General features: G+C 68.9%; 40 protein-coding genes and 3 pseudogenes. 25 read left to right on the forward strand and 18 right to left on the reverse strand.

What is annotated here, in order from left to right; translation table 11 throughout:
* Positions 1-273: 273 nt before the first annotated feature.
* Positions 274-525 (forward strand): hypothetical protein, encoded by a 252-nt coding sequence (locus tag AB0I10_RS28110; protein ID WP_363155436.1) that lies wholly within the window; start codon positions 274-276, stop codon positions 523-525.
* Between the two features lie 346 nt (positions 526-871).
* Here AB0I10_RS28110 and AB0I10_RS28115 read toward each other — a convergent pair whose 3' ends face one another.
* Positions 872-1558 (reverse strand): DUF998 domain-containing protein, encoded by a 687-nt coding sequence (locus tag AB0I10_RS28115; protein ID WP_363155437.1) that lies wholly within the window; start codon positions 1556-1558, stop codon positions 872-874.
* Between the two features lie 242 nt (positions 1559-1800).
* Between AB0I10_RS28115 and AB0I10_RS28120 the strand changes: the two genes are divergently transcribed.
* From AB0I10_RS28120 to AB0I10_RS28130, 3 genes are all read left to right on the forward strand, one after another.
* On the forward strand, positions 1801-2973 hold the full coding sequence (locus AB0I10_RS28120; protein ID WP_363155438.1) for a histidine kinase: 1173 nt from the start codon (positions 1801-1803) through the stop codon (positions 2971-2973).
* Entirely contained in the window at positions 2970-3668 is a 699-nt protein-coding gene (locus AB0I10_RS28125) for a response regulator transcription factor (protein WP_363155439.1), read from the forward strand. Before AB0I10_RS28120 ends, AB0I10_RS28125 begins: the two co-directional genes overlap by 4 nt.
* Before the next feature lie 408 nt (positions 3669-4076).
* Entirely contained in the window at positions 4077-4541 is a 465-nt protein-coding gene (locus AB0I10_RS28130) for a GNAT family N-acetyltransferase (protein ID WP_363155440.1), read from the forward strand.
* Between the two features lie 471 nt (positions 4542-5012).
* Here the strand turns inward: AB0I10_RS28130 and AB0I10_RS28135 are convergent, their stop codons facing one another.
* Positions 5013-5966: a U32 family peptidase gene (locus tag AB0I10_RS28135; protein ID WP_363155441.1), complete on the reverse strand. Its 954-nt coding sequence runs from the start codon at positions 5964-5966 to the stop codon at positions 5013-5015.
* Positions 5967-6402: 436 nt separating this feature from the next.
* On the opposite strand from AB0I10_RS28135, the pseudogene AB0I10_RS28140 reads away from it, so the two are divergent.
* The 4 genes and pseudogenes from AB0I10_RS28140 to AB0I10_RS28155 all read left to right on the forward strand — a co-directional run.
* Positions 6403-6546 (forward strand): annotated as a pseudogene (locus AB0I10_RS28140) (IS21 family transposase); the annotation flags it as partial.
* Between the two features lie 191 nt (positions 6547-6737).
* On the forward strand, positions 6738-7181 hold the full coding sequence (locus tag AB0I10_RS28145) for a helix-turn-helix transcriptional regulator (protein WP_363155442.1): 444 nt from the start codon (positions 6738-6740) through the stop codon (positions 7179-7181).
* 10 nt (positions 7182-7191) lie between these two features.
* A pseudogene (locus tag AB0I10_RS28150) lies at positions 7192-7305 on the forward strand (VOC family protein); the annotation flags it as partial.
* Between the two features lie 261 nt (positions 7306-7566).
* Entirely contained in the window at positions 7567-9969 is a 2403-nt protein-coding gene (locus AB0I10_RS28155) for an excinuclease ABC subunit UvrA (protein ID WP_363155443.1), read from the forward strand.
* A 211-nt stretch (positions 9970-10180) separates the two neighbouring features.
* On the opposite strand, the gene AB0I10_RS28160 is transcribed toward AB0I10_RS28155, so the two are convergent.
* Entirely contained in the window at positions 10181-11617 is a 1437-nt protein-coding gene (locus AB0I10_RS28160) for a hypothetical protein (protein ID WP_363155444.1), read from the reverse strand.
* A gap of 610 nt (positions 11618-12227) precedes the next feature.
* Between AB0I10_RS28160 and AB0I10_RS28165 the strand changes: the two genes are divergently transcribed.
* Positions 12228-13049: a MerR family transcriptional regulator gene (locus AB0I10_RS28165; RefSeq protein WP_363155445.1), complete on the forward strand. Its 822-nt coding sequence runs from the start codon at positions 12228-12230 to the stop codon at positions 13047-13049.
* 191 nt (positions 13050-13240) lie between these two features.
* Here the strand turns inward: AB0I10_RS28165 and AB0I10_RS28170 are convergent, their stop codons facing one another.
* A complete protein-coding gene (locus AB0I10_RS28170; RefSeq protein ID WP_363155446.1) occupies positions 13241-14215 on the reverse strand; it encodes an aldo/keto reductase in 975 nt (324 codons plus the stop codon).
* Between the two features lie 109 nt (positions 14216-14324).
* Here AB0I10_RS28170 and AB0I10_RS28175 point away from each other — a divergent pair, with 109 nt between their 5' ends.
* Positions 14325-15230: a TauD/TfdA family dioxygenase gene (locus AB0I10_RS28175; protein WP_363155447.1), complete on the forward strand. Its 906-nt coding sequence runs from the start codon at positions 14325-14327 to the stop codon at positions 15228-15230.
* A 90-nt stretch (positions 15231-15320) separates the two neighbouring features.
* Here AB0I10_RS28175 and AB0I10_RS28180 read toward each other — a convergent pair whose 3' ends face one another.
* Positions 15321-15938 carry a TetR/AcrR family transcriptional regulator gene (locus AB0I10_RS28180; protein ID WP_363155448.1) on the reverse strand — a complete coding sequence of 206 codons (618 nt, stop codon included), beginning with the start codon at positions 15936-15938 and terminating at the stop codon, positions 15321-15323.
* A 123-nt stretch (positions 15939-16061) separates the two neighbouring features.
* On the opposite strand from AB0I10_RS28180, the gene AB0I10_RS28185 reads away from it, so the two are divergent.
* On the forward strand, positions 16062-16973 hold the full coding sequence (locus tag AB0I10_RS28185; protein ID WP_363155449.1) for an alpha/beta fold hydrolase: 912 nt from the start codon (positions 16062-16064) through the stop codon (positions 16971-16973).
* A 194-nt stretch (positions 16974-17167) separates the two neighbouring features.
* On the opposite strand, the gene AB0I10_RS28190 is transcribed toward AB0I10_RS28185, so the two are convergent.
* Positions 17168-17767 (reverse strand): TetR/AcrR family transcriptional regulator, encoded by a 600-nt coding sequence (locus AB0I10_RS28190; RefSeq protein WP_363155450.1) that lies wholly within the window; start codon positions 17765-17767, stop codon positions 17168-17170.
* 70 nt (positions 17768-17837) lie between these two features.
* On the opposite strand from AB0I10_RS28190, the gene AB0I10_RS28195 reads away from it, so the two are divergent.
* From AB0I10_RS28195 to AB0I10_RS28210, 4 genes and pseudogenes are all read left to right on the forward strand, one after another.
* Positions 17838-18668 carry a class I SAM-dependent methyltransferase gene (locus AB0I10_RS28195; protein WP_363155451.1) on the forward strand — a complete coding sequence of 277 codons (831 nt, stop codon included), beginning with the start codon at positions 17838-17840 and terminating at the stop codon, positions 18666-18668.
* A gap of 179 nt (positions 18669-18847) precedes the next feature.
* A complete protein-coding gene (locus AB0I10_RS28200; protein ID WP_363155452.1) occupies positions 18848-19129 on the forward strand; it encodes a hypothetical protein in 282 nt (93 codons plus the stop codon).
* A 634-nt stretch (positions 19130-19763) separates the two neighbouring features.
* Positions 19764-20132, forward strand: coding sequence for a peptidoglycan-binding protein (locus AB0I10_RS28205; RefSeq protein ID WP_363155453.1), 369 nt, complete (start codon positions 19764-19766; stop codon positions 20130-20132).
* A gap of 316 nt (positions 20133-20448) precedes the next feature.
* Positions 20449-20709, forward strand: a pseudogene (locus AB0I10_RS28210) (MFS transporter); the annotation flags it as partial.
* An 81-nt stretch (positions 20710-20790) separates the two neighbouring features.
* Here the strand turns inward: AB0I10_RS28210 and dacB are convergent.
* The gene (gene dacB / locus AB0I10_RS28215; protein ID WP_363155454.1) at positions 20791-22440 is read right to left on the reverse strand and encodes a D-alanyl-D-alanine carboxypeptidase/D-alanyl-D-alanine-endopeptidase; all 1650 of its coding nucleotides are present in this window, start codon (positions 22438-22440) and stop codon (positions 20791-20793) included.
* Between the two features lie 688 nt (positions 22441-23128).
* Here dacB and AB0I10_RS28220 point away from each other — a divergent pair.
* The 3 genes from AB0I10_RS28220 to AB0I10_RS28230 all read left to right on the forward strand — a co-directional run bounded on the left by AB0I10_RS28220 (position 23129) and on the right by AB0I10_RS28230 (position 26784).
* Positions 23129-23662 carry a hypothetical protein gene (locus tag AB0I10_RS28220; RefSeq protein ID WP_363155455.1) on the forward strand — a complete coding sequence of 178 codons (534 nt, stop codon included), beginning with the start codon at positions 23129-23131 and terminating at the stop codon, positions 23660-23662.
* A gap of 110 nt (positions 23663-23772) precedes the next feature.
* On the forward strand, positions 23773-24888 hold the full coding sequence (locus tag AB0I10_RS28225; RefSeq protein ID WP_363155456.1) for an NADAR family protein: 1116 nt from the start codon (positions 23773-23775) through the stop codon (positions 24886-24888).
* 642 nt (positions 24889-25530) lie between these two features.
* The gene (locus AB0I10_RS28230) at positions 25531-26784 is read left to right on the forward strand and encodes an alpha/beta hydrolase (protein WP_363155476.1); all 1254 of its coding nucleotides are present in this window, start codon (positions 25531-25533) and stop codon (positions 26782-26784) included.
* 147 nt (positions 26785-26931) lie between these two features.
* On the opposite strand, the gene AB0I10_RS28235 is transcribed toward AB0I10_RS28230, so the two are convergent.
* Both AB0I10_RS28235 and AB0I10_RS28240 read right to left on the reverse strand, forming a co-directional pair.
* Positions 26932-27783, reverse strand: coding sequence for a dienelactone hydrolase family protein (locus AB0I10_RS28235; protein WP_363155457.1), 852 nt, complete (start codon positions 27781-27783; stop codon positions 26932-26934).
* Between the two features lie 273 nt (positions 27784-28056).
* A complete protein-coding gene (locus AB0I10_RS28240; protein WP_363155458.1) occupies positions 28057-28404 on the reverse strand; it encodes a DoxX family protein in 348 nt (115 codons plus the stop codon).
* Positions 28405-28728: 324 nt separating this feature from the next.
* Between AB0I10_RS28240 and AB0I10_RS28245 the strand changes: the two genes are divergently transcribed.
* Together AB0I10_RS28245 and AB0I10_RS28250 are read left to right on the forward strand one after the other, a co-directional pair.
* Positions 28729-28974, forward strand: coding sequence for a YxD-tail cyclophane-containing RiPP peptide (locus AB0I10_RS28245; protein ID WP_363155459.1), 246 nt, complete (start codon positions 28729-28731; stop codon positions 28972-28974).
* A gap of 655 nt (positions 28975-29629) precedes the next feature.
* Positions 29630-31855 (forward strand): tetratricopeptide repeat protein, encoded by a 2226-nt coding sequence (locus AB0I10_RS28250; protein WP_363155460.1) that lies wholly within the window; start codon positions 29630-29632, stop codon positions 31853-31855.
* Here the strand turns inward: AB0I10_RS28250 and AB0I10_RS28255 are convergent.
* From AB0I10_RS28255 to AB0I10_RS28295, 9 genes are all read right to left on the reverse strand, one after another.
* Positions 31818-33083, reverse strand: coding sequence for an alpha/beta fold hydrolase (locus AB0I10_RS28255; RefSeq protein WP_363155461.1), 1266 nt, complete (start codon positions 33081-33083; stop codon positions 31818-31820). The two genes, AB0I10_RS28250 and AB0I10_RS28255, sit on opposite strands and share 38 nt — an antisense overlap.
* Positions 33084-33339: 256 nt before the next feature.
* Positions 33340-34062, reverse strand: a complete 723-nt coding sequence (locus AB0I10_RS28260; protein WP_363155462.1) for a GntR family transcriptional regulator — start codon at positions 34060-34062, stop codon at positions 33340-33342.
* Between the two features lie 47 nt (positions 34063-34109).
* Entirely contained in the window at positions 34110-35492 is a 1383-nt protein-coding gene (locus tag AB0I10_RS28265) for an aldehyde dehydrogenase family protein (protein WP_363155463.1), read from the reverse strand.
* Entirely contained in the window at positions 35489-36493 is a 1005-nt protein-coding gene (locus AB0I10_RS28270; protein ID WP_363155464.1) for a proline racemase family protein, read from the reverse strand. The genes AB0I10_RS28265 and AB0I10_RS28270 overlap by 4 nt, the downstream gene beginning before the upstream one ends.
* Positions 36494-36524: 31 nt before the next feature.
* Positions 36525-37430 (reverse strand): dihydrodipicolinate synthase family protein, encoded by a 906-nt coding sequence (locus AB0I10_RS28275; protein ID WP_363155465.1) that lies wholly within the window; start codon positions 37428-37430, stop codon positions 36525-36527.
* Between the two features lie 77 nt (positions 37431-37507).
* A complete protein-coding gene (locus AB0I10_RS28280; protein ID WP_363155466.1) occupies positions 37508-39040 on the reverse strand; it encodes an NAD(P)/FAD-dependent oxidoreductase in 1533 nt (510 codons plus the stop codon).
* Positions 39021-39335 carry a (2Fe-2S)-binding protein gene (locus AB0I10_RS28285; protein WP_363155467.1) on the reverse strand — a complete coding sequence of 105 codons (315 nt, stop codon included), beginning with the start codon at positions 39333-39335 and terminating at the stop codon, positions 39021-39023. The genes AB0I10_RS28280 and AB0I10_RS28285 overlap by 20 nt, the downstream gene beginning before the upstream one ends.
* Positions 39336-39370: 35 nt before the next feature.
* Complete coding sequence (locus AB0I10_RS28290; protein WP_363155468.1) at positions 39371-40525, reverse strand: FAD-binding oxidoreductase; 1155 nt, start codon at positions 40523-40525, stop codon at positions 39371-39373.
* Between the two features lie 45 nt (positions 40526-40570).
* Entirely contained in the window at positions 40571-41944 is a 1374-nt protein-coding gene (locus AB0I10_RS28295; RefSeq protein ID WP_363155469.1) for an aminopeptidase P family protein, read from the reverse strand.
* Between the two features lie 128 nt (positions 41945-42072).
* Between AB0I10_RS28295 and AB0I10_RS28300 the strand changes: the two genes are divergently transcribed.
* Genes AB0I10_RS28300 through AB0I10_RS28320 form a run of 5 tightly spaced genes read left to right on the forward strand, consistent with a single transcriptional unit; the run spans position 42073 to position 47726 of the window.
* Entirely contained in the window at positions 42073-43818 is a 1746-nt protein-coding gene (locus tag AB0I10_RS28300) for an ABC transporter substrate-binding protein (RefSeq protein ID WP_363155470.1), read from the forward strand.
* A 14-nt stretch (positions 43819-43832) separates the two neighbouring features.
* Positions 43833-44768, forward strand: coding sequence for an ABC transporter permease (locus AB0I10_RS28305; protein WP_363155471.1), 936 nt, complete (start codon positions 43833-43835; stop codon positions 44766-44768).
* A complete protein-coding gene (locus AB0I10_RS28310; RefSeq protein ID WP_363155473.1) occupies positions 44765-45751 on the forward strand; it encodes an ABC transporter permease in 987 nt (328 codons plus the stop codon). Before AB0I10_RS28305 ends, AB0I10_RS28310 begins: the two co-directional genes overlap by 4 nt.
* Positions 45751-46755, forward strand: a complete 1005-nt coding sequence (locus AB0I10_RS28315) for an ABC transporter ATP-binding protein (protein ID WP_363155474.1) — start codon at positions 45751-45753, stop codon at positions 46753-46755. The genes AB0I10_RS28310 and AB0I10_RS28315 overlap by 1 nt, the downstream gene beginning before the upstream one ends.
* Positions 46752-47726 (forward strand): oligopeptide/dipeptide ABC transporter ATP-binding protein, encoded by a 975-nt coding sequence (locus AB0I10_RS28320; protein WP_363155475.1) that lies wholly within the window; start codon positions 46752-46754, stop codon positions 47724-47726. Before AB0I10_RS28315 ends, AB0I10_RS28320 begins: the two co-directional genes overlap by 4 nt.
* The last annotated feature ends 110 nt before the right edge of the window (positions 47727-47836 follow it).

A 47836-nucleotide genomic window follows, 5' to 3' on the forward strand; every position in this document is an offset into this window, starting at 1 on the left:
AGCGCCGCGTGCGCTTCTGGTCGCCGCAGTCCGGCATGGGAATGGGCGGGCCGACCAACGGCCGAGTGCGGGCGCCCGTCAAATTCTCCCTGGAAGGCCAGGCGGGCGGCGAAGCGTCTCGGTGGCCGCCCGGCCACACCCAGGCCCGCGGCCGCCGTCCTTGCCGCGGCCCGCGCCCGCCACGCCGTCCTCCGTTGCTGAGGGGCATTGCGTCCCGCCCCGCCAAGGGGCGGGTCCCTGCTGGATCCCCGACGCGACACCAGGAGAGACGCCATGCCCATCGATCCCATGCGCGCGCTGGAGGGCTACCTGCGCGCCCAGACCTACCCCGCCCACCAAGTCGAGCCCGAACCCGCCCCCATCGTCGAAGATGACGCCTGCCCCTCCCCCACTCAAAAGACCGTCCCCAGCCGCTCGTCGGCGGCGGAGTCGCTCCGCAGCGTCCTGCGCATGCCCAGGGCACTGGCCCGGCTCCTGCCCCTGTGGCTCAGGCCGTCCACCGCAGGAAAGGCCCGGCGGACATGATGACGCCGCCCCTCTTCGCCGCGCACACAGAAACCAGCTCCGCACAGTGCAGCGCGAATTGGGGCGGCAACCGTCCCAGCCCCCGTCACGTCGGCGAGGGGCACCCTTGACCAGAGCCACGACCCGCACCGGAAAGCCGGTGCGCCGACCCCACTCCAGCTCCTACTCCAGCCCCCACTCCCGCTTCCGGCCGACGGACTGACGGCCCGTAACCGCAAGCCGCCGCAGCAGCGCTACAGCTCCGTGCGCCGGGCCCCTCAGGACACTGGCAAACCTGATGGGGAGACCCACCCCAACCAACCATCCAGCCAGCGCCGCCTCATACTCGCAGCCGGCTGCCCAACCCTCACCCGCCCGCGCTCCCCGATCGGCCGGCACGGAGTATCACGAGGGCCATGAAAAGCGCCCACGCATCCAGCGCGAAAGCCGCGCCCCGCTCCAGGACGCCCAAACCAATACCAGGATCGTACTGACCAAAGAACATCCACGCCGAAACAACCCCCGCAGCAGCTATAGAGAAAGTCACAGGACGCAGTCCACCGAACAAAGAACCCCGCGGAGCGAATCCGGAACAAACGAGTCCGATATTACCCAACACCATAATGAGAAGTGCACCCAATACATGAAGGTCCTCGCCGATGTCCGCGGGGACAAGTCCGACCAGGACCCACCCGCCGGTATTGATGAGAAACAGAATCCGGGCACTTGCCGACAACCGGCTGCGGCCCCAACAGGCACCGGCCAGCAACATGCCGGCGAGCAGCAGTACGCCGTGGACGACGAAGGAGGTGTTCATGGCGTAGTGCAGCGGTGAGCATACATACCGAGGCCGGGAGACATCCCAGGTCTGGCAGTGGACGTTGCCGAGGTCGCTGATGTTGTAACTCGCCCAGCTGTAGGGCGTGCGCCAGGCGGACTCCACTATCAACTGGACGACGAGGAACTGCACGGTGGCGGCTATCCATGCGCCCGCACCGATCCTTGCGGCCAGGGAGGTGCGGTTTCCGGAGTGCGACGCGGGTTTCGATTTCACGACTTCCTTCCAGGGCCTCGAATTGAAGCATTTTCGTTCGCACAACGTTCCCAGTCGACGATGTGCTCGCGCATCGCTGTGCCGGGGGAAATCCGGGCTCCCTCTGCAGCGGGAGCCCGTACTGGCTCTTTCGGGGGAGGTGCACCGCGGGGCCCGAAGGTACTGTGCAGGCCGTGAGCAAATTGATTCGGTCGCTCTGCAGCAGGGCCGTGTACCGGGGTTGGACATACACATTTATCGGCGTGGCCTTGAGCCCGCCGCCGCTGATCGTGGCGTTCGTCGCGGCATCGCCGAAGTGGCCGGCCGCGCTCCGTGTCGTGGGATTCAGCCTCGGGCTGTGCGCAATGCTCGTGGCCATGGGTGCTCCTCGCACGGCGCGCAAGGAGTGCGTGCGGCTGGCCAACCGGCTGCTGGGCACCGGTCTGCCAACCCCGCTGGAATCGCCGGCGTCCCCCTGGGCGAACCGGCTGCGGACGTCGGTGTACCTGGCCGCACACATGGCAGTCGGTGCCGCGGTGACCACGGTGACCTGCCTGTTGGTCTTCGCGGCCGTCGTGTTCCCGTCGGTCTGGCTGAGCGGGGGTGGCCCGGTGGCGAGTTTCGGATGGACCATCGGGGTGCAGCACGGGTGGCAGGGCCTGTGGGCAGCGGTCGTCTCCGCCGTATGTCTGGCGCTCGCCGGGTACATCGCCACCGGCGGCGCGGCGGCCCTGCGCGTACTCGCACCGGTCCTCCTCGGCCACCGGCCCGCCGAGCGGCTGGCCGCCGTGGAACAGCGGATGAACCTGCTCGCCCAACGCAACCGACTGGCACAGGAGTTGCACGACTCCATAGGGCACACCCTCACGGCATCCACCATCCAGGCCGCCGTCGCAGGGGAACTGATGGACAGCGACCCGGACGCGGCCCGACGTGCCCTCAGCAGCATCGAGGAGACGTCCCGCGCCGCAATGGACGACCTCGACCACGTCCTCGGCGTCCTCCGCGAGGACCAGTCGCCCACGACACCCCAGCGCACCCTCGCCGACCTCGGCCCCCTGACCGAGCGGGTCCGGCAGGCAGGCGCCGGACTCCGCGTCGAAACCACCGGGGACCTGGCCCATCTCCCGGCCACCGTGTCCCGCGAGGCGTACCGGATCATTCAGGAGGGCCTGACCAACGCGCTGCGGCACAGCGAGATGGCAGCGATCAGCCTCCGCGTCGCCGCACAGGACGGCTGGCTGGAGGTCGAACTCATCAACCCCGTCAACGCCACGGCACGCTTCCGCCCCGGCAGGGAACGCGGACACGGACTGACCGGAATCACCGAGCGGGTGCGGCTCCTGCGCGGTGAAGTATCCGCCGGTCCCACGGACGAGCGCGGCGGCACACACTGGCGGCTGGCCGCGCGAATACCGCTACGGTCGGCGCCATGAACACGTACAGCGAGCCAACTGCGGCCGCCGACCGGCCTATTACCGTCCTCATAGTCGACGATGAGGAGCTCACACGCACCGGACTGCGCGCCCTGCTGTCAGCCAAACCCGACCTGGACGTCATCGGCGAAGCCGCCGACGGCACCGATGCACTTCCCATGGCCGAGCAGCTACACCCCGACGTCATACTGATGGACGTACGGATGCCCCGAATGGACGGCATCGAAGCGACCCGACAACTGCGGACCACGCTGCCCGATCCGCCGAAGATCATCATGATCACCACATTCGAGAACGACGACCACGTCTATGACGCGCTCCGGGCCGGCGCAAACGGCTTCATCCGCAAACGGGCGCCCTCCCAACAGATCGCGCACGCCATCCGGCTGGTGGCCACCGGCGACTCCGTACTGTTCCCCGACGCCATCCGCACCCTGGCCGCCAGCCGACCCATACGGCGCGATACCCACACCGCCAGAGCTGCCACACTCACAGGCCGGGAGACCGAAATCCTGCAACTCATAGCGAACGGGCAATCCAACCAAGAAGCAGCCACGCAACTGCAGGTAAGCCTGGAAACCGTCAAAACACACGTAGGCAATGCGCTGACCAAACTTGGCGCTAACAACCGCACCCAAGCGGTAGTCCTAGCCTACGAAGCAGGCCTCATCGGCCCCCGAACAAACAACCATTGACCAACCCGCCCGCATCTACGAGGACGGGACCGGATCCCTGTCGTGTAGCTGACGCGTAGATGACGAGCACTTCATCGTCGTTGCCCAGTTCGTCCGGCCCAACCCGTCACCGGGCTCCTGCGGTCGGCGGCTTCCGGTTCCCGCAGCTTGGGCCGGGCTCAAATGACCAGGTGAGCTACCCAGTTCGAGGTGCTGTTCAAAGTGCTGTTCGAGGTGCTGTTCAAGGTGCCATTCGAGGCCGGGGTGTCCCGTCCCGTCCACTCTCGCCCCTGTCTCACGTGACCTTGTCCGATTCGCCCTCCGCGGACAAAACACGGTGAGACAGTCGACAACAGTGCCCTGTCGTGCATGTCCAGGCACTGAAAAAAGGGGGAGCCGGACATGATCGGGGCACGCGAGACTGACCCGATGACCACAGACTTCCACGTGCGCCAAGCCCGCGCCGCCGATGCCCCCGTTCTGGCCCGACTGCGCTGGGAATTCAAGCAAGAGGACCACGCAGGAGACCCTTCCGCTCCGGTTCGGTCCATGAAAGAGGCGGAGCAGTGGATCCGGGAGCGGCTCGACAGCAGACGTTGGCTGGCCTGGGTCGTTGAAAGCGGAGGAGAGATCTGCGGGCATGTCTTCCTCCACCTGATCGAGAGAGTGCCCGAGCCCTACGAGGACAACACCCCCGTCGGTTATGTGACGAACTTCTATGTCGCCCCTTCCCAGCGCAACCGTGGCTTCGGGGCTGCCCTGCTGGATGCTCTGAGGCTGCACGCTCAGCACCACGGCATGGACACCCTCATCGTCTGGCCGTCCGAACGCAGTGTCCCGCTCTACCAGCGGGCCGGGTTCCAACCGCCGGTCGAGCTGCTGGAAGCAGGATGAACTGGAACGCCCTAAGGACCCAGCCGCAGCGTGCATCGCCGGCTTCGACGTCACCCATGAACAAGAGCGACTGATACTCCGGGCCGTCGTTGACTACTGGTGGGCGCCGTTCATGTGGGCAACCGCTCGCCACGAGCTCCCACTCTCCCAGCATCCGGCAGCTGACCTGACGCTCAGAGTTCCCGAGATCTCACACCCGGTCTGAGGGAAGGACATCATCGGCATGGTGAGAAGCTACCGTCCGCCGTCAGCACCGCCGTGCCAATGGCGGCCGACGAACAGCACCTTGTCCGGAAGGCTCGGAACCTCACATCGGGCACGGAACCGGAGTGTCGGCGCCCCGTAGTTGGCAGGACTCGCCAACTACGGCGCTCAGCCAGGTACAGGAGTCCCAGCCGGGGTATCAGCCGCACGCGTCAGCCCGTCGTGCCGCGGTTGCGGTGACAGTGGCAGTGGCAGTGGCAGTGGCAGTCACGGCCCGGCAGGAGATGGGGCCAGATGCTTCGCCCCATCGGGTGGGCTCTGGCGAGCCTGCGGATAGTGGCGTTCCATGAATTCCGCGGTGATCTCCATTTGCCGGAGCATGTCCTCGGTCTGCTGCGGTGTCGCCCTGGTGCTGTGACCAGCCAGCGCGCTGCCGCCCGTCTTGAGGTAGACCGGAGATGCCACACGTACGAAGTCCGGCGCCTCGTACGTGCGGATGAACCCACCGGAAGTCTTGGTGTTGTCCACGTGCACATCCAGCGGGATCTCCACGGCCTTCCGCAGCGCCGCAATCATCGGAAGCGTCAGATCACGTACCGGGTTGACACTGTCTGCCCCGAGCTCCTCCAGCACCTGGGCGGCCGCGCCGTTCCCCAGCCCGCAGTGTGCGGAGATCTTCAGGTGCGTGTCGTGGGGAATCTTCCCGGCGGCCCGCAAGCGGCCGAGTACCGACAGAAGGCCCTCGTCGTGAAGGATGAACCCGCGCACTCCGACATCGACCGCCCGCCTCACGTCCTCAATGGCACGTACGAGCTGCTCCTGCCCGCGCAGCCGGTACCCGACGCGGACACCCTCTTGGGTCTGGACCGTCGCGCCGATGTCATAGATGGCACGCGGACCCACCGACATGAGGATCTGCGCACCGTACTCTTGCCCGAGGGCGACATAGTCGCGGATCTCACCGAGTGTGTGCCGGCTCAGGCCGAAGGTCTCAGTGACGCGGTTGATCGTGAACCCGCGCTGGACACTCTGTGACAGCAGCGTCTCCACAGCCTCCACGGTGTTGACCGTGGGAGCCTCGAACCTCCAATGACAGCCGTCCGGGAACGTCCGCTCAGAAACCATCGCGTTTGTATCCGGATCGCTGTCGGGAACCCCCAACTCGCGTAGCCATGCGCGGGTTTCCCCAAACAACATGTTCACTGCCGGGTTGCTCCTCACACGTGAATTGCCCAACAGCAAGGGATCAACTACCGGGGGGCGGCAGACGTTACGGCCCAGCTGAGGTCTTGATCTCGATGGCGGGCGCGATGACCCGAACCGCGTGGGTTGCGCGGCCGACAGTTGGTCGGCTCGCGCGGCGTTCCAGGCCGTGGCCTGGCTCCGATTCGTAGTGGGTCAGATCTGGGTCAGATCAGGGTCAGATCGTCGGCCCGTAGGTCGGCCACTCCGGATCTCGCTTGCGAGGCCGTTCGTCCGCGCGACCGCACCGGCTACGACCGGGACCTGTTCCATCACTGGATCGACGTCGGTCACGACGGCTGCAGCGCACGGCTTGTCTGCATACTCAGACCGATGGCGGTACGCGATGTCCCTGGTGCGGCAGGGGCTGACCTCTCGTGGTTCTCCGAGAGTTGCCCCCTCTTGGGCGTTGGCGTTGGCGTCGGCGTCGGATCGGCCGCCGAAGTACGAACGTGCGCCGTGGGGTTCGGTCGTTGATCCGGTCGAGCCGCAGACGCAGGTCCTGTTACGGGCGTGGCCGACGATGCCGGCGCCGGTGATCGCCGAGCGCATCAAGTGGCCGTATTCGTTGTCGCCTCTGAAGATCTGAGAAACGGCTGGCGCTGATTCCGAGATCACTACCTGCGGCGCCGTGCCTGCACCGATCAGAACGGTGGATGGGATGGGATGGGGTGAGGTGGGATGAGGTGGGGTGAGGTGGGACGTCAGCGGCGCTAGGCAGCTCCGACGCGACGTGGCACGATCTTGCAGGTGACCAGAAGAGCCGCCACGGCGCAGCACTTGCACGACCTCGCGCAGCTGCGCCGCGTCCGCGACCGGATCGACCGGGAGTACGCGCAGCCGCTGGACGTCGAGGCGCTCGCCCGCGGCGCGCACATGTCGGCCGGGCACCTCAGCCGCCAGTTCCGACTCGCCTACGGTGAGTCACCGTACGGCTACCTCATGACGCGGCGCATCGAGCGCGCGATGGCGCTGCTGCGTCGTGGCGACCTCAGCGTCACCGAGGTCTGCTTCGCGGTCGGCTGCTCGTCGCTGGGCACCTTCAGCACTCGCTTCACCGAGCTGGTCGGTGTGCCGCCCAGCGTCTATCGGCACCAGGCGGCGCGCTCGACGGCGGGGATGCCGTCCTGCGTGGCGAAACAGGTGACCAGACCGATCAGGAATCGAGAAGCGTCGGGGCCGAGCCGCGCCTAGCGTGACTGCCATGGACATCACCATTCACGCGAGATTCCTCCTGCACAACGACCCGGACGCCTCCCTGGCCTTCTACCGCGACACCCTCGGCTTCGAGGTCCGCAACGACGTCGGATACGACGGGTGATCGGCATCCAGAAGCGGCGCTGAGCCGTCCGCTTGGTAGCCACCATCACCACCACCGACCCCGACCCCGACGGCAACGTCCCCGAGCTACCCCGCCGGTTGCCTGACGCCTCGGCGGGCACGTGGCGTGGCCTAGGCCCATAGGCTCCACGGGCCGAAGCGAAAGAGAACCAGCCGTCCTGCTCGAAGCTGGTTAGATCGATCCAGGCGATGCCGGCCGAGACCGCGAAGGCGGCCCCGCGTAACAGATGGAGACACGATGAGCACGGCCAAGAGGACGGACACACAGTCGCCTGCGCTCCACGGTGCCGACAGCCACGATTTGATCCGCGTGCACGGCGCGCGCGTGAACAATCTCAAGGACGTCAGCATCGAACTCCCCAAGCGCCGGCTGACGGTGTTCACCGGCGTCTCCGGCTCGGGCAAGAGCTCGCTGGTGTTCGACACGATCGCCGCGGAGTCGCAGCGGCTGATCAACGAGACCTACAGCGCCTTCGTGCAGGGCTTCATGCCGACGCTGGCGCGGCCCGAGGTCGACGTACTCGAAGGGCTGACGACCGCGATCATCGTCGACCAGCAGCGGATGGGTGGCGACGCCCGCTCCACGGTCGGCACCGCCACCGACGCCAACGCGATGCTGCGCATCCTCTTCAGCCGGCTCGGGAAGCCGCACATCGGCCCGCCCAGCGCGTACGCCTTCAACGTCCCATCGGTCCGGGCGAGCGGTGCGATCACCGTCGAGCGCGGTGCCAAGAAGGCGGTGAAAGCGACGTTCAACCGCACCGGCGGCATGTGTACGCGCTGCGAAGGCCGGGGCACGGTCTCCGACATCGACCTCACCCAGCTCTACGACGACGGCAAGTCGCTCAACGAGGGTGCGCTCACGATCCCCGGCTACAGCATGGACGGCTGGTACGGCCGCATCTTCAGCGGCTGCGGCTTCTTCGACCCGGACAAGCCGATCCGCAAGTACACCAAGAGGGAGCTGCACGACCTCCTCCACAAGGAGCCGACCAAGATCAAGGTCGACGGTATCAACCTGACGTACGAGGGTCTGATCCCGAAGATCCAGAAGTCGATGCTGTCCAAGGACATCGACGCACTGCAGCCGCACATCCGCGCATTCGTGGAGCGGGCGATGACGTTCACCGTCTGCCCCGAGTGCGACGGCACCCGGCTCAGCGAGGGGGCCCGGTCGTCGAAGATCAAGCGGATCAGCATCGCCGACGCCTGCGCGATGCAGATCAGCGACCTGGCCAAATGGGTCCGCGGTCTCGACGAGCCGTCGGTGGCGCCGCTGCTCACCGCACTGCAGCAGACCCTCGACTCGTTCGTGGAGATCGGCCTCGGCTATCTCTCGCTCGACCGGCCATCGGGCACGCTGTCGGGCGGCGAGGCGCAGCGCGTCAAGATGATCCGCCACCTCGGTTCCTCGCTCACCGACGTCACCTACGTCTTCGACGAGCCCACCATCGGCCTGCACCCCCATGACATCCAGCGGATGAACGACCTGCTGCTGCGGCTGCGGGACAAGGGCAACACGGTGCTGGTCGTCGAGCACAAGCCCGAGGCCATCGCGATCGCCGACCACGTCGTCGACCTCGGCCCCGGCGCCGGTACGGCGGGCGGCACCGTCTGCTTCGAGGGCACCGTCGAGGGGCTGCGGGCCGGCGGCACCATCACCGGCCGCCACCTCGACGACCGGGCCTCCCTCAAGGAGACGGTGCGGACGCCCTCCGGCAAGCTGGAGATCCGCGGCGCGACCTCCAACAACCTGCAGGACGTCGCGGTCGACATCCCGCTCGGGGTGCTCTGCGTGGTCACCGGCGTGGCCGGCTCCGGCAAGAGCTCGCTCGTGCACGGGTCACTGCCACAGCAGTCGGGGGCCGCCGGCGCGGGTGTGGTGTCGGTCGGCCAGGGCGCGATCCGCGGTTCGCGACGGAGCAACCCGGCGACGTACACCGGCCTGCTCGACCCGATCCGCAAGGCGTTCGCGAAGGTCAACGGCGTGAAGCCGGGGCTGTTCAGCGCCAACTCCGAGGGTGCCTGCCCCACTTGCAACGGCGCCGGCGTCATCTACACCGACCTGGCGATGATGGCCGGTGTCGCCACCACCTGCGAGGAGTGCGAGGGGAAGCGGTTCGACGCATCGGTCCTCGAATACCACCTCGGTGGCCGCGACATCAGCGAAGTGCTCGCGATGTCGGTGACCGAGGCCGAGGAGTTCTTCGCCGACGGTGAGGCGAAGATCCCGGCCGCCCACAAGATCCTGTCCCGGCTCGCCGACGTCGGGCTCGGCTACCTCAGTCTCGGCCAGCCGCTCACTACGCTGTCCGGCGGCGAGCGGCAGCGGCTCAAGCTGGCTACCCACATGGCCGACAAGGGCGGTGTCTACGTCCTCGACGAGCCGACCACCGGCCTGCACCTCGCCGACGTCGAGCAGCTGCTCGGCCTGCTCGACCGGCTCGTCGACTCCGGCAAGTCGGTCATCGTCGTCGAGCATCACCAGGCGGTCATGGCGCACGCCGACTGGATCATCGACCTCGGCCCCGGCGCCGGCCACGACGGCGGCCGCATCGTCTTCGAGGGCACCCCCACCGACCTCGTCGCCGCCCGCTCCACCCTCACCGGCGAGCACCTCGCGGCCTACGTCGGCAGCTGACCGAGGCTCGCGGGCACCATGAGACGCAGGAAGCGCCGGGCCGACTGATCGATGCCCCGTCAGGCCCGGCGCGAGTTCCCGTCTGACCCGGCATGGGTGCGGGTGACTGCTGCGTGGCTGAACGGGTGCGAGTGCATGAGATTGATGACGACGAGGGGCAGCGACCAAGGGCGGGAGGGGACGACCTGGCCGGTCGCCCCCCGCGCCGCGACTATCGCGAGTTCGGGCTCTGCGGCGACACCTCGTCAATTCCGCCGCCCAGCACCTGTGCCCGCTGGTCCCAAGCGGAACCGGACGGCGCCGGCGGCTTGAATGTGATGCTGTACCCGTTGTTCTCCTCATGTTCCTCGATCTTCGTGGAGGAGTACCTCTGCCTGGTGTCCACCAACGGAATACCGAGGAATGAGACTTCGAGGCCGGACTGCTGCTCCAGTTTCCGCACATGCTCGCTCACCTTGCCGCTCGTGTAGTTGAGCTGCAGTTCGGGGAGCTGGCTGATCGCCAGGTACCGGAGCACGCCGATGCCATCGTCCGTCGGGTAGGGGTCGAGCACCCAGCTGCTCACGTCCTTGCCATGGTTCTTGATGGCTTCCTGGATCGGATTCAGCGTGAACCATCCGGTTCCCGTGTCTTCCTGATAGTCAGTCGGCCCGAGGTGGACGGCATTGACTCCCCTGAAGATGACCTTCACGTCGCAGGTGCTGCCCTCCTCGTTCAGGTCGTACAGAGAATAGTGAGCACTCCCGCCCACCCCGATGCTGAACAGGTCGAACAGCGGAATGGTTCCCCCGGCCTCTCCGTTGATGTCAAGGTCCGCTTCCTGGCGCCTGTACTTGTTGATCTTGAGCTTTACTTCAACGGAGTTCTTCGGATTCGCCAGAGCCGCATCGATCTGCGACATTTTTTCCCGGATTCCGAACCCGACGCGCGTTACCTTGTCACTCGTGACCACACCTCCGTTGTCAGTGGAGGGGTGCTCAGTGTTCCTCTTGAGCCTGGTCAGCGTGAACGAGGCGTTGAGCTGCTTGTTGAGCAGTCCGAGGATCGGGACCAGCGCGCCGAGGTAGTCCGAGATCAGAGGGAGGAGCTGATCTGCCGAGTACGGACGGTTCGGAAGGTGGTCGCTGAGGTTCTGGATAACCTCCTCGGTCAGCCGGATGCCCTTCACTCCGGCCCACTGCGTCAGCTTGTAGGAGAGGATGTAGTCGAGTTTCGTCGTCTGCCCGGAGGCGGTCAGGTCCGTGATCGTGCCGTAGATCTGCTCGTACTGGGCTACGAGATCCTGCCCCTTTTGCTGGACCTTGATGGTGTACTCCGACTTCCTCGCCTGGTCCTCGGATGAGAACTTGTATCCGAGCGAGTTGAGGTAGCTGTCGTACAGATTGCTCAGCGGCCCCCCGAACGCCGCATGAGGCTCCCCCGGCGCCGCCGGATTCCCCTCCCCCTTGTGCCACACCATCGTACGGTTGAGGTAATCCCAGGTTTCGCGAAGAAGGAAGTTTTCGGAGCTCATGTAGTTATACGGGAAGTGTCCGTTCGAGCCGACATCGATCGCCGACATTCCCTTTTCATTGAGCAGACCCTCGGCAGCAATCCTCATGCTCTGATAGATCTTGTCTTGGACTGAATTGCCTCTGAAGTTCGCCATGCGGATTCCCTTCTCAAGGTGATTTCTCGGGGCAGGATGCACCTGTCACGGACATATTCCCGAAAGACGGCCGAAATATCACCAGTCGACCACCCCGCCAGGCACAGGACTCTTACAGGTGAAACACCGCCGCCGAACGCGCGCCGACCCGGTCATCGGCAGCGCCGGTTTCCTCGGTGCGTGGGATCATCCAGCGCCCGCCGCGGTCCCACCGGCTGTTGAGGGATATCCGGTCAGAGCATTACCGCTGCTACCCGGAGTTGTCGAAAACCGGAAAGCCGGCGAGATGATCACGATCACCCACGTGGACACGTGCAGGCTCTGACTGTGCGTCAAGTCTTCGTGGCCTGGCGGCGGCGTAACTCCGTCCGCGGACGCCTGCTGCGCACAGATGCAGTTGGGCTCTGCGATCAGCAGCGAGGGCTAAGACCATGTCCTACACGGTCCAAGAGGATGCCTCACGTGGCGTTGTCTCGTCACGGACTGCTCGCTCGACGGCACTCCATACAGCTGCGCCGATGACGCTGCTACCCCGCGTTCTTGCTGTTCCTCGGCCGCCAAGTAGCTTCTTGACCCTCACACCGTGTCAGGTGGTCAGCTCGGAGACATCATGTTCACCATCGGAGACTTCGCCCGGCACGGCCGCGTGTCAGTCCGGATGCTGCGTCACTACGACGCGACCGGCCTGCTGCGCCCGGCCCACACCGACCCTGCCAGCGGCTACCGCCACTACACCGCCGCCCAGCTCGCCCGCCTCAACCGGATCATCGCGCTCAAGGACCTCGGATTCACCCTCCAGCAGGTGCAGGACATCGTGGACGAAAAAGTCAGCGCCGAGGAACTGCGCGGCATGCTGCGGCTGCGGCGGGCCGAACTGGAGAGCGCCGTGGCTGCCGCAGGAGCACGGCTGGTTCAGGTCGAGGCGAGACTCCGAGCGATCGAGAGCGAGGGGCACATGCCCACGAACGACGTTGTCATCAAGAGCGTCCCCACCGTCCGGGTGGCGGAGCTGACCGCAACCGCCGCGAGTTTCGAGCCCCAGGACATCGGCCCGGTCATCGGGCCGCTCTACGCCGAGTTGTTCCAGCGCCTGGGCTCGGCGGGTATCACGCCCACGGGCCCCGGTGTCGCCTACTACGAGGACGCCTCGGAGGGCGGCGGCAGGATCAGCGTCCACGCCGCCGTGCAGGTCTCCGCCCCTCTCCAGGACGGCGCGTTCCGAGTCCTCGACCTGCCGTCCCTCGACCAGGCGGCGACTATCGTGCACCGCGGCTCGATGGACACCGTGCTCCCCACCGCCCAGACCCTGGCCCGCTGGACCGACGCCAACGGCTACCAACCGACCGGATACCCCCGCGAACTCAACCTGGAGTGCCCCGAGAACCGCGACGACTGGGTGACGGAACTACAGGCACCGATGACCCGGGCCTGATCAATCGCGCCCCAGCCTGACCGGTGATCACGTTCGGGCAGCGGGATACCGCAACGGTCTCCCGCTGCCCCTCCTCAGTCTTGAGAGCTTCTTGTAGCAGGTCAGGGCGGCGGCGAGGCCGAGAAAGGCGAGGAGTGTGAGCCGGTTCGCTCGTATCGGATGGTGAGTTCGGCGGTAGCTGAACAGCCAGTTCACTTCTCCAACCGGGACAGGTCGGGTGCGCGGGCGCCTGCCGCTTCCGGGACCGCCTCGGTGATCGACCGCACCTGTTCGGCGGAGAGTTGGACGTCGAGAGCCCCGGCGTTCTCTTGCAGGTGTCCGACTCGGCGCATTCCCGGAATGGGGATGACGGTGTCCCCTTGGGCCAGCACCCAGGCGAGGGCCAGCTGAGCCGGTGTGCAACCAATGTTCCCGGCGAGTTTCCGTACCCGGTCGGCCAGTGCGAGGTTGGTCGCGAGGTTCGCTCCCCGGAAGCGGGGTTGGTCGCGTCGGATGTCGTCGACGGCCAGTGTGCGGACTGATGTGATGGTGCCGGCGAGGAGTCCGCGGCCGAGTGGTGAGTACGGCACGAGGGCGACCCCCAGCTCCCGGGCGACGGGCAGGATGTCCCGTTCCAGGCCGCGGGTCCACAGTGAGTATTCGCTCTGCAATGCCGCGATGGGCCCCACTGCACACGCGCTGCGCAGAGTCTGGGAACTCACCTCCGACAAACCGAGATAGCGGACCTTGCCCTCGGCCACGAGTTCCGACATGCCGCCGATGGTCTCTTCGATCGGCACGTCCGGATCGCGCCGGTGCAGGTAGAACAGGTCCAGGTAGTCGACGCCCAGGCGGCGCAGGGACGCTTCGCAGGCTCGCTTGGCGTACCCCGGCGTCGAGTTGACCCGTCGGTCCCTCGGGTCACGGCCGCGTACGACGCCGAACTTGGTGGCGAGGAAGACCGTCTGACGACGGCCGGCCACGGCTCGGCCAACGAGCCGTTCATTGGTGTACGGGCCGTACATGTCGGCCGTGTCGAGGAAGGTGACACCGAGGTCCAGGGCCATACGGATGGTGGCCATCGACTCGGCCTCGTCGGCGGCTCCGTAGAACTCCGACATGCCCATGCAGCCCAGGCCCATAGCCGACACCCAGGGGCCGTCACGGCCCAACCGCCTCACCCGCATCCGGCACCACCCCTCAGCAGCCCGGCGTCAGCCTAGGGCCTGTCCGGATGCCGGCGGAGGGCCTGTTTCCGCCTTCTGCCGGACCGGCGCCCACTCCTACCCTCGACCCATGCTCCGAGACGCCGCGAACGGCTGGACGCAGCAAACCTTCGCCTCCCACTCGGACTTTCGCCTGCCGTACTTCCGTGATCACGCGGCGCTGGCCCGCCGGGTGCGTGACGCACTTCTCGAAGGACCGGGCTTCACCGTGGTGACCGATGTCCCCGCCACGTCCATGGGGCCTGCTGACGCGCAACGCTTCTGCGAGTCGATGCTCAGCCACCTGGGCGAGCCGCTCCCGCAAGGCCATGGCGGGGACACCGCCCTGGCCTGGCTGGTCCGGGACGAGGGTGTCTCGGAGTACACCGACGACCGCCGTTTCCACGAGAATGCCTACACCTCCAAGTCGCGCGGCTATCTGCACCTGCACAACGACCAAGCGGTCAGGCCCTTCGGCCAGGAGCCGGACTGGATCGCCCTTCTCACCCATCGCAGAGCCGCACAGGGCGGCGCGTCCGTCCTGGTCGACGGCTGGGCGGTCCACCGCATTCTGCAGGAGGAGTTCCCCGGTGAACTCGCCCTGCTGAGCTGCCCCTTCGCATTCGACCGGCGTCATGTCACGCCCCCGGGAAGGGCACCGGTGGTGTGGGCGCCGGTCTTCGAGGTACGCCCCGACGGCCGCGTCCACGTCCGGTGCAACGTCACAAGGATCGAAACCGCCGCCGAGCTGACCGGCGAGCCCCTGTCGTCGGCGAGACGCTCGGCCGTCGACGCCCTGAAACACGTCGTCGCCCGCCCGGAGCTGAGCGTCACAGTCCTGCTGGAGGAAGGCGACTGCCTGATCACTGACGACCGCAGAATTCTGCACGGCCGTACCGCATACGAGGACCACCATGACGTCAACCGCCGACGCTGTCTGATTCGCGTCATGCTCCGACAGCATGGCCTGGTCGACAGGAAAGCCCCTGGCCGGTGATGCCGGGCCTTGCGCGAAGCGGGTGAAGGGGAAATGAACCCGTAGGGTGGCTCCAACCGCTGTGACCGAGCGCGCTACTTGGTGGGACTCTCAGTCGTTGCGTCCGCCGCCTTGGAAGATCCGGTCCAGTTGGTGTTCCAGGACGGCGGCGGCGGACTCCGTGCTGCGCTGGCCGACCAGAACGCTGGTGCCCAGCCCTGCCGACAGGGCGAGCAGGCTGATCGCCTCCAGCCGTGGGTCCAGATCCGGCTGGGTGAGCCGCATGTCCCGTGCCTGCCGGAGCAAGCCGGTCACGGCCTCCTCTGCGGCGTCGGGATCCTTGACGAAGGGCTGGGCGGCGAGCGTTTCGTCGGTCACGGACAACACGGCGTACGCGGTGTAGACGAGGTGGAAGGTGCGGCTTTCCTCGTCGGTCGGCAACGCCGTCATGAGGATTGCTTCGATCTTCGCGCGCGGCCCGGGATCGTCCCCGACGGCGCGGACCCGTGCGGCGACCCGCTCGCCGAATCCGGCCGCCAGCTGCTGCAGTCCGTGGAGCAGCAACTTCTCCTTGGTCTCGAAGTAGTACTGCACCAGCCGCAGCGACACCCCGGCCTCCGCAGCCACATCGCGCATCCCCACCGCGTGCAGCCCGCGTCGTCCGGCGACCCGGACCAGCGCCTCGGCGATCTCGGTGCGCCGTTCCTCGTGGTCCACGCGCTTGGGCATCGGCCGTATCTCCGCTCTTCGGTTCCTGGCTCCGGGCCCCATCGGGGACCTTCATGATACAGCCGTACCATCAACGTGGTACGGTCGTACCACGAAAACGGATACTCCCGGAGGTGGCCCACCGTGCCCGAGACCACTACCCGCGCCCGCTCCGATGTCGGCCGCTATGTGAACGACGCCTTGCGCGACCGGTACTTCACGGCCTGCGACGCGGTCTACACGATGGGCGCACCCATACGTGCGGAACTCGACGTGGAGACCAGCTTCGGGACGACACACGTCTACCGGTACGGCCCCACGGACGCCGCCGCCGAATCCCGTACCCCGATCGTGTTGGTGCACGGCGCAGGCGGCTGCTCTGCCATGTGGTACCCGAACACCGCCGCGCTCAGCGCCGACCGGCCCGTCTACGCCCTCGACACTCCCGGCGACCCGGGCCGCAGCATCCAGCGCGAGCCCATCCACCAGCCCGAACTCGCCGCCCAATGGCTGGACGAGGCGCTCGCCGGCCTCGGCCTCGACCGTGTCCACCTCATCGGCTCCTCCTACGGCGGCTGGCTCGTACTGAACCAGGCGCACCGCAAACCCGGCCGCCTCGCCTCGGTGACTCTGCTCGACCCCGGCGGCCTGGAGAAGGTGGGCCTGCGGTTCTTCGTCTGGATCTTCGCCAGCCTCTTCGCGACCTTCGCGCCCAAGACGCTCCGCCCGCGCCTGGCAGCCTGGCTGGAGCAGCCGGTCCTCATCGTGCCCGAGCTGCGCACGATGATCAGGTCCGGTGTGCGCGCCTACCGGATACGGCGCCCGGCGCCACTTCCCCTCAGCGAGGACGAGCTGCGCACCATCCGTACCCCGCTCTACCTGCTACTCGGCAAGCGAAGCCTCCTCGTGCACCCGAAACGCCAAGTGGAGCGCGTCCCGCGCCTGATACCGGGCGCCCGCGCCGAGATCATCTCAAACACCGGTCACGGACCGCAGATCGACCACGCCGAGCTGGTCAACAGCCGGATGCTGAGCTTCATGGACTCCGTCTGCTGACGACCATCGGAGCCGAAGGACCACGGCGTCGGACGGTCACTCATGAGAATCACCGTGCACGACGATCGCCACTCTCGACTGCATGAAGGCCAGTTCCAAGGCTGGGTCCAAGGCCGGCTCCAAGGCCGGTGCCAAGGCCGGCTCTTCCGCACACCGGCACCCGATCCTCGGGTGCGGACTTGCTGCTGGGCCGTTCATCCCAGCGGTTCTTGCACAACGCCGGCGATGACCGCGGTCACTACCTTGCCGACGGCTCCAGCCTCTGGACGGGTGCCTTTCCGGTCGGCGAAGAGCATGTGTCCGGTCCCGATCAGCGTGGGGGCGAGCATGTCGACGTCGGCATCCGGCACGATGCGGCCGAGTTCGCGCTCGGTGGTGAGGTAGGAGGCGATCATGGCCGTCGCTTCCGTCAGTACCGGGATGCCGGTCGGCGTGGTCCGGCGGAGCCGGGCGCGCAGGTCATCCCGGGAGGTGACAAGGCCGACGATCGCCACAGCCACGGCCCCGAACAGGTCCGTCAGGGCACCGGTGAGGTTGTCGGCGACGGTGCCGGTCCCGGCCGAGTCGCGCAGGGCGGCGGCCTGGTTGTCGATCCGGGCGATGCGGTCCAGCACCAGCTCGGCGAGGAAGGCGTCGAAGTCGGCGAAGTGCCGGTGCAGGACGCCTTTGGCGCAGCCTGCCTCCGTGGTGACCGCCCGGCTGGTCAGCGCGTTCGGCCCGTCCCGGTGCAGGACACGCTCGGCGGCGTCGAAGAGCTGCTCGCGCGCGTCGCGCATGGCCACTCCTGTCGGCATACCGCGTCTCCCTCCTTCTTTCATCGGTCCACCCGTTGACGAGTGGGCATGTGCCCACCATAGTGGGCGCATGCCCACTATACCGCCGGAGCGTGCACGCCTTTCCGGCATCAAGCCTCATCAACACCGGCGGGCGGCGGAGTCATTCGGCTCGGACGCCGAACGCTATGACCGGGCCCGGCCCCGCTATCCCGACGCCATGGTGGACCGGATCATCGCCGGCAGCCCCGGGCCCGACGTCCTCGACGTCGGCTGTGGGACCGGCATCGCCGCCCGGCAGTTCCAAGCGGCCGGCTGCACGGTGCTCGGGGTCGAGCCCGACACGCGGATGGCCGGCCTGGCGCGACAACTCGGGGTGGAGACTGACGTAGCGACGTTTGAAGCCTGGAACCCGGGCGGCCGGGAATTCGATGCGGTCGTCGCCGGCCAGGCCTGGCACTGGGTAGACCCGGTTGCGGGAGCGGCCAAGACCGCGCAGGTGCTGCGGCCTGGTGGCCGGCTGGCAGCGTTCTGGAACGCCTTCCAGCTTCCGCCCGACGTAGCGGAAGCCGTCGCAGCGGTCTACCGGCAGGTGCTGCCCGACTCGCCGTTCAACCTCCAGGCGACGACGAAGCAAGCCCTGGACGGGTACCAGGTGCTGTTCACCAAGGCCGCCGACGGGATCCGAGAGGTGGGCGGGTTCGGTGCCCCGGAACAGTGGCGATTCGACTGGGAGTGGTCCTACACCCGGGACGCATGGCTGGACCAGATGCCCACCCATGGCAACCTCACCCAGCTCCCGTCGGACAAGCTGGCGGAGGTGCTGGAGGGCGTCGGGGCCGCCCTCGACGCGAGGGGCGGCAGCTTCACGATGCGTTACGCGACGGTGGCGGTCACCGCGACGCGCACCGGCGCCGCCTGATCCAGGGGGCAGCCTGCCTCAGCCATCCGACGATCTGGACCGTCTGACTGCTTTTCTCACCTCTTTTCTCACCTCAACACGCAGAACGTGACAGGGAACGCAGCACCGACCTCGACGCCCTGCCCGCCCAGAGCCCAACCGGGCGCGGGGGCGACCCAGGTGCAAATGACGCGAACGGCGTGCAACGTACGCCCGATCTCGCAGTGCTCCGCGGCGTCCTCCCCGTCCTGCGTTCCGTCGCCGAAGTCCCCCGGCCTCGGGAATGCGCACACAGCGAAGAGCACCCGAAGCCGCGGGACGCGAAGTTCCTATACGAAATCCCGCACTTCGACGCGCCGCGGGAATTCCCGCCGCCGGAGAACACGATCAGCCCGGAAGCCTGGACCTGCCCACGGTTCATCGGAGAGCTCCCCGACAAGGGCAGAGAGGAGCTGGAGGACTTGGCCGAGGACGAGGGATAGGACGCTTTCTCTTGGAGCAGCGGCAGGCCTGGGGCAGCCTTTGGCCGGCCTCACGCTTGAAGTGGACCCGGATACATCGATAACCAGCTCGCTCGTGCCGCTGCCGGGGAACTGGCCGTACGTGCAACTGGCAGTAGCACGCCTCGACTTGCAGACGGACGCGCGCAACAGCCGTTCGCGGGCCGCGATCCAAGAGGGTTGGCACAGGCTGTGAGGGCGTGCTACGCAACTGGTCGCGGGGGCCGGGCGAGGCTCGAACGGTGAATTGCTCGTGGCCTCGAACGCAGGCAACTGGGGGGAGTTCTCCCGTCCCAACCTGAGCCTGATCATCCAGGCGGTGAGAGCGCAAGCGGGACAGAACTTCGCGCACCGGCCCGGGTTCTGCTGGAAGGACGACGCCCACGGCCGGGAATTCGCCGAATCGGACAGAACCCACACAAGGTAGGCGTGGGTGGTGTGGATAGGTGCGTATAGATGTGTCTATATGAGCACGCATTATCACGCGCAGGAGTGAAATTCGGGCAATGGGGCGTGGCGGCATGTTCCGGGCGCCAGTATTTCCCTGCGGCGATTGGGGACGGCCGCCTTGCCACGCGTATCCGATACGCGTCGCCCAAGGGAGGGAATTGCTTTCATGCTCTCGCGTCAACGCACCTCGGTAGCGGCAGCGACCGCACTGGCCGGGCTTCTACTGGCGGCGGCACCCACCGTCGCCCACTCAGCAACACCAACATCCGCACCGGCAAGCACCGCCACACAGTCGGCATTCGATTACTGCGGCTACTACGACGGCTCCCAAACGACCCAACGCGGTGACTACGGCGACCGGGTTCGGGAGATCCAGTGCCTCATCAACTACTGGGCCGGAGGTGATGCGCTCGACGTTGACGGGCACTTCGGCCCACGCACCGAGGGCTGGGTCATGCACTTCCAGGACGCGTACGGCCTCACGGTGGACGGCATCGTCGGTCGGCAGGCCTGGGGAGCGCTGCGCGCGCTCTGACTCCCGCTCCTGAACGCGACATCGCCCTCCTCGGCCCAGTTGGGACTAGGAGGGCGATGTATGTTGCCGCCCGAATTCGCCAACACCGCCCTTGCGTGTGGGGTGCAGGGCCGTCCTGCAGGGCCCAGATGATGTGCCTCACGCAGAACTAGTTTGGGGATGCAGAACTACTTTGGGGATGGTGACAGCGCCCCGGGAAGACAGACTTCATCGGGCCCAGGGAGCTGACTCTGGCCGGTCAGTTGGTCGCCGAGAGGGCTGCGGCGGTAGAGGACCTGCCGTCCGTCCCGCGCCCGGGTGACAAGGCCGGTGGCGTATCTTCGCTGGGTTCTCGGCCGTCTGGACCTGCCTGGCGCTCCTCCTTACCGGTCCGGTCTACGGCCTGGGCGCCGAGGCAGTAGGGATGCTCGCTCTGGTAGGCGCGGCGACCATGTTCTGCACCCCACTCGCCGGACGCCTGGTGGACCGCCGGGGATCCGATCCGGTGAACCTGGTCTGCACGCTCGGGATCCTCGTTTCAGCCGCAGTCCTCGCCGCGGGCACCCGGGGCGGCGCACTGGGTCTGGCCGCCTTGATTCTGGACGTGACGGCCGCTCGCACCCCACCGTGCGGATGCCCTCGATCGACCGCGATTCAGTACTCTCAGTCCTCCCGACTCTCAGTCTTCCCGCCGCGCCGCCGCCTCCTGCAGGTATGCGGAGACCATGGCGAGGTCGTTGGCGATTCCCCGTACTCCGTCGATGTCGGTCGTGGGGGTGGCGGCGCCGTTGACGCCGGCGTAGAAGACGTCGAAGCCGCCGTTGCCCGTGTCCAGATAGCCGGCGATCGTGATGGCGCCGACGCCGAGGCGGTCGTTGAGCGCGTCCAGCCCGACGACGGCGCCGGTCTTGGCGAACACCTTTCCGCGCGCTGGGCAGTTACGGCAATTGTTGGCCAGCAGGCCGTCGACGCCGAGGATGGGCAGCGACTCCCGGAAGCGCTTCGCCTCGGGGGTGCGCATCCAGTACGTCAGCATCTGCACCTCGGCCTTCGGCGTGGCCCGGTCGACGGGGTTGCCGCCCCGGCCGTCCAGGAGCTGCACCTGTTTGTGGTCGACGCCCGCGCGTTCCAGGAAGTCGGCCAGCACCGGGAAACCGTCCATGCAGTCGTGGCTGCCGGTCTTGGTCGCCATCAGGCACATACCGAGGTTGGCGCCCAGGTTGTGGCTGACCTTGAGGATGAGTTCGGCGTACTCGGCGTAGGGCGGGGAGGTGTACGCGGCCACGCGTGGCCGGCCCTCGTACGTGTCGGGCAGCCGGCCGGCCGGGTTGGGTCCCGTCGGGTCCGCGGTGACCTCCACCCCGGCTCGTTCGAGCGCCTCGATCAGCGCGGTGCGGCCGAAGGCCGCCGGGTCGGCGATGTCGGACACGCGCAGCATCGGGTCGGCGCCGGCTGCGATGGTGCCGGACAGCCGGATCCGGGTGCCGTCGTCGGAGGCGGTCACCGCGATGTCGGTCGGCTCGCCCGCTGCCACGGTCTTCACGGTCGACGTGACGCGGTACGGGGCGACTTTCGGCCGCCAGTCGAGCTGCGCGGGCTCGCCGGGGTGGTCGCCTGGGGTGGTCAGCAGGTCGATGAGATTGTCGTTGATGATCAGCGGGGTCGGGGTGGGATCGAGAACGGGCTCGGGCCGGAAGAGCCGGTCGTCGACGATCACATTCCCGTTGACACGGGTGATGCCGGAGCGCCGTACCTGCTGCGCGATCAGGTCGATCCCGGCAAGCGGGTTCTCCGGGGTGAGCGTGGCGCCGGGGAAGTCGTTGGCGTACGTGTGGTCGAGGTCGGTGAAGGCGACCGTGCCGTCGGAGCGAGTCCTGCCGCCCATGGTGAGGTCGCCCTGGGCGACCAGGTCGAGATCGCCGTCCAGGGTGCTCCCGTGCCGCTCGCCGACCGCATGGACCGGCGTCTTGAAGCGATGGGCGCCGCCGAGGGTCTGCCATGTCCCGGACACGCTGAACAACTTGGCCGTCGACCCGGGGATGAAGAACTGCTCGGCGAACCGACTGTGGACCGCCCGCCCGCTGTCCGGGTCGCGCTGGAGCAGGCCCCACTGGGCATTGCGGTACTCCGGCTTCCGCATGATCTCCGCAATCCGCGGATCGAGCCGGTCGGAACCGACGTCGCCGGGCGGCGCCCTGACTTCGGGCGCGGCAGCCCAGACGGCTCCGAGCAACAGGGCGCAGCATCCGACGATGAGGAGCCGAAAGGAGCGGGAATCCTTTCCTCTGACCACAGCATTCCCCCTTCGCCTCGGCGGTCTCCTGCCCACGGGTTAGGTATGGACCTCGTGGGGCGCCGGACGGGCGGGGCGGTGGCGGATATCGCTCGATCGGCGCAGCGCATTCGTCGGAATGCACTGCGGGAACGCATGTGGACCACATGGCAACCGACGCCACCCGACCACGCCGCTGCCGCGCAGTACGCGTACTCGGGTGCGGCGGAGGCCGTAGTCTCGGCGCTGGCCGGGCCGCGCACAGCACCGTTCGAGCTGACCGACCTCGTTGCCGCGACACCCCTCCCCGAGCCCGGCGCAGGTGTCGGCCATACGTCCAAGAGCGCCACCGACCAGACGCTCAAGCCGCTGAATCCGCACGGGTGCCCGGGCTGTGACGAGTCCGTGGGGACCGCCGTGTCCGTACGCGCCGTGACCGTACGCGCCGTGTGTGCCAACTCCCGTCCGGGCAGCGGGCCGTACGATCAAGAGCCGGGCGGCCCGCGCGCTGTCTGTGTTGTGCGCCGCGGGCTTCCTCACTGCCGTAAAGGATCGAATGATCGAGAGGAAGGTTCCGCCGATGAGTAGCGACGAGCAGAGGCCCATGGCAGACGGGCAGGCAGCGGAGCAGGTACGACAGCCGCTCTCAGAAGCAGAAACAGAAGCAGAAGCAGAAGCAGCCGAGCCATGCGGCCAAGTCCCCTCTGTTGAGCCGGAGTTCACCGGGCGATCCCACCGGGGACGGGTGCGGCGGCGGACGGCACTGACGGCAGGGGCGGCGGTCGTCGTCGCGGGGGCAGTGGCCGTACCGCTGTCCATGGACCGTACGCATGGGAAGAGCGACGAGGCGGTGACGGCAGCCTCCGCAGCGTGTGTGCGGTCCGCCGCGCAGGAGATCGCCTCGCGCCGGGCGGCCGGCTACCAGCCGGTGAGCGGGAGGTTACGGCCCGGACGGATCCACGTGGACGACGGCGCCACCCGCAGCTCCGGCTTCCGCTTCGAGGTCGACGACATGCTGGCGCACGGGCCGGTGTCATCCCGAGGGCCGATAACGGTCTGGTACCCAACCTCCGAGGTGCAGCTTCCGGCTCCCGGCAGATACGTCCTACTGCTGGCTGCGGCGCCGCGCCCCCGCACCAGCGGCGAGCGGCTGTACGACATGGCGCCTGAGCAGGTCCGCCGGATCGGCGACGATGGAAAGGTGCGGCTCGACTGCGGGAACGGCGGCGAACGGGCCGTGGTTCCAGGGCAGTTGCGTGCCCGGATCGCGGCACCGTAGCGGCAACGACCCGACTGGAATGACCTCACTGAGCAGCCTGTCGAGCGTGTCGGTGGTGTGGAAGCTCAGCTGCGGCGAGGCACCAGAGGCGAGCCCTGCACAATGACAGGATGATCGGCAACCGGATCACCCATCGCATGGCGGACGGCGTCCGCATAGCCGGCACCTGGCGGCACGGCTTCATCTGCAACGGCGGGCGCTTCTTTCTCACCGAGCTGTTCATCTACGCGGACGGGCTCATCGACTGCTGGGGCCTGGTCACCCTCGACGAGTTCGAGGGGAAGCTGCACGACGGCTGGGTGGCCACCGCCTTCCCGGACGGCGCCGAGGCCTCCGTCCACGGGCTGGGCGGATGGAAGTTCAGCAAGCCGCGCACCTGGCTCACTCCCGAGTCGCTGCTCGCCGAGGTGCGGGACACCATCGACCAACTGAACGGGCGTCCCGACTCGACAGACCGGTGTCTGGCAGCAGTTGACGTGTTCCTCGCCGACCGCACCGAGGAGAACCGGGCCGTCGCCCGCGCCGCCTATCTCGCGATCCCGGAGTCCCAGCGCCACTACGCGCTCGGCGACATGGACAGCATGGACTGGCCGCTCCAGGCGCTGGTGGCCGGGCCGGGCGGCGAAATGGAGAGCTGGTCCGACGAACCGGTCTCGCAGGAGGAGTACGGCGAGGCCGTCGCCTACTTCGAGGAGCGGGCCGAGTGGATCAGCGAACGGCCGTCCCGGGTCCCGGCGGACGGGCCGACGACCCCGCACGCTCCGGCGGTCCAGCTCTACCACTCGTATCCGCGGCAGCGAGTGGACGACCCGGGCACCGAGGGCCTGCGCAACGACTACCCCGCGCCCGTCGACGTCGAGGGTGTCACCTACCCTTCGGTCGCCCATGCCTACTGGGCGCTGTCGGCCGCCGACCCCACAGCACGGGCCGCGATAGCGGCGGCGGACACTCCGTACGCCGCTCGCGGACTCGCCGCCGACGCCACCCGCCGCGAGGGCTGGGAACAGGCCCGCACCGCCGTCATGACCGGCCTCCTGCGCACCAAGTACACCCAGCACCCCGACCTGGCCGAAATCCTCCTGGCCACCGACGACGCGACCCTCATCTACGACGATGCCGACTCCGACTTCTGGGGCGACAACGCCGGCCGCGGCCGTAACTGGACCGGCCGCCTCCTCGAACTCGTCCGGTCCGAACTGCATGCGCGGCAGGCCGGGATCGGGTAGGCGGGCTGGGCTGGTCAGCGTCGGGGCGGGGCAGGGCAGGTCGGGTCGGTCGGGGCGGGGCAGGATGAAGACCACGGTTCGGACACCGGCCTTGAGCTCTGGCACGTACTTGTAGATGGTCCGCGGGGAGCGGAAGCCGCGCGCTCTGCGCTCAATGGGTGTTCTTGTCGCACGTCCGCGGGATGCATCCGGAGCCCGGCGTCGACGGCCCTCAGGGTGGACGACGTGGCCGGCGAGCACGCCGACCGAGGCCGGGTCACCGGCCGGTTCACGCAGACCGCCGTTGGAGGATCCGTGCCGCTCCCTGCCGCCGCCCGCGCACGTTCCAGGACACCCCGGGCGGCCCGCGTCGTGGCCGGCGCGTTGACCGCAGTCGCCCTCGCGGCCAGCGCTCCGGCCGCCCCGTCGGCCGTCCAGGCGGCTTGGCCCGGCGGGTCCAGACCACTGGCCTGGCAGGCCTGCCCGGCCACCAAGCCGATTCCCGGAATTCCTGGTGTTCCCGGTGCTCCCGGTGTTCCTGGTGGCTCATCCCTCCGATGCGCCTCGCTACAGGTGCCGCGGGACTACACCCATCCGAAGGGCCCGCAGGTCAAACTGACGATCTCCCGGCTCCGGGCCGGCGACCCGCGACATCGGCGCGGTGTGCTGCTGCTCAATCCCGGCGGACCCGGCGGACCCGGGGTGGCGATGCCTCTGTGGTGGAGCGCGAAGGTGCCCGCTTCCGTTCGGGCCCACTACGACCTGATCGGCTTCGACACCCGAGGACTGGCCGCCAGTTCGGGCGTCTCGTGCCACCTCTCGGTCCACCAGTTGGACAACCTGCCGCTGGCCCCTCCGCTGTACGGCAAGCCGTTCTCCGCGACCGCCGAACTGCAGCGGAGCGTCGGCCGATCGTGCGCCCGGCACGCGGGACCGCTGGTGCCGACGATGTACACGAAGAACAACGCCCGCGACATGGACCGCATCCGGGCAGCACTGCGAGAGCAGCGGATCTCTTACTACGGGGTCTCCTACGGCACTTACCTGGGAGCCGTCTATGCGCAGATGTTCCCGCACAGTACCGAGCGGTTGATCTTCGACAGTGTGGTGGACACCTCCGCCACATGGCGAAACCGCTTCCGGCTCTTCGGGCCGGGATCCAAGCAGCGCTACCCGGACTTCACCCGGTACGTGGCCGTGCATGACGCCACGTACCACCTGGGCCGTGATCCCGGGCGAGTGGGACGGATCCTGTTCACGCTCATCCACCGGCTCGACCGACACCCGGTCGTCGTCGGCCGGTACCGGGTGAGCGGCACGGTGCTGCGTCAGCTCACCTTGCAGGGGCTGTACTCGGACAGCGACTTCCCCAACCTGGCGCTGGTCTGGCAGTTCCTGGCCCACGCGCCCGGCGCACCGTCCGCCGAGAAGGTCAAGGTTCCGCTGGGCGCGCTGTACTCCAAGGCGCTGGATCCGGCGTTCAACCAGCTCGTCCAGCCCAGCTCGGCGGCCACCATCTGCCAGGACGACCGAAGCTGGCCCCGCAGCCTCGCCCCGTACCGCCGCTCGCTGCGCGATGACTCCCGCCGCTACCCGGTGGGCGGGCCCATGGGCGGCGACATCTTCCCCTGCGCCTTCTGGCCCTACCAGGCCCCCGAGGCGCCGGAGAAGATCACGAACCAGGGGCCGCGCAACATTCTGCTCCTGCAGAACCTCCGCGACCCGGCCACCCCGTACCCGGGGGCCCAGTCCACGCGCCATGTCCTCGGCCGCCGAGCCACGATGGTCAGCGTGGACCAGGGCGGACACGGCGTCTACGGCTTCACCCCGAACCGCTGCGCTAGTGACATCGCCACCGCCTGGCTGGTCGACAGCACACTCCCCCGCCACGACATCCGCTGCCCCGGACCCCGCTGACCGACCACGTCCGGCTCGAAATCGGTATCGGTATCGGAATCAGAATCGATGCCGATGCCGATGCCGGTGCCGGTGCCAGTGCCGATGTCGATGTCGATGCCGGTGCCGATGTTGCTATCCCGCGCCGCCTCGCCCTGTCGGGGCGGCTCACCCTGTCCGTTCCGCGGCCGTGCCGCGGTGCTGGTCAAGCAGGCGGCTACGGAAGAGGTCGAGCACCTCGTCCAGCGCCGCGCGGGTCGGCTGGCCGGGTTCGTCGATGAGGTGCTCGGTCAGTACGGAGTGCGGCGCAAGCGCGGCATCGGGGTTCGCGGCGCCGTCGTCGAGTTCGACGGCGGTGAACGCATCACCGAGTTCGCGACGCAGAAAGGCGAACCGGTCGCCCGGTACCAACCGGTCCCCGCGGAAGCGCAGCCCCATGACCCGAAGGCCGTCGCGTTCGCAGCGGGCCCGGACGGTGGCGAGGTCTTCGGCGGAGATGTCGATACGGGCGGCCCGGCTCTTGGTGAGGGGCAGCGGCAGGGAAGGCTGGGACAGAACGGGGGCCAGAAGGCGCTCATCGGTGGCCATTGCCAGGGCGAAGCCGCCGGTGAGACACATGCCGACGGCTCCGACGCCGGGGCCGCCACAGCGCTGGTGCTCGTGTGCGGCCAGGGCCCGCAGCCAGGTCACCACGGGTGAGGACTTCCCGGTGGCCAGCACGGTGAATTCCCGGCTCACGCACACCTTCCCCATCGACGAGGCGAAGTACAACCCGGGCTTCAGCCAGCCATCGGCCGCGGGGTCCGCGGCGCGGCCGGGCGTGCCGAAGAGCACCGGAAGCACTGCGGTGCAGCCGATCGCGGCCACCCGTTCCGCGAACTCCAGCACCTTGGGCGTAATCCCCGGTATTTCCGCCATCACGATCACCGCGGGCCCCGTGCCGCGCCGCAGGATCCTGCGGGCGATGCCGTCGTGGGTGAAGGTGTCGCGGTCGAAACCGGTCAGGTCATGATCTGCCATGGACTACCACCATCCTGGTCGGGTACTGCTCAACAGCTGGTCCTGTGCTGCCCTCCGCGCCGGCATCAGAGCGAACTGCGCGGCGCGGGCTCCGCTCGCTGACGGCGATCGTCGGGCTGAATCATGATGCCCGTCCTTCCACCGGAGTGGAGTGGTGAGGACCACGTCCGCGCAGGGGGCTGCCTTCACCGGAGTGGCCTGGCCCGGCGGGAAGCGTCGAGCGGGCGCCGCTCCCCCACGGCCCGACCCGGCGCACCGACACCGAGCCGCGGCTCAGACGGCGAACCCCAGCGCCAGGGCACCGGCCACCGGCGCCATGTACAGCAGGGGGAACGGGATGTGGGAGTACCAGCGCGCCCGGACCACGGTGATGACGGCCCCGGCGAAATACAGCACCAGGCCGATCCCGGCCACGACACCGAGGACCGGCACGAGCAGGCCTGCCAGCAGACCCGCCGCCCCCGCGGCCTTGGCCGTACCGAGCCAGGGCCACCACGACCGCGGGATGCCGTAGTCGGCCAAGGGCTGCACGACCCACTGGGCGCGGAAAAAGATGGCGCCGGCCGAGAAGCCCGCCATGACGGCGGCCAAGAGGGTGACAACTACGTAGGCAGTGAACATCACGAATTCTCCCATCAAGCCTATGCCGGTGCGGGGTTGCTCCGGCCGGGTCTTGCGTTCGTCACTGCTATGACGCGCCGCACGGCACACATGTGACCGGTAGCCGATATCAACCTGCGTGCACCAGTGCCTGATCGGTCCTCGCGGCCGCACGCGGTCCCACTGTTCGATGTAGGCAGGCCAGGGCGGATGGGCTGGGGAACATCTCCGTACGCCCGATCGCCGGGCCGAACACACCGCACGCCGGGCCGACCGTGCCGCCCGTTCGGCTCTGCACAGGCCGGGGGTGTGACCGAGGCATGTGTCGAGAGAGGATGTAGCACGATGGACCAGCAGACGTTCCCTGAAGCGGATCGGGTTTCACACGACGAAACCGTGGGTCCGCGCGGCAATGACGTTCCTCTGCGTGACTACACCGGCGTTGACCTCCAAAACTTGGCGGCCCGCACGACACATCCCGTGCTCAGGGATGTCCTGGCCCGGTTGGCGGCCAGGACAGGGAGCCCGGGGGATATCGTCGCCTACTACGAAGACTCGGCCGGAGAACCGCCCACAGTCACTCAGGCATAGGTAATTGACGGAACGTCAGCTCAGTCAAGACCTCAAAGGTCTACTCTGTTGGCTCGGAAATCGGCGGCGGGGGTAGCGCATGGATCCACTCGTGGTCAGAGCAGGGCGCGTTCCCGTCTGCTCGTGGCTCGCGAAGGCGCGGAGGGCCGGCAACAGCCGGACCATCCAAGCAGGGTGGGACGTCCGCTTCGCCGAGCCGCCTGAGCAATGGGTTCCGGGGCACCCCCGCCGATTCCACCGGGGACGCAGAAAGCGCGGGCCGAGCACGGCTCCAGTGTCTACCAGGCCACACGTGACGTGCACGTCACCCACTACCAGACTGCGGCACCGGCGCTGGTGACCGCCCTGCACACCTTGCCGCGGGATATTGGCGGATTCACCGGCCGCGACGATGAGTTGCGGAAACTGGTCGAGTCGCCCGCGGCTGCCGCGGGTCCGGTACGAGTGATCGCCATCCATACGCTGGACGGCATGCCAGGGGTCGGAAAGACCGCTCTCGCCGTGCACGCCGCGCACCTGCTCGCCACCGAGTTTCCCGACGGCCAGCTGTTCGTTCGTCTGCATGCCCATACTCCTGGGCAGCGCCCGGTCACCGCGGCTGCCGCCCTGGCGACACTTCTCACGGGTATAGGGGTGCCGCCGCAGGGGATACCTGATGATCTCGACGCTCGCGCCGGGCTGTGGCGTGACCGGCTGGCCGGCTGGCCGGCTGGCCGGCCGGAGGATGCTCCTCGTCCTGGACGATGCCGCCGGTCGGGAACAGATCGAGCCGTTGTTGCCGAACTCCGCCGAATGCCTGGTGATCATCACGAGCCGCAGCCGTCTGGTGGCTCTTGAGGGAGCCCAACCGCTCGCGTTGGACATACTGCCGCCCGCCCAGGCTGCCTCGCTGTTCGCGCGTCTGATCCACCGTGATGTCGCGGACGACGAGACTGCGGCAGTAGCAGAACTGGTCTGTCTCTGCGGCTACTTGCCGCTGGCGATCACTCTGCTGGCAGGCCGGATCAATCACCATCCCGCCTGGGCCATAGGCCAGTTGGCGGCCGAATTCGCCGATACCCGGGACAGGCTCGCGCAGTTGGCTGCGGGGGACCACGCGGTGGCCGGCGCCTTCGATCTCTCCTACCGCGACCTGACATCCGACCGGCAGCGGTTCTTCCGTCGCCTTGGCCTGCATCCAGGCTCCGACATCGATGCCCACGCTGCTGCGGCTCTGGGCAACGTCCCCCTGGCTGAGGCCCGTCGGCACCTCGACGCTCTCTACATCGACCATCTGCTCGACGAGCCGTCGCCGGGGCGCTACCGTGCGCACGACCTCATCCGCGCGTACGCTCGCCACCTCGTCGCCGAGGACTCCCAAGAAGACCGCGACCAGGCCGTCGACCGGTTGTTGGACCACTACCGGCGCATGGCGGAAGCTTGCGACCGTCACCTCAACCGGTACTGGCACCGCGACACCAGATCGGACCAGCCGCTCGCCACGCCACCCGCTCCGGTCAATCGTGGTCAGGCTCTGGAGTGGATCCGCACGGAACAGTCGAATCTGGCCGCTTGCGCGCACCACGCCCTGGCCACCTCGCGCCTCTCCGCCGCGGTGGGGCTCGTCCAGGCGATGGCCGCCTACCTGCGCCAAGAGGGCTCCTGGGACCAGGCCATCGCCCTCCAGCAGTTGGCCGCGACCGCCGCAGGTCAGAGCGGCGACAACATTGCCGAGGCCCATGCCCTACGGCAGCAGGGCATTCTGTGTTCCTTGGCGGGCGACTACCCGGCGGCCCTGACCACACAGCGGCAGGCGCTGGACATCTTCCACAGGCACGGAGACCGTACCGGCCAGGCCGCCGTGCTGTATCAGCTGGGCATCATGGACATGCTGAATGGTCGGGCTCGGGACGCGGCGTGCAGGCAGCGGGAAGCCCTGGCCCTCTACGAAGAGGTGGGAGACGCGACCGGCCAAGCCGACGCCCTGAACGGACTGGGCACCATACAGCGACAGTTCGATGACGTCGCGGATGCATCGCGGAGCCACAGCCGGGCGCTCGACCTGTACCGCGGCCTCGGCGACCGTCTCGGGCAGGCCAACGCCCTCCACGGTCTCGGCGCAGTCCAAGGTCATCAAGGCGATATCGATGCCGCGGTGGAGTCCCACCAACACGCGCTGAGCATCTACCGCGACCTCGGCAATCGTCTGGGAGAAGCTCATGTCCTGCGGTACCTCGGCGTCCTGCAGACGAGGCGAGAGGACTACGGCACAGCGGTCGAGACCCTTCAGCAGGCATTGGTGATCTACCGCGGTCTCGGCAACCGCTTCGGCGAAGCCGGGACCCTGCACGACCTTGGCTTCGCGCTGAGGCGGAGCGGCGATTACCGAGCCGCGATGGCGGCCCAGCGAGAGTGCATCGGCATCCGCCGCGATCTCGGTGAGGCGTTCGGCGAGGCCCACTCACTGCGTGAGCTGGGCAGACTCCAAGTCCTGACACAGCATTACGCGATGGGGCTGGCGACGCAGCGCCAGGCGTTGGCCCTGTACCGAAGCCTCGACCACACCCTCCTTGAGGCCAGGACCTTGCACGGGATCGGCATCGTGCACGGTGAAATGGACAACCACCAAGCCGCCTTGGACACCCAACGAGAGGCACTGGCCCTCTTTCGCGCCCACGGGGAACACAGGGGCCAAGCAGATGCCTTGTACCACCTGGGCATCTCGTTACGGCTGACCGGCGACCACTCCGCCGCACGAGAAAGCCTGCGGGAGGCTCTGACGTTCTACCGCGGCCTCGGCAACGAGGCCGGCGAGGCCAACACCACTTCCGAACTGGGCGCTCTTGCAGCGAGGGACGAGCGGCCTACGCACGGCCCGAGGCCAGGTCCATCAGGCGGGTGAGGACGCGGTCGCCCGAGGCGGTGATGCCGTCGTGCTCCCACTCATTGGTGACCCAGACGCGGGTGGCGCCGACTTCACGCGCCGTGCGCAGGGAGAGTCCGGCGTCGACGTACATGTCGTCGTGGTAGACGATCGCGGCGAGGGGGACCTGGTTGGCGGCGAGGCGTTGGGGGTCGTAGAGCGGGGGCCAGTCCGGGCGCTGGGCCAGGAGGTCTGCGGCGTCCGCGAAGGGGCGCAGGCCCTTGATCTCCTGGAACATCCAGGGGTAGATCATTTCCCCGGTGAGGAGGAGGGGATCCGCCTCCTCGGCGAACTCAGGGAAACCTGCGCGGGCCCGGGAGGCCGCCCAGCCGGTCGGGCCCGCGCCCTGCCCGTACAGCGTCTCCTGCATGACGGCGAACAGCGGGTTGTCGGTGAAGCCGGTCAGGGCCGCCACGTGATGGAGGAAGGTGTCGGTCAACTCGCCGTCGGCGTCCAGAGATTCGTCGAGGAGCCAGTGGATGCGCTCGAAGCCGTCGCCCATGCCGAGGGCGAGGCCGAGGGTGCGCAGGCGGCGGGTGGTGAGGCGGTCACCGCCGGGCAGTCGGATGTCACCGGACGCGAGGAGGTCGGCGATCGTGCGGAGGCGGGCGGCGTCGTCTGGGTAGCGGGCGTAGAAGTCGAGGACCCGGTCTCGCACTCGGGGGTACGTGCGGGCGTACACATCGTCGGCGGTCGCGGAGAGTCCGGGCAGGCCACCGGTGACGTAGCAGGCCCGCAAACCGTCGGGGGCCTGGGAGAGGTAGGTGAGGGTGATGAAACCGCCGTAGCTCTGGCCGAGCGTCTCCCAGGGTTCTCCAGCACACAGTTGACGGCGTATCAGTTCTGCGTCGGCCACGATCGAGTCGGCGCGGAAGTGGGCCAGATACTCGGCCAGTCGGGGCGGGGAAGCGAACCGGGAGGCCATGCGCGCGGTGACCGGGGTCGAGCGGCCGGTGCCGCGCTGGTCGAGGAGCAGTACCCGGTGGGTCTTCAGTGCCTGGGGCAGCCATCCCGGCGAACCTGCCGAAGGGCGGGGCGCCTTGCCGCCGGGACCGCCCTGCAAATAGAGCAGCCAGGGCAGTTGGTCATTGGTGCGGGCCGGGTCGACCACCTCGCGCGCGAACACCTGGAGGGTCGGGCCGTCCGGAAGGGAGTGGTCCAGCGGGACGGTGAAGAAGTGATCGGTGGTGGCGTATGCGGGGTTCATGGGGCCCTTTCACGGTGAGGCGGAGAGGGTGAGGTGGTCCGACTGGCGAGGCGTGGACCAGTGGGATGTGCACCAGCTAGGCGTGCGCTGGTGAGGTGCGTGCCAGTGAGGTGCGTGCGCTCGTGAGGTGCGTGCGCTCGTGAGGTGTGACATTGCATAGATGGGCATGAAACAGCCCCCTCCTCTTTCGGGCAGCTCCCACTTGAGCACAGCACCGCGTTGCGGGGAGCCTGGCCCGCCTCAGCGCCTCAGCGCCTCAGGCGGACCGCTTCCCGGTACGCCGCGCCGCCGATTTGGGTTCGGCCGAGGAGGAGCCGTCGCTGCTGGCCCAGAGAGAGCGGACGTGGCCCAGGTGCTTGGCCATGCACTTCTCCGCTCCCTTCGCATCACCGGCGAGCATCAGATCGAGGAGCTCCAGGTGCTCCTCGGCCGAGGGGATCAGCTCACCGCGCTCGTCCAGGGCGGTGAGCCCGTAGAGACGGGAACGCTTGCGCAGGTCGCTGACGGTCTCGACGAGGCGGTCGTTGCCGCAGAGCGAGAGGAGCGAGAGATGGAACTGCCGGTCGGCCTCCAGGTAGCCGATGAGGTCGTGGTCACGTGCCGCTCGGACGATCTCCTGAGCGACCGGGCGCAGCGCCTCCAACTCGTCTTGGGCGGCGCTGCGGGTGACCCGGCCGACCATGGGGATCTCGATCAGCGCGCGGATCTCGGTGTACTGATCGAGGTCGCGCTCGCTGACCTCGGTGACCCTGAAACCCTTGTTCCGGACGGGCTCGACCAGGCCCTCGCGGACCAGGTCGAGCATCGCCTCGCGCACAGGGGTTGCGGAGATGCCGAAGTCCTCGGCGAGCGTGGGCGCCGAATACACCACACCCGGACGCAGCTCGCCGGAGATCAGGGCGGCCCGCAGGGCGTTGCTCACCTGGTCGCGCAGCCGCTCCCGGCCTGCGTTGAGGTCGCGGTGCTTCAGATGCCCCATGGCGGTCGTGGTCCCTTCGGTCTGGTATGAACCACCACCGTACAATGTCACGTTGTTTTGGCGGGCGACAGGGTGTACGTCCGGCTGGAGGTGTAGAACTCCAGCGCCGCCCGGCCCTGTTCGCGCGGCCCGTGGCTGGATGCCTTGGCGCCGCCGAAAGGTAGGTGGAAGTCCACGCCGGTGGACGGTGCGTTGACCCGGATCATTCCGGTGTCGAGCCGGTCGAGTCCGCACAGCGCTGCGTCCAGATCGGTGGTGTGGACCGAGGTGACCAGGCCATACGGCACGGAGTTGGTGATCCGCACCGCGTGGGTCAGGTCATCGGCGGGCACGAGGGCCGCGATGGGCCCGAAGACCTCTTCGCTCAGCAGGCGGTGCCCCGCGGGGACCTTCTCGACCAGCGTCGGGGCCGCGTACCAGCCGGGCCCGTCGAGTACGGTGCCGCCGGCCAGTGCACCCAGGCCGCGCCAGGCGTCGCTGACCTGGTCGCGGGCGTGCTGGTTGATGAGCGGCCCGCTCACGGTCGCCGCATCGGCCGGGACGCCGACCGGAACGGCCCGCAGCGCTTCGGAGAGTGCTTCACGCAGGGGGTCGAGGGCCGCGCCGACCGCGATGACACGGCTGGTGGCGGTGCACTTCTGGCCCGCGTAGCCGGCGATGGAAGCCGCGATGTGGGTCGCGGCCTGCTCGATGTCGGCGTCCGGGAGGACGATGGCCGCGTTCAGGCCGCCCATCTCGGCCTGCACCGGAACGCCCCCGTCCGTGGCGGCGCGGGCGACGGCCCGGCCCACTGTGGTCGAGCCGGTGAAGGAGACGACGTCAGCGGCGGAGACGAGCGCGGTCCCCTCTGTCGCTCCGCCGGGCAGGACGGTGAACACCCCGGCGGGCAGGGCCTGTTGGACGAGCTCGGCCAGACGCTGCGCACAGGCGGTGGCTTCGGGTGCGGGCTTGAGGACGACCGTGTTTCCGGCCGCGAGCGCCGGGGCCGCCTTCCAGCTCGGAATGGCGAACGGGAAGTTCCATGGCGTGATCAGTCCGGCCACGCCGTGCGGGCGGCGGCGGGTGAGCAGCAGGCCGGGGCCCGCGGCACTCTCGTGGACGGCACCTACGGGCTCGTACGGGGCCTGGGCGTAGTAGCGCCAGATCGCGACCGTGCGTGCGACTTCGGCCCGCGCTTCGGCGAGCGGCTTGCCCACCTCGCGGACGGCGAGTGCCGTCAGGTCCGCTCCGGCGGCTTCGATGGCGGCGGCGACCGCGCCGAGGGCGGCCGAGCGGGCGGCCGCCCCGCCGAGCAGCCAGTCGGGCTGGGCGGCGCGGGCCCGCTCCACGGCGTCGACCGCCGCGAACGCGCCGGGCGCCGGGATCTGGAGCAGTACGTCGGCGGGGTCGGCCGGGTTGCATGAGGTGATGAGAGAGACGGCGTCGGTCACAGGAGGAAACCTCCGGGGAAGGGGTCGTCAGGGTCGAGGAAGTACTGGGCGGTGCCGGTGATCCAGGCACGGCCGGTGACGGTCGGCACGACGGCGGGCATCGAGCCGACGGTGGTCCTGTCGGTCAGGCGTCCGGTGAAGCGGGTGCCGATGAAGGACTCGTTGACGAAGTCGCGGCCGAGGGGCAGCTGACCGCGCGCGTGCAGCTGGGCCATCCGGGCCGAGGTACCCGTACCGCACGGGGAGCGGTCGAACCAGCCGGGGTGGATGGCCATCGCGTGCCGCGAGTGGCGGGCGCCTGCGCCGGGAGCCGCCAGGTAGACGTGCTTGACTCCGGCGATCTCCGGCCGCTCGGGGTGCACGGGCCGCTCCGGCGAGGCGTTGATCGCGTCCATGATGGCGAGCCCAGCGGCCAGCAGGTCGTCCTTGCGTGCACGGTCGAACGGCAGCCCCAGCGCGTCGAGTTCGACGAACGCGTAGAAGTTCCCGCCGAACGCGAGGTCGTAGGTGACGGTGCCGTAGCCGGGCACCTGGACCTTGCGGTCCAATGCGGCGCAGAACGCCGGCACGTTGGTGAACGTGACCGACTCGGCCACGCCGTCCGCCACCTGGACCTCCACGGTCACCAGGCCCGCCGGGGTGTCGAGCCGGACGGTGGTGACCGGTTCGGCCACCGGCACCATGCCCGTCTCGACCAGGACGGTGGCGACCCCGATCGTGCCGTGCCCGCACATCGGGAGCAGCCCGGAGACCTCGATGTAGAGGACTCCGTAGTCGGCGTCGGGGCGGGTGGGCGGCTGGAGGATGGCGCCGCTCATGGCGGCATGGCCGCGTGGCTCGTACATCAGGAGCGTCCGGAGATGATCCATGTGTTCGATGAAGTATGTCCGCCGCTCGGCCATGGTGGCGCCGGGGATGACGCCGACGCCACCGGTGATCACGCGTGTGGGCATGCCCTCGGTGTGCGAGTCGACTGCGTGGAAGACATGGCGGGTGCGCACGGGGCTTCCTTTCGACGGTCGGGTGGTGTGGTCAGCAGTGGCCGTCGGCGACGGCCTTCTCGGTGGCGGCCCGCACTGCCGCCTCGGTCTCCCCGGTGAGCGGGGAACGCGGCGGACGTGTGGGCCCGCCCCGCCGCCCGACGATGTCCATGGACAGCTTGATGGACTGCACGAACTCGGTCTTGGAGTCCCAGCGCAGCAAGGAGTGCAGGGACTTGTAGAGCGGAAGGGCCGTGGCCAGGTCTCCGGAGACAGCGGCGTGATACAGGCTGGCGCAGCTGGCGGGGAAGGCGTTGGGGTATCCGGCGATCCAGCCGACGGCACCGGCGATGGCGAGTTCGAGCAGGACGTCGTCGGAGCCGATCAGGAGATCGAGCTGCGGTGCGAGTTCGGCGATCTCGTACGCCCTGCGGGCGTCACCGGTGAATTCCTTCACGGCGACAATACTGCCGTCCTGGTGCAGCCGGGCCAGCGTGCCGGCGGTGAGATCGACCTTGGTGTCGATGGGGTTGTTGTATGCGACGACCGGCACCCCGACCCGGGCGACCTCGGCGTAGTGGACGCGCACGCCCGCCTCGTCGGCCCGGTAGGCGTTCGGGGGCAGCAGGAGCACCGAGCCGCAGCCTGCTTCGGCAGCCTGCTCCGCCCAGCGTCGGGCTTCGCCGCTGCCGTAGGCGGCGACGCCGGGCATGACACGCGCCCCGTCGCCCGCGGCCTCGACGGCGGTCCGCACCACGCGGGCCCGCTCCTCGTCGGTGAGGGTCTGGTATTCACCGAGCGACCCGTTGGGCACGACTCCGTCGCAGCCGTTCGCGATCAGCCAGCGGACGTGCTCGGCGTAGGCGTCGTAGTCGACGGACAGGTCGTCACGCAGGGGAAGGGCGGTGGCGACCATGATGCCGCGCCAGGGGCGGGCGTTGTTCCAGGTGGTGGTCATGCCGGCGAAAACCTCTCTATGGAATGTGACATTTCATCAAGCCGTTGGCGGCGCCCCGAGGGCGGCTCGGCTCGCGGTCAGCCGTCGCCGCCGGGGGCGGCTTCGGTCTCGGATTCGGTCTCGGATTTGCTCTCGGCTCGGTTCCCGGGCTCGTGGACAACGGGGTCGTCGAGCGCAGCGAGCGCCGAGAGCGGGACAGGCGCGGCGAACGGGCGGCGTTCGGCGGGGGGGTCGGCGGCTTGGTCGCGGGCCGCGAGACAGGCCACGGACGGGCCGCACATCCGGCCCTGGCACCAGCCCATACCGGCCCGGGTGAGCAGCTTGACGGTGCGTGCGTCCCGCGCTCCGAGGTCCTCGACCGCCTCGCGAATCCGCCCGGCGGTGACCTCCTCGCAGCGGCACACATCGGTGTCGTCCGTGAGCCAGCGCGACCACCCCGGGCCGGGCGCGTGGGCAGCGGTCATGGCGTCGGCGAAGGCGCGCATCCGGTCCCTGCGGCGCTGGAGTTCCCGGGCCCGGCCGCCATGGGCGGGGCGTCCAAGGACCCGGGCGGCAACAGCGACAGCCGCCAGCTCTCCTTCCGTACGGGCGAGTTGCGCCCCTCCCACTCCCCCGGTCTCACCTGCCGCCCACAGACCGCGTACCGAGGTCTCCTGGAGGCCGTCCAGGGTCAGGGCCCTGGTGCCGTCGGGCAGCGGGCGGGTGGCACAGCCGAGCGCCGTGGCCAGTTCGATCTGGGGGACGAGGCCGTGTCCGACGGCAAGCGCGTCGCAGTCGATCCGTCGCCCCGTCCCCCGTACGGGACGCCAGTCGCGATCGAGACGAGTGACGGTGACGGCCTCCACCCGGTCGGTGCCGTGCACCTCGGTGACCGCGCTGCGCAGCCGCACGCGCACCCGGTGCCACAGCAGCGAGGCACCGTGGATCAGCGCCTCGGCCGCCTTGTGCGGATTGGTGACGAGCGCCCGGGGGTGCCGGGCGTACCGCAGGTAGCCGGACGCCTCGACAACGGCCGGCACGCTCGCACCGGCAGCGGCCAGCGAGGAGGCGACCGCGAGCAGCAGCGGGCCGCTGCCCGCCACGACCACCCGCCGTCCGGGCAGCACCAGGCCGGACTTGAGCATGGCCTGCGCTCCACCGGCGCCCACGACGCCGGGCAACGTCCAGCCGGGGAAGGGGAGTTGGCGTTCGTACGCGCCGGTCGCCAGGAGCACCGACCGGGCCCGTACGCGGACGGGGCGCTCGCCGCCGCCGTCGGCCCCGGTGACGGCGTGCACCGCCCACGGCCCGTCGGCACCCCCGGCGCCCGCGCCCTCCTCCTCGTCTCTCGTCACGCTCCACACGTGATGTCCGGGAAGGTGGCGGACGTCGCTCCGCGCCAGCCGTCGGCGCAGGTCGGTGTAGGCGGACCAGTCATGGTGCAGCGCCTCGGGCCGGACGGCTCCCATGACGGTCGCCGGAGTGCGGTAGAACTGCCCGCCGGTCTGCGCGGAGGTGTCCAGCAGGGCGACGGACAGTCCGAGTTCACTGGCCGCGACGGCTCCGGCGAGACCGGCCGAGCCCGCACCGATCACCACGAGGTCGAACGGTTCAGACGCCGAGAGCGGCACGGCCGTGTCCTTCCTGAGTGGTGACGGCGTCCCCCGGCCGAGCGGGCACCAGGCAGGCCCGCCGGTTGGGCTCTCCATTGATGGTGGCGAGGCAGTCGTAGCACTGGCCGATGCCGCAGAACGCGCCCCGCGGGCGGCCGCCGCTGCGCGTGGTGCGCCAGGCCAGGATTCCGGCTCCCCACAGCGCAGCGGCGACGGACTGGCCGGGCAGCGCGGTCACGGCGCGCCCGTCGAACGTGATCCGGAACGACGGACCGGGCCGAGCGCCGACCAGGTCGGCGGGGGTACGGGCCACGGGTCCTCCTCTCATGGCAGTCATGGCTGGCGGTCTCAGGCGGACTGAGGGAAGCGTTCCGGCCTGAAGCGAGTGATGTCGAGTGGCGGTTCGCCGCCGGTCAGCGACCGTGCGACGACCAGTCCTGTGGCGGGAGCGAGCCCGATCCCCGCGCCCTCGTGGCCGCAGGCGTGCAGCAGGCCGGGGACGCGCGGGTCGGGGCCGATGGCGGGCAGGTGGTCCGGCAGATAGGGGCGGAAGCCGACGTATGTGCGCAGCGCCCGGACCCCGGCGAGCACCGGGAAGAGGGCGGTGGCCTGGGCCGCCAGCCGCCGCAGCACCTCGACCGACAGCGTGCGGTCGAAGCCGACCCGTTCCCGGCTGGCGCCGATCAGGACCGGCCCCGCCGCGGTGCCTTCCACCACCGCCGAGCTCTGCAGCGCGGCAGAGCCGCTGGCCACATCGGCGACATAGTCGGCCGCGTACACCTTGTGGCGCACGACGCGCGGCAGCGGCTCGGTGACCATGACGAAGCCCCGGCGGGGCCGTACGGGAAGGTCCACACCCGCGAGGCGGGCGAGGTCACCGCTCCAGGTCCCGGCGGCGTTCACCACGTACGGGGCGTGCAGTTCCCCGGCCGTCGTCCGCACCCCCCGGATCTCTCCGCTCGCCCCGGTGAGCAGGCCGGTGACCTCCTCGCCGAGGCGCAGTCGGACCTGGTCGCCGCCGGCGCGCAGCAGATGCGCGGCGGCGAGTGCCGGCATGACCTGCGCGTCCTGGGGGTAGTGGAAGCCACCCGCCAGGCCGGCGGCGAGATGGGGCTCCAGGTCGTGCAGGCGGTCGGCCGGGACCTCGTCCGCCGTGACACCTGCCGTCCGCTGCCCGGCCGCGAAGTCCCTCAGCGCTGCCATCCCGGCCGCGCCGGAAGCGACGACCAGTCCGCCTTTGGATTCGTACTCGATTTCCGGCGGGAGTTCTTCGGCCAGCTCCCGCCACAACCGGTTCGACAGCAGGGCCAGTTCGAGCTCGGGTCCCGGCTCCTTGTCGGAGACCAGGAGGTTGCCCTCGCCGGCCCCCGTGGTACCGCCCGCCACAGGGCCGCGGTCGAGCACGGTGACGCGGAGTCCGGACCGGGCGGCGTAGTAGGCGCAAGCCGCACCGATCGCACCTGCCCCGACGACGATGACGTCTGCGGCGTTCCTCGTAAGCACGTCAGTAATATTTCACATTGCACTGCCCGTGCCAAGAGGCTGCGGTCAATTGCCGATCAGTTCCCCCATCCACGCCTCGACCGCGTCCGGCGTGCGCGGCAGCGCACCCGACAGCAGCCGTGCGCCGCTCGCCGTGACCAGCAGATCGTCCTCGATGCGCACGCCGATGCCACGCAGCTCGACGGGGAGCGTCTCGTCATCCGGCTGGAGATAGAGACCGGGCTCGACCGTGAGCACCTGGCCCTCTTCCAGTACCCCGTCGAGATACGCCGCCGCGCGCGCCTTGGCGCAGTCGTGGACGTCCAGGCCAAGCATGTGGCCGCTGCTGCACAGGGTGTAGCGGCGATGGAGGTCGCCGTCGGCGCTCTTCAGTACGCCCCAGTCGGCGAGCCCTTCGGCGATCACCCGCATGCACGCCTGATGGAAGTCGCGGAAGCGGGCGCCGGGCTTCAGCGCGGCAATGCCCGCTTCCTGCGCGGCGAGGACGAGTTCGTACACCTGCCGCTGGACGGACGAGAAGCGGCCGGAGAGCGGCAGTGTGCGGGTGATGTCCGCCGTGTAGAGCGTGTCCGTCTCCACTCCCGCGTCGAGCAGCAGAAGATGGCCGGGATCCAGGGGGCCGTCGTTGCGGATCCAGTGGAGTACGCATGCATGGGCGCCGGAGGCGGCGATCGTCTCGTATCCGGTGCCGTTGCCCTCGGCGCGGGCGCGCAGCCCGAAGACCCCCTCGATCCAGCGCTCGCCGCGCGGATGGGCAAACGCCCGCGGCAGCGCCTGCACCACGTCCTCGAAGCCCGACACGGTGTGATCGACGGCCAGTTGCAGCTGCGCCACCTCCCAGACGTCCTTCACCAGTCTCAACTCGCTGAGGACCGAGGTGAGTTCGGGATCGGTCAAGGCGTCGCGGCCTGGTGGCAGCTTGTGGTGCGCAGCCAAGTGCGCACACCGGATGCCGGTCATCCGCTCGGCCTCGGCCAGGTCGGGGCGGCGCCCGACCCAGAACTCCCCGTGCCGGCGATCCCGATAGAACTCGTCGCCGCCGTCGCGCGGTGAGCGGGGGCGCACGTACAACACCGGCTCATGCCCGTGCGGCCCGTCCGGCTCCAGGACCAGCACATGGCCCGCCTGGTCCTCGCCGGTGAGTCCGGTCAGCCACGCATAGGCGCTGTGCGGCCGGAATCGGTAGTCGCAGTCGTTGGAGCGGACCTTGAGCTCGCCCGCGGGAATGACCAGCCGCTCGCCCGGGAAGCGGGCGGAGAGGCGGGCGCGGCGGGCGGGGGTCAGCTCCGCGACCGGGAGCCGGATGTCGCCGGGCAGCGGCGTCGCGGCCCAGCGGCCGGACAGGAACGCGGCGAGCTCCGCCGAAACCGGCAGGTCATGACTTGCCGCTCGGATTCCGGTGGTTATGGAGTCGTCCATGGCAGCCCCCTCGGGCACGGGTGGGTAACGAAGTCACCGACACCTTGTCAGTGCAATTTCACATTACTATGTTACCGGTCACACTCCAGCCAGCTCTGGCTGCCCGACTGCTTCCGGAGTGACCACTCATGGACAAGCGCACCTCTACCGCTCTGGCCGCCGCACTGGTGGCGGCCCTCACCTTCGGCACAGCCGGCTGCTCCGGCGGTCAGAAGGCGGACGACGCCCGCGGCCGCAAGAACCTCGCAACGGCCAACAACGGCCGAACGCTTGGCGGGACGCCCACCAAGGGCGGCACTCTCACCGTCCTGTCCAACCAGGACTTCACCCACCTCGATCCCGCCCGTAACTGGGTGATGAACGACATGGCTTTCGGGACCCGGCTCCTCTACCGCACCCTGGTGTCGTACAAGGCAGCCCCCGGAACCGCCGGCGGCGAGCTGGTCCCCGACCTCGCGACCGACCTCGGCACACCTTCCGACGGCGCCAAGACCTGGACCTTCCACCTCAAGCGGGGGATCAAGTACGAGGACGGGACGCCGGTCACCGCCCAGGACGTCAAGTACAACGTGGAGCGGTCCTTCTCCCCGGACCTGCCCGGCGGCGCCGACTACGCGGCCCGCTACCTCAAGGGCGCCAAGGGCTACCAGGGCCCCGCCAAGGGCGAACACCTGGACTCCGTCAAGACGCCGGACGACAGGACGATCGTCTTCGAACTGCGCAAGCCCTTCGCCGAGTTCCCCAACGCGACGGTGATGCCCACCTTCGCCCCGGTACCGAAGGCGAGGGACAAAGGACCGCAGTACGACAACCGGCCGTTCTCGTCGGGCCCGTACAAGATCGCGACGTACCAGCGCAACAAGAAGCTGATCCTGGTCCGCAATCCCCACTGGGACCCCGGCACGGACGGGATACGCAAGGCGTACCCGGACAAGCTGGTCATGGTGATGGGGCTCAAACCCAACCAGATCGACGACCGGATGATCGCCAGTCAGGGCGCGGACGCCTCCGCCGTCCCGTGGTACGCGCTGCGGCCGGAGAGCGCGGCCAAGGTCCTGACCAGAGCCGAGGTGCGCGAGCGGCTGCTCGCCGAGTCGACCAACTGCACCGACATGGTGCAGATGCACACCGGCCGGGCCCCGTTCGACAACGTGAAGGTCCGACAGGCCGTGCAGTACGCCCTCGACAAGGAGGTCGTGGTCACCTCCTCCGGCGGCCCCGCATTCAATGACGCGTCCACCGCGTACATGCCCGCCGCCCTCTTCGGCGGCAAGCAGCCCGACACCCTGAAGGTCCCCGCCACCGGCGATGCCGACAAGGCCGAGCAGTTGCTGAAGGAGGCCGGCAAGCCGAACGGCTTCACCACCAAGATGACGGTCTCCAACGGTGACAAGGGGCGGGCCGAGGCGGTCCAGCAGTCGCTCGCCAAGGCCGGTATCAAGGTCACCATCGAGACGGTCGACCCGTCCGCGTTCTACGCCACGATCGGCGACACCGCCAACCGCACCGACATGGTGTACACCGGCTGGTGTCCCGACTACCCGTCCGGCTCCACCTTCCTGCCCTTCGTCTTCGACGGCCGCTATGTCAAGGAGAAGGGCAACTCGGGCAACCACTCCCTCTTCCGTGACGAGCCGACCATGAAGCGGATGGACGAGATCGCCGCGATGACCGACGCCAAGAAGGCGAACGCGGCCTGGCGGGAGCTGGACGGCGAGATCCTCGCCAAGGCCCCGGCCGTGCCCGTCCTGGTCCGGCGCTGGCCACTGGTAGTGGGGACCAACATCGCGGGCGCGTACGGGCAGACCTCCTTCGGCGGCCAGCTCGACTACGCCTCGGTCGGCCTCAAGGACCCCGCCAAGAGCGAGGGCTGAGGAGCACCCCCACCATGGCCACCACCTCCACCACCTCCACCGGCGCCCCGGCGGGCAGCGGCCCCTGGCAGCTCGCCCGGCAGCAGCTGCGCCGACGCACCGCCGTGAAGATCTCCCTCGTCGTGATCGCGCTCTTCGCGATCATGGCGGTGGCCGCCCCGCTGCTGAGCCTGCTGGGCGGCTGGTCACCCGAGGAGTTCGACAAGACCGCCGTCGACCCCTACCTGGGCGGGCAGCCGATCGGCCCGCTCGGCGGGATCTCCGCCGACCACTGGCTCGGGGTCGAACCGGTCACCGGCCGCGACCTGTTCGCCCGGGTCGTGCACGGCGCCCAGGTCTCGCTGCTCATCGCCTTCGCCGCCACCGCGATCGTCGTCGTCGCCGGCACGGCGGCCGGGATCGCGGCCGGCTACTTCGGCGGCCGCACCGACGCGGTGCTCTCCCGGCTGATGGACCTCACCATGTCCTTCCCGTCCCTCATCTTCATGATCGCGATGATGTCGGTGGCCCGGGACGTCAACCGGATCGTGCTGATGATCGCCGTGATCGGGCTCTTCGGCTGGCCCGGCATCGCCCGCGTGGTACGCGGCCAGACGCTCTCGCTCAAGCATCGCGAGTACGTCGACGCCGCCCGCGTCGGCGGCTCGGGCCCCTGGCGGGTCCTCACCCGCGACGTCCTCCCGGGCGTCGCCGGGCCCGTCATCGCGTACACCACCCTGATCATCCCCGGGATGATCGCCACCGAGGCGGCCCTGAGCTATCTGGGCGTCGGCGTCCGCCCGCCCACCCCCTCCTGGGGCCAGATGATCGCCGAGAGCGTCGCCTTCTACGACACCGATCCCATGTACTTCGTCATCCCCAGCATCTGCCTCTTCCTCACCGTGCTCGCGTTCACCCTGCTCGGCGACGCGCTGCGGGACGTCCTGGACCCGAGGGGAAGCCGCACATGATTCTTTACATCGGGCGCCGGATGCTCGGGGTGATCGGCGTCCTGATCGCCATCGCCGCCATCGCCTTCACCATCTTCTACGTTCTGCCGTCCGACCCGGCGGCCGCGGCCTGCGGCAAGTCGTGCAGCACCGAGCGGTTGACCGCGATCCGTGAGCACATGGGTCTCGACCAGCCGCTGTGGCAGCAGTTCGCCGACTTCGTCACCGGCATCTTCACAGGCCGCACCATGGGCACCGGCCAGTACGAGCTGTACTGCGATTTCCCGTGCCTGGGCTACTCCTACGAGAACAGCGAGGCCGTCTGGGACCTGCTGATGGACCGTCTCCCGGTCTCCGCCTCGCTGGGCTTCGGCGCCGCCGTGATCTGGCTCGTCCTCGGGCTGTCCGCAGGGGTCGGCGCGGCCCTGCGCAAGGACACCCTCACCGACCGCGCGCTCATGGTCGGCGCCGTGGCCGCCGCTTCGCTGCCGGTCTACTTCACCTCGGTGATGCTGATTTACGGGGTGATCCGGATCGCGGGGCTGCTGCCCTATCCGAGTTATGTGTCCTTCGGCGACAACCCGCTCGACTGGGCGTCGAACCTGCTGCTGCCCTGGCTGGCGCTGGCCATCCTGTACGCGGCGATGTACGCGCGGCAGAGCCGCAGTTCGATGATCGAGACGATGGCGGAACCGTACATCCGCACCGCGCGCGCCAAGGGCCTGCCGCGCCGGACGGTCGTGGTCAAGCACGGGCTGCGAGCCGGTATGACACCGATCCTGACCATCTTCGGCATGGATCTGGGCGGACTGCTCGCCGGCGCGGTGATCACTGAGTCCATCTTCGGGCTCCCCGGCGTCGGACGGCTCTTCTACGGTGCGCTCTCCAGCGGCGACCAGCCGGTGATCCTCGGAGTGACGCTGCTGGCCGCCACCTTCATCGTCGTCGCCAATCTGGCCGTCGACCTGCTGTACGCCGTCGTCGATCCCCGAGTGAGGTACTGATGAGCGCAACCGAACCCGTGCTCTCGGTGCGGGACCTGACGGTCACCTTCCCCACCGCGCGCGGTCCGGTACGGGCCGTGGACGGCCTCGGCTTCGAGGTGCGGCGGGGAGAGACCCTCGGCATCGTCGGCGAGTCCGGCTCCGGCAAGTCCGTGACCTCCATGGCGGTGATGGGGCTGCTCACCGGCGCCGCGGTCACCGGCTCCATCACCCTGGGCGGCCGGGAGCTCACCGACCTGCCGGAGCGCGAGCTGAACCGGCTGCGCGGCCGCAGGATGGCGATGATCTTCCAGGACCCGCTCTCCAGCCTCCATCCGTACTACACCGTGGGCGAGCAGATAGCCGAACACCACCGCGTGCACTTCGGCAGCAGACGAAGGGCCGCCCGTGAGCGGGCCGTGGAAGCGCTGGCCGAGGTCGGCATCCCCGAGCCGAGGGGCCGGGCGCGGGAGTATCCGCATCAGTTCTCCGGTGGCATGCGCCAGCGCGTGATGATCGCGATGGCCCTGGCCTGCGAACCCGAGCTGCTCATCGCGGACGAGCCGACCACCGCCCTGGACGTCACCGTCCAGGCGCAGATCCTGGAGCTCATCGCACGGCTCCAGGAGGAACGGGGACTGGCCGTCATCATGATCACGCACGATCTGGGCGTGGTAGCCCGCGTCGCCCACGAGGTTCTGGTGATGTACGGGGGCAGGGCCGCCGAACAGGCCGACGTGGACACTCTGTTCGCGACACCGGCCCATCCCTACACCCGCGCCCTGCTCGACTCCCTCCCCCGCCTCGACGACAGTGACGACGAACCGCTGCGGGCGATCCCGGGCAGCCCGCCGTCCCTGCTCACCCCGGCCCCCGGGTGCACGTTCGCGCCCCGCTGCCCCCGGATCGTCGACGCCCCCGCCCAGGAGCGCTCCCGCTGCGAGACGGAACTCCCCCTCCTCGACGGCCCGAGCGGCCATCCGGCCGCCTGCCACTTCCCCGCGTACGAAGGCATGGCCTCATGAAGATCACCGAACCCCTGTTGTCCGTAAGGGACTTGACGATGACGTTTCCCGGACGGCGACGATCCGCCCCGGTCCGGGCCGTCGACGGCATCACCTTCCATGTGGCAGCGGGCGAGACGCTGGGACTGGTCGGAGAATCCGGGTGCGGCAAGTCCACCACCGGCCGCACCATCGTCCGGCTCCTGGAGCCCACCGCCGGCTCCATCACCTACGACAGGCGTGACATCAGCCATTTGTCGCAGCGCGAACTGAAGCCGCTCCGCCAGGACTTGCAGATGGTCTTCCAGGACCCACACTCCTCGCTCAACCCCCGCCAGACGGTGGCCCGGATCATCTCCGACCCGCTGCTCGTCCAGGGCAGTTCAGCGGCGGACGCCCGCAAGCGCGCCGTCGAGCTGATGGAGCTGGTGGGGCTCATCCCCGAACACATCGACCGCTATCCCCATGAGTTCTCCGGCGGCCAGGCCCAGCGAATCGGCATCGCCCGCGCGCTGGCCACGGGCCCCCGACTGGTCGTCGCCGACGAGCCGGTCTCCGCCCTCGACGTCTCCGTCCAGGCCCAGATCGTCAACCTGATGGAGCGGCTGCAGCGCGAACTCGGCCTCGCCTACCTCTTCATCGCCCACGACCTGTCGGTCGTCAAGCGGGTGTGCGACCGGGTCGCCGTGATGTACCTGGGCCGGATCGTCGAGATCGGCCCGAAGGAACGGGTCTACGCCGCACCGGCCCACCCCTACACGCGCGCGCTGCTTTCCGCCGTCCCACTGCCCAACCCGGCCGCCGAACGGGCCCGCGAGCGGATCACCCTGCTCGGGGACCCACCCAGCCCGGCCGCGCCTCCGCCCGGCTGCACCTTCCACCCGCGCTGCCCCAAGGCCCAGGAGATCTGCCGCGCCGGGGCGCCCTCCCTGCGGAATACGGCGCCGGGCACGGCGCGGCAGGTGGCGTGTCACTTCCCCGACGCGGTCTGAGCATGGTTGTGGCCCGGCCCCCCCCGGGGGGGCCGGGGGCCCACCAAGGGGGTGGGGCAACGGCATTGTGGTGCCTAAGGGGGAGCCGGGCCAGGCCGAAGGGAAGAGGG

The sequence above is a fragment of the Streptomyces sp. NPDC050636 genome (genome assembly GCF_040654775.1).
Lineage (GTDB): Bacteria > Actinomycetota > Actinomycetes > Streptomycetales > Streptomycetaceae > Streptomyces.

Coding starts and splice junctions, on each gene's coding strand:
- AB0I10_RS28155 (WP_363155443.1), top strand. CDS start 7,567: ATGAGCACGGCCAAGAGGACGGACACACAGTCGCCTGCGCTCCACGGT.
- AB0I10_RS28175 (WP_363155447.1), top strand. CDS start 14,325: ATGCTCCGAGACGCCGCGAACGGCTGGACGCAGCAAACCTTCGCCTCC.
- AB0I10_RS28195 (WP_363155451.1), top strand. CDS start 17,838: ATGCCCACTATACCGCCGGAGCGTGCACGCCTTTCCGGCATCAAGCCT.
- AB0I10_RS28300 (WP_363155470.1), top strand. CDS start 42,073: ATGGACAAGCGCACCTCTACCGCTCTGGCCGCCGCACTGGTGGCGGCC.
- AB0I10_RS28260 (WP_363155462.1), bottom strand. CDS start 34,062: ATGGGGCATCTGAAGCACCGCGACCTCAACGCAGGCCGGGAGCGGCTG.
- AB0I10_RS28310 (WP_363155473.1), top strand. CDS start 44,765: ATGATTCTTTACATCGGGCGCCGGATGCTCGGGGTGATCGGCGTCCTG.
- AB0I10_RS28205 (WP_363155453.1), top strand. CDS start 19,764: ATGCTCTCGCGTCAACGCACCTCGGTAGCGGCAGCGACCGCACTGGCC.
- AB0I10_RS28305 (WP_363155471.1), top strand. CDS start 43,833: ATGGCCACCACCTCCACCACCTCCACCGGCGCCCCGGCGGGCAGCGGC.
- AB0I10_RS28235 (WP_363155457.1), bottom strand. CDS start 27,783: ATGGCAGATCATGACCTGACCGGTTTCGACCGCGACACCTTCACCCAC.
- AB0I10_RS28130 (WP_363155440.1), top strand. CDS start 4,077: ATGACCACAGACTTCCACGTGCGCCAAGCCCGCGCCGCCGATGCCCCC.
- AB0I10_RS28240 (WP_363155458.1), bottom strand. CDS start 28,404: ATGTTCACTGCCTACGTAGTTGTCACCCTCTTGGCCGCCGTCATGGCG.
- AB0I10_RS28315 (WP_363155474.1), top strand. CDS start 45,751: ATGAGCGCAACCGAACCCGTGCTCTCGGTGCGGGACCTGACGGTCACC.
- AB0I10_RS28295 (WP_363155469.1), bottom strand. CDS start 41,944: ATGGACGACTCCATAACCACCGGAATCCGAGCGGCAAGTCATGACCTG.
- AB0I10_RS28190 (WP_363155450.1), bottom strand. CDS start 17,767: ATGCCGACAGGAGTGGCCATGCGCGACGCGCGCGAGCAGCTCTTCGAC.
- AB0I10_RS28110 (WP_363155436.1), top strand. CDS start 274: ATGCCCATCGATCCCATGCGCGCGCTGGAGGGCTACCTGCGCGCCCAG.
- AB0I10_RS28125 (WP_363155439.1), top strand. CDS start 2,970: ATGAACACGTACAGCGAGCCAACTGCGGCCGCCGACCGGCCTATTACC.
- AB0I10_RS28320 (WP_363155475.1), top strand. CDS start 46,752: ATGAAGATCACCGAACCCCTGTTGTCCGTAAGGGACTTGACGATGACG.
- AB0I10_RS28165 (WP_363155445.1), top strand. CDS start 12,228: ATGTTCACCATCGGAGACTTCGCCCGGCACGGCCGCGTGTCAGTCCGG.
- AB0I10_RS28250 (WP_363155460.1), top strand. CDS start 29,630: ATGATCTCGACGCTCGCGCCGGGCTGTGGCGTGACCGGCTGGCCGGCT.
- AB0I10_RS28275 (WP_363155465.1), bottom strand. CDS start 37,430: ATGACCACCACCTGGAACAACGCCCGCCCCTGGCGCGGCATCATGGTC.
- AB0I10_RS28160 (WP_363155444.1), bottom strand. CDS start 11,617: ATGGCGAACTTCAGAGGCAATTCAGTCCAAGACAAGATCTATCAGAGC.
- AB0I10_RS28255 (WP_363155461.1), bottom strand. CDS start 33,083: ATGAACCCCGCATACGCCACCACCGATCACTTCTTCACCGTCCCGCTG.
- AB0I10_RS28225 (WP_363155456.1), top strand. CDS start 23,773: ATGATCGGCAACCGGATCACCCATCGCATGGCGGACGGCGTCCGCATA.
- AB0I10_RS28180 (WP_363155448.1), bottom strand. CDS start 15,938: ATGCCCAAGCGCGTGGACCACGAGGAACGGCGCACCGAGATCGCCGAG.
- AB0I10_RS28170 (WP_363155446.1), bottom strand. CDS start 14,215: ATGCGGGTGAGGCGGTTGGGCCGTGACGGCCCCTGGGTGTCGGCTATG.
- AB0I10_RS28245 (WP_363155459.1), top strand. CDS start 28,729: ATGGACCAGCAGACGTTCCCTGAAGCGGATCGGGTTTCACACGACGAA.